The sequence below is a fragment of the Streptomyces plumbidurans genome (assembly GCF_019857225.1).
Lineage (GTDB): Bacteria > Actinomycetota > Actinomycetes > Streptomycetales > Streptomycetaceae > Streptomyces > Streptomyces plumbidurans.
Window position 1 is genome coordinate 55,963 of sequence record NZ_JAFJSY010000033.1, and the last position, 56,742, is coordinate 112,704.

General features: G+C 70.4%; 52 protein-coding genes, 1 tRNA gene and 1 pseudogene (2 of these 54 cut by a window edge). 19 read left to right on the forward strand and 35 right to left on the reverse strand.

The window, feature by feature from the left end:
- From JYK17_RS21700 to JYK17_RS21780, 17 genes are all read right to left on the reverse strand, one after another.
- On the reverse strand, positions 1-324 hold the 5' portion of the coding sequence (locus tag JYK17_RS21700; protein WP_108014897.1) for a hypothetical protein. 129 nt of this gene lie to the left of the window's left edge; the window shows 324 of its 453 coding nt (coding positions 1-324); the start codon lies at positions 322-324; its stop codon lies off the left edge, out of view.
- A gap of 331 nt (positions 325-655) precedes the next feature.
- Positions 656-1,960, reverse strand: a complete 1,305-nt coding sequence (locus JYK17_RS21705; protein WP_222811020.1) for an MraY family glycosyltransferase — start codon at positions 1,958-1,960, stop codon at positions 656-658.
- A gap of 150 nt (positions 1,961-2,110) precedes the next feature.
- Positions 2,111-3,352 (reverse strand): serine hydroxymethyltransferase, encoded by a 1,242-nt coding sequence (gene glyA, locus JYK17_RS21710; RefSeq protein ID WP_128801919.1) that lies wholly within the window; start codon positions 3,350-3,352, stop codon positions 2,111-2,113.
- Positions 3,353-3,444: 92 nt separating this feature from the next.
- On the reverse strand, positions 3,445-4,125 hold the full coding sequence (locus JYK17_RS21715; RefSeq protein WP_108014894.1) for an arsenate reductase/protein-tyrosine-phosphatase family protein: 681 nt from the start codon (positions 4,123-4,125) through the stop codon (positions 3,445-3,447).
- The gene (locus tag JYK17_RS21720) at positions 4,122-4,769 is read right to left on the reverse strand and encodes an L-threonylcarbamoyladenylate synthase (RefSeq protein WP_016438247.1); all 648 of its coding nucleotides are present in this window, start codon (positions 4,767-4,769) and stop codon (positions 4,122-4,124) included. Before JYK17_RS21720 ends, JYK17_RS21715 begins: the two co-directional genes overlap by 4 nt.
- Positions 4,770-4,821: 52 nt before the next feature.
- Positions 4,822-5,667: a peptide chain release factor N(5)-glutamine methyltransferase gene (gene prmC / locus JYK17_RS21725; protein WP_108014893.1), complete on the reverse strand. Its 846-nt coding sequence runs from the start codon at positions 5,665-5,667 to the stop codon at positions 4,822-4,824.
- A 41-nt stretch (positions 5,668-5,708) separates the two neighbouring features.
- Entirely contained in the window at positions 5,709-6,785 is a 1,077-nt protein-coding gene (gene prfA / locus JYK17_RS21730; protein ID WP_108014892.1) for a peptide chain release factor 1, read from the reverse strand.
- A gap of 103 nt (positions 6,786-6,888) precedes the next feature.
- Positions 6,889-7,110 (reverse strand): 50S ribosomal protein L31, encoded by a 222-nt coding sequence (gene rpmE, locus JYK17_RS21735; protein WP_016438250.1) that lies wholly within the window; start codon positions 7,108-7,110, stop codon positions 6,889-6,891.
- A gap of 149 nt (positions 7,111-7,259) precedes the next feature.
- The gene (locus tag JYK17_RS21740) at positions 7,260-8,399 is read right to left on the reverse strand and encodes an LCP family protein (RefSeq protein ID WP_222811021.1); all 1,140 of its coding nucleotides are present in this window, start codon (positions 8,397-8,399) and stop codon (positions 7,260-7,262) included.
- 224 nt (positions 8,400-8,623) lie between these two features.
- On the reverse strand, positions 8,624-10,450 hold the full coding sequence (locus tag JYK17_RS21745; protein WP_222811022.1) for a trypsin-like serine protease: 1,827 nt from the start codon (positions 10,448-10,450) through the stop codon (positions 8,624-8,626).
- Positions 10,451-10,608: 158 nt separating this feature from the next.
- Positions 10,609-12,642 carry a transcription termination factor Rho gene (gene rho / locus JYK17_RS21750; RefSeq protein WP_181362609.1) on the reverse strand — a complete coding sequence of 678 codons (2,034 nt, stop codon included), beginning with the start codon at positions 12,640-12,642 and terminating at the stop codon, positions 10,609-10,611.
- 414 nt (positions 12,643-13,056) lie between these two features.
- Positions 13,057-13,974, reverse strand: coding sequence for a homoserine kinase (thrB, locus tag JYK17_RS21755; RefSeq protein WP_108014888.1), 918 nt, complete (start codon positions 13,972-13,974; stop codon positions 13,057-13,059).
- A 285-nt stretch (positions 13,975-14,259) separates the two neighbouring features.
- Positions 14,260-15,318 (reverse strand): threonine synthase, encoded by a 1,059-nt coding sequence (gene thrC / locus JYK17_RS21760; RefSeq protein ID WP_108014887.1) that lies wholly within the window; start codon positions 15,316-15,318, stop codon positions 14,260-14,262.
- Between the two features lie 6 nt (positions 15,319-15,324).
- On the reverse strand, positions 15,325-16,617 hold the full coding sequence (locus tag JYK17_RS21765; protein ID WP_108014886.1) for a homoserine dehydrogenase: 1,293 nt from the start codon (positions 16,615-16,617) through the stop codon (positions 15,325-15,327).
- A 172-nt stretch (positions 16,618-16,789) separates the two neighbouring features.
- Positions 16,790-18,181 carry a diaminopimelate decarboxylase gene (gene lysA, locus JYK17_RS21770; protein ID WP_222811023.1) on the reverse strand — a complete coding sequence of 464 codons (1,392 nt, stop codon included), beginning with the start codon at positions 18,179-18,181 and terminating at the stop codon, positions 16,790-16,792.
- Between the two features lie 76 nt (positions 18,182-18,257).
- Complete coding sequence (nrtL, locus tag JYK17_RS21775; RefSeq protein WP_108014884.1) at positions 18,258-19,289, reverse strand: ArgS-related anticodon-binding protein NrtL; 1,032 nt, start codon at positions 19,287-19,289, stop codon at positions 18,258-18,260.
- Positions 19,290-19,396: 107 nt separating this feature from the next.
- Positions 19,397-19,846: a response regulator gene (locus tag JYK17_RS21780; protein ID WP_372465223.1), complete on the reverse strand. Its 450-nt coding sequence runs from the start codon at positions 19,844-19,846 to the stop codon at positions 19,397-19,399.
- Positions 19,847-20,347: 501 nt separating this feature from the next.
- Here JYK17_RS21780 and JYK17_RS21785 point away from each other — a divergent pair.
- Positions 20,348-20,419 (forward strand) — tRNA-Arg (locus tag JYK17_RS21785).
- A gap of 210 nt (positions 20,420-20,629) precedes the next feature.
- On the opposite strand, the gene JYK17_RS21790 is transcribed toward JYK17_RS21785, so the two are convergent.
- Together JYK17_RS21790 and JYK17_RS21795 are read right to left on the reverse strand one after the other, a co-directional pair.
- On the reverse strand, positions 20,630-21,091 hold the full coding sequence (locus tag JYK17_RS21790; protein WP_234548499.1) for a DUF2199 domain-containing protein: 462 nt from the start codon (positions 21,089-21,091) through the stop codon (positions 20,630-20,632).
- Positions 21,092-21,266: 175 nt separating this feature from the next.
- A pseudogene (locus tag JYK17_RS21795) lies at positions 21,267-22,268 on the reverse strand (tyrosine-type recombinase/integrase); the annotation flags it as partial.
- A gap of 91 nt (positions 22,269-22,359) precedes the next feature.
- On the opposite strand from JYK17_RS21795, the gene JYK17_RS21800 reads away from it, so the two are divergent.
- Positions 22,360-23,022 (forward strand): hypothetical protein, encoded by a 663-nt coding sequence (locus JYK17_RS21800; RefSeq protein ID WP_128801925.1) that lies wholly within the window; start codon positions 22,360-22,362, stop codon positions 23,020-23,022.
- Between the two features lie 358 nt (positions 23,023-23,380).
- Here the strand turns inward: JYK17_RS21800 and JYK17_RS21805 are convergent, their stop codons facing one another.
- A complete protein-coding gene (locus JYK17_RS21805) occupies positions 23,381-23,743 on the reverse strand; it encodes a hypothetical protein (RefSeq protein WP_108014863.1) in 363 nt (120 codons plus the stop codon).
- Positions 23,744-23,792: 49 nt separating this feature from the next.
- Positions 23,793-24,317, reverse strand: a complete 525-nt coding sequence (locus JYK17_RS21810; protein ID WP_128801926.1) for a DUF3761 domain-containing protein — start codon at positions 24,315-24,317, stop codon at positions 23,793-23,795.
- Positions 24,318-24,544: 227 nt separating this feature from the next.
- On the opposite strand from JYK17_RS21810, the gene JYK17_RS21815 reads away from it, so the two are divergent.
- From JYK17_RS21815 to meaB, 3 genes are read left to right on the forward strand one after another with little or no spacing between them, the layout of a single operon-like run.
- Positions 24,545-26,362, forward strand: coding sequence for a methylmalonyl-CoA mutase family protein (locus JYK17_RS21815; protein ID WP_222811024.1), 1,818 nt, complete (start codon positions 24,545-24,547; stop codon positions 26,360-26,362).
- A complete protein-coding gene (gene scpA / locus JYK17_RS21820) occupies positions 26,362-28,524 on the forward strand; it encodes a methylmalonyl-CoA mutase (protein WP_108014860.1) in 2,163 nt (720 codons plus the stop codon). The genes JYK17_RS21815 and scpA overlap by 1 nt, the downstream gene beginning before the upstream one ends.
- A 5-nt stretch (positions 28,525-28,529) precedes the next feature.
- Positions 28,530-29,534 carry a methylmalonyl Co-A mutase-associated GTPase MeaB gene (gene meaB, locus JYK17_RS21825; RefSeq protein WP_108014859.1) on the forward strand — a complete coding sequence of 335 codons (1,005 nt, stop codon included), beginning with the start codon at positions 28,530-28,532 and terminating at the stop codon, positions 29,532-29,534.
- 33 nt (positions 29,535-29,567) lie between these two features.
- Here meaB and ku read toward each other — a convergent pair whose 3' ends face one another.
- On the reverse strand, positions 29,568-30,668 hold the full coding sequence (ku, locus tag JYK17_RS21830) for a non-homologous end joining protein Ku (protein ID WP_108014972.1): 1,101 nt from the start codon (positions 30,666-30,668) through the stop codon (positions 29,568-29,570).
- A gap of 62 nt (positions 30,669-30,730) precedes the next feature.
- Here ku and ligD point away from each other — a divergent pair, with 62 nt between their 5' ends.
- A complete protein-coding gene (ligD, locus tag JYK17_RS21835) occupies positions 30,731-31,612 on the forward strand; it encodes a non-homologous end-joining DNA ligase (RefSeq protein ID WP_108014858.1) in 882 nt (293 codons plus the stop codon).
- 52 nt (positions 31,613-31,664) lie between these two features.
- On the opposite strand, the gene JYK17_RS21840 is transcribed toward ligD, so the two are convergent.
- On the reverse strand, positions 31,665-32,468 hold the full coding sequence (locus tag JYK17_RS21840) for a nuclease-related domain-containing protein (protein ID WP_108014857.1): 804 nt from the start codon (positions 32,466-32,468) through the stop codon (positions 31,665-31,667).
- Positions 32,469-32,566: 98 nt separating this feature from the next.
- Between JYK17_RS21840 and JYK17_RS21845 the strand changes: the two genes are divergently transcribed.
- From JYK17_RS21845 to JYK17_RS21875, 7 genes are all read left to right on the forward strand, one after another.
- Positions 32,567-33,073: a protein-tyrosine phosphatase family protein gene (locus JYK17_RS21845; RefSeq protein WP_108014856.1), complete on the forward strand. Its 507-nt coding sequence runs from the start codon at positions 32,567-32,569 to the stop codon at positions 33,071-33,073.
- Positions 33,074-33,142: 69 nt separating this feature from the next.
- On the forward strand, positions 33,143-33,880 hold the full coding sequence (locus JYK17_RS21850) for a hypothetical protein (RefSeq protein ID WP_222811025.1): 738 nt from the start codon (positions 33,143-33,145) through the stop codon (positions 33,878-33,880).
- Positions 33,877-35,115 carry an ATP-binding protein gene (locus tag JYK17_RS21855; protein WP_222811026.1) on the forward strand — a complete coding sequence of 413 codons (1,239 nt, stop codon included), beginning with the start codon at positions 33,877-33,879 and terminating at the stop codon, positions 35,113-35,115. The genes JYK17_RS21850 and JYK17_RS21855 overlap by 4 nt, the downstream gene beginning before the upstream one ends.
- A 114-nt stretch (positions 35,116-35,229) precedes the next feature.
- A complete protein-coding gene (locus JYK17_RS21860) occupies positions 35,230-35,685 on the forward strand; it encodes an SH3 domain-containing protein (protein WP_108014853.1) in 456 nt (151 codons plus the stop codon).
- A complete protein-coding gene (locus JYK17_RS21865) occupies positions 35,631-37,034 on the forward strand; it encodes an FtsW/RodA/SpoVE family cell cycle protein (protein ID WP_181362605.1) in 1,404 nt (467 codons plus the stop codon). Before JYK17_RS21860 ends, JYK17_RS21865 begins: the two co-directional genes overlap by 55 nt.
- A complete protein-coding gene (locus JYK17_RS21870) occupies positions 37,031-38,494 on the forward strand; it encodes a peptidoglycan D,D-transpeptidase FtsI family protein (RefSeq protein WP_128801935.1) in 1,464 nt (487 codons plus the stop codon). Before JYK17_RS21865 ends, JYK17_RS21870 begins: the two co-directional genes overlap by 4 nt.
- A gap of 45 nt (positions 38,495-38,539) precedes the next feature.
- Positions 38,540-39,046: a DUF3291 domain-containing protein gene (locus JYK17_RS21875; RefSeq protein ID WP_108014851.1), complete on the forward strand. Its 507-nt coding sequence runs from the start codon at positions 38,540-38,542 to the stop codon at positions 39,044-39,046.
- Between the two features lie 29 nt (positions 39,047-39,075).
- Here JYK17_RS21875 and JYK17_RS21880 read toward each other — a convergent pair whose 3' ends face one another.
- Positions 39,076-40,191: a ferritin-like domain-containing protein gene (locus JYK17_RS21880; RefSeq protein WP_108014850.1), complete on the reverse strand. Its 1,116-nt coding sequence runs from the start codon at positions 40,189-40,191 to the stop codon at positions 39,076-39,078.
- A gap of 125 nt (positions 40,192-40,316) precedes the next feature.
- Between JYK17_RS21880 and JYK17_RS21885 the strand changes: the two genes are divergently transcribed.
- The 4 genes from JYK17_RS21885 (at position 40,317) to JYK17_RS21900 (ending at position 43,458) form a co-directional block, all read left to right on the forward strand.
- Positions 40,317-41,255, forward strand: a complete 939-nt coding sequence (locus tag JYK17_RS21885; RefSeq protein ID WP_108014849.1) for an AurF N-oxygenase family protein — start codon at positions 40,317-40,319, stop codon at positions 41,253-41,255.
- Between the two features lie 33 nt (positions 41,256-41,288).
- Entirely contained in the window at positions 41,289-41,942 is a 654-nt protein-coding gene (locus tag JYK17_RS21890; RefSeq protein ID WP_108014848.1) for a TetR/AcrR family transcriptional regulator, read from the forward strand.
- A gap of 30 nt (positions 41,943-41,972) precedes the next feature.
- Complete coding sequence (locus JYK17_RS21895) at positions 41,973-42,308, forward strand: DUF8847 domain-containing protein (RefSeq protein WP_108014970.1); 336 nt, start codon at positions 41,973-41,975, stop codon at positions 42,306-42,308.
- A gap of 103 nt (positions 42,309-42,411) precedes the next feature.
- Positions 42,412-43,458, forward strand: a complete 1,047-nt coding sequence (locus JYK17_RS21900) for a C40 family peptidase (protein ID WP_128801937.1) — start codon at positions 42,412-42,414, stop codon at positions 43,456-43,458.
- A gap of 28 nt (positions 43,459-43,486) precedes the next feature.
- On the opposite strand, the gene JYK17_RS21905 is transcribed toward JYK17_RS21900, so the two are convergent.
- From JYK17_RS21905 to JYK17_RS21925, 5 genes are read right to left on the reverse strand one after another with little or no spacing between them, the layout of a single operon-like run.
- A complete protein-coding gene (locus JYK17_RS21905) occupies positions 43,487-44,740 on the reverse strand; it encodes a styrene monooxygenase/indole monooxygenase family protein (protein WP_108014846.1) in 1,254 nt (417 codons plus the stop codon).
- A gap of 26 nt (positions 44,741-44,766) precedes the next feature.
- On the reverse strand, positions 44,767-45,411 hold the full coding sequence (locus tag JYK17_RS21910) for a GTP-binding protein (RefSeq protein ID WP_108014845.1): 645 nt from the start codon (positions 45,409-45,411) through the stop codon (positions 44,767-44,769).
- Entirely contained in the window at positions 45,392-45,802 is a 411-nt protein-coding gene (locus tag JYK17_RS21915; RefSeq protein ID WP_108014844.1) for a DUF742 domain-containing protein, read from the reverse strand. The genes JYK17_RS21910 and JYK17_RS21915 overlap by 20 nt, the downstream gene beginning before the upstream one ends.
- Complete coding sequence (locus JYK17_RS21920) at positions 45,799-46,305, reverse strand: roadblock/LC7 domain-containing protein (RefSeq protein ID WP_108014843.1); 507 nt, start codon at positions 46,303-46,305, stop codon at positions 45,799-45,801. Before JYK17_RS21920 ends, JYK17_RS21915 begins: the two co-directional genes overlap by 4 nt.
- Entirely contained in the window at positions 46,302-49,112 is a 2,811-nt protein-coding gene (locus JYK17_RS21925; RefSeq protein ID WP_222811027.1) for a sensor histidine kinase, read from the reverse strand. The genes JYK17_RS21920 and JYK17_RS21925 overlap by 4 nt, the downstream gene beginning before the upstream one ends.
- Positions 49,113-49,490: 378 nt before the next feature.
- Here JYK17_RS21925 and JYK17_RS21930 point away from each other — a divergent pair, with 378 nt between their 5' ends.
- Positions 49,491-50,276 carry a protein phosphatase 2C domain-containing protein gene (locus JYK17_RS21930; protein ID WP_108014842.1) on the forward strand — a complete coding sequence of 262 codons (786 nt, stop codon included), beginning with the start codon at positions 49,491-49,493 and terminating at the stop codon, positions 50,274-50,276.
- Positions 50,277-50,312: 36 nt separating this feature from the next.
- Here the strand turns inward: JYK17_RS21930 and JYK17_RS21935 are convergent, their stop codons facing one another.
- Positions 50,313-50,804 carry a MarR family winged helix-turn-helix transcriptional regulator gene (locus JYK17_RS21935; RefSeq protein ID WP_108014841.1) on the reverse strand — a complete coding sequence of 164 codons (492 nt, stop codon included), beginning with the start codon at positions 50,802-50,804 and terminating at the stop codon, positions 50,313-50,315.
- A gap of 267 nt (positions 50,805-51,071) precedes the next feature.
- Here JYK17_RS21935 and JYK17_RS21940 point away from each other — a divergent pair, with 267 nt between their 5' ends.
- Positions 51,072-51,890, forward strand: coding sequence for a lysozyme (locus JYK17_RS21940; protein WP_108014840.1), 819 nt, complete (start codon positions 51,072-51,074; stop codon positions 51,888-51,890).
- 98 nt (positions 51,891-51,988) lie between these two features.
- Here the strand turns inward: JYK17_RS21940 and lon are convergent, their stop codons facing one another.
- The 5 genes from lon to JYK17_RS21965 all read right to left on the reverse strand — a co-directional run.
- Entirely contained in the window at positions 51,989-54,403 is a 2,415-nt protein-coding gene (gene lon, locus JYK17_RS21945) for an endopeptidase La (protein WP_108014839.1), read from the reverse strand.
- Positions 54,404-54,567: 164 nt separating this feature from the next.
- The gene (locus tag JYK17_RS21950; protein WP_372465221.1) at positions 54,568-55,308 is read right to left on the reverse strand and encodes a rhomboid-like protein; all 741 of its coding nucleotides are present in this window, start codon (positions 55,306-55,308) and stop codon (positions 54,568-54,570) included.
- Positions 55,309-55,432: 124 nt separating this feature from the next.
- Positions 55,433-55,855, reverse strand: coding sequence for a hypothetical protein (locus tag JYK17_RS21955; protein ID WP_222811028.1), 423 nt, complete (start codon positions 55,853-55,855; stop codon positions 55,433-55,435).
- Positions 55,852-56,226, reverse strand: coding sequence for a cupin domain-containing protein (locus tag JYK17_RS21960; protein WP_108014837.1), 375 nt, complete (start codon positions 56,224-56,226; stop codon positions 55,852-55,854). Before JYK17_RS21960 ends, JYK17_RS21955 begins: the two co-directional genes overlap by 4 nt.
- A 133-nt stretch (positions 56,227-56,359) precedes the next feature.
- Positions 56,360-56,742 carry the 3' end of an ATP-binding protein gene (locus JYK17_RS21965; protein ID WP_261996024.1) on the reverse strand. The gene runs 2,950 nt beyond the window's last position, so only the last 383 of its 3,333 coding nucleotides appear in the window; its start codon lies beyond the right edge, outside the window; the stop codon is at positions 56,360-56,362.

The following is a 56,742-nucleotide window of genomic DNA, read 5'->3' on the forward strand; positions in this document are numbered from 1 at the left end:
GGTGGCCAGCAGGCTCAGGGCGAAGGCCCGGCCGTTGAACAACGTGGTGTCGCCGAAGGCGATGACGAAGACACCGATGAGCAGCAACTGCACGGTGTAGACGAGCAGTCCGGCCGTCATCGCCACCTGGGGCTTGTCCTGTGTGAGGCGCATCAGGGCGGCGGAGCCGAGTCCGAAGAAGCAGGCCACCACCGCGAGGGCCACCAGTCCGCCGACGAGACCCTTCTCACCGGCGACGACCGCGCTGACAACGGTGGCGACGATGCCCACGGGGGCGGCGATGATCGCTGCTCCCCGGAGGATCCGGACGTCGTTTGGCTGCATGCGGACGGCTCCAACGTAAGTGGGGGTCGAGACGTGGTGACCGGGTGTCACTGATCGGTAACCCGGTGCAGTGCAGAGGTTAACGCGAGGAGGTGTGGGCGCTTCGGGCCAAAGGACCGTTCCGCCAAGGCCTTTCGGCGCTTCCTTCAACTGGTAGTGAACGCTATCACAAACTATTTGATGCGGTCTTTACCTAGAAGGTGTGCCAGCTGTCACACATGAGAGTGACAGCGCGCGTCTGCGCAAGAACAGGGATGGTTTGTCTGGTATTGGGGAAGTTTGCTCCCCCACGACTTGGCAATGCTCTAGTCAGATTCTTACCTTGCCGAAGTCAGCGCGAAGTACCGGCATTCCGACGGTTCAGGGCGGTGGCTCCGTGGGGTCCGGCCACCCCCGCCGCCACCGGGGCGCGCTCCTCCTCGGACCCGCCGTCCTGCGCCGGCTCGGCCTCGGGTTCCGCCACCGCCGAGCCGCGGCGGTAGCGCGGAGGCATCAGGTGCTCGGCCCAGCGCGGGGCGCGCGGCGTGAAGCGCGGCAGCAGGAGCAGGGCCAGGCCCACCGCGCTGAGGATCACGATGCCCAGGACGATCCACATGGACGCCGAGTTGACCGAGTAGGCGAGCGCGCCGAACGCGATCAGCGCCGACCAGAAGTACATGATCAGCACGGCCCGGCTGTGCGAGTGGCCGATCTCCAGCAGCCGGTGGTGCAGATGCCCGCGGTCGGCCGCGAACGGCGACTGGCCGCGCCAGGTGCGGCGCACGATGGCCAGCACCAGGTCCGCGGTCGGCACCGCGATGATCGTCAGCGGCAGCAGCAGCGGGATGTAGACCGGCACCGTCTGGTGCACGGCCGCCTTCTCGGACCCGACGAACAGCTTCAGGGCGTCCGGGTCGACCTGTCCCGTGATGGAGATGGCACCGGCCGCCAGCACCAGGCCGATCAGCATCGAGCCGGAGTCGCCCATGAAGATCCGCGCGGGGTGCATGTTGTGCGGCAGGAAGCCGATGCACATGCCCATGAGGATCGCCGCGAACAGCGTCGCCGGGGCGGCGGCCTCGACGCCGTACGAGTACCAGATGCGGTAGGCGTAGAGGAAGAACGCCGCGGCCGCGATGCACACCATGCCGGAGGCCAGGCCGTCGAGGCCGTCGACGAAGTTGACCGCGTTGATGGTGATGACGACGAGCGCCACCGTCAGCAGGGTGCCCTGCCACTGGGTGAGCGCCACGCTGCCGACGCCCGGGATGGGCAGCCACAGGATCGTCAGGCCCTGCATGACCATGACGCCCGCGGCGATCATCTGGCCGCCGAGCTTGATCAGGGCGTCGATCTCGAACTTGTCGTCCAGCACGCCGATCAGCCAGATCAACGCCGCTCCGGACAGCAGCGCCCGCGGCTCGTTCGACTTCTCGAAGACCTCGCTGAGGTTGGTCAGATGGTCCGCGACCAGCAAACCGGCGCACAGCCCGAAGAACATGGCGATACCGCCGAGGCGCGGAGTGGGTTCCCGGTGCACGTCACGGGCCCTGATCTCCGGCATGGCTCCGGCCACGATCGCGAACTTCCGTACCGGCCCTGTCAGCAGGTAGGTCACCGCGGCCGTGACGCAGAGCGTCAGCAGGTATTCACGCACAGGCTTCCCCACAGGTCTCGCTGGCCATCTCAGCCCCACACCCTAGCGAGGGACGCATATGAGTGGGGACTTCCGGGTAGCGACGATGGTTGCACGCGTGCCTGTGCACGCAGGCCGGACCCGAGTGCACACAGGGGCGCCTACCCTCGCTCAGCCGGTGTACGGCTGAAATCTACCGGTCAGCTCGCGCACCTCGTCGCGCGCCTTCTGGGTCTCCGTCCCGCCCCGCAGCACCTCCGCGAGCAGGGCGCCGATCCGCTGCATCTCCTCCTCCCGCATCCCCTGGGTGGTCACCGCGGCCGTGCCGAGCCTGAGGCCGCGGGCGTCGCCGTGCGGCAGCGCGCAGCAGTCGAGCACCATTCCGGCCGCCGCGAGCCGCCCGCGCGCGGTGCGGCCGTCGACGCCCAGGGGCGCCGGGTCGGCGGTGATCAGGTGGGTGTCGGTGCCGCCGGTGGTGACGACCAGGCCCTCCGCCGCCAGCCGGGCCGCGAGCACCCGGGCGTTGGCGACGACCTGATGGGCGTACGCCCCGAAGTCCGGTGTGGCCGCCTCGCCGAACGCGACGGCCTTCGCGGCGATGGTGTGCATCTGCGCGCCGCCCTGGGTGAAGGGGAAGACGGCCCGGTCCACCCGCTCCGCGAGCTCGGCGCCGCACAGGATCATTCCGCCGCGCGGCCCGCGCAGCACCTTGTGCGTGGTCGCGCAGACGATGTCGGCGTACGGCACCGGACTGGGCGCCGCTCCCCCGGCGACCAGGCCGATGGGGTGCGCGGCGTCGGCGATGAGATACGCCCCGACCTCGTCGGCGACCTCTCGGAAGAAGGCGTGGTCGATGTGGCGCGGATAGGCGATGGAGCCGCACACGATCGCCTTGGGGCGGTGGGTGCGGGCGAGGGTGCGCACCTGGTCGTATTCGATGAGCCCGGTCTCGGCGTCGACGCCGTAGCCGACGAAGTCGAACCAGCGGCCGGAGAAGTTGGCGGGCGAGCCGTGGGTGAGGTGGCCGCCGTGCGGCAGGCCCAGGGCGAGGACCGTGTCGCCGGGCCGCAGCAGGGCCGCGTAGGCGGCGAGGACGGCCGAAGAGCCGGAGTGGGACTGGACGTTGGCGTGCTCGGCGCCGAACAGGGCCTTCGCCCGCTCGACGGCCAGCCGCTCGGCCACGTCGACGATCTCGCAGCCGCCGTGGTGCCGGGCGCCGGGATAGCCCTCGGCGTACTTGTTGGCGAGCGGGGAGCCGAGGGCCGCCAGGACCGCGGGCGAGGAGAAGTTCTCGGCGGCGATCAGCTGCAGCGTCGTCGACTGCCGGTCGAGCTCCCCGAGCAGGATCTCGGCCAGCTCGGGGTCCTGCCGCAGCAGGGCGTCGGCGGTCTCTGGGGCGTGGGTGACCGGCATGGTGGGCTCCCGGCGACGATGATTGCGGGCGGTTCGCCTCCGTGGTGACGTACGAACCAATGTAGGCCCGCGCACCCGGCGCCGCGCGGTTGTTACATCCTCGCGCGCACACCCGTGAGCGCCGTGACGACCGGATCCAGTGCCTGGTGTATCTCGTCGCCGATGGAGCGGAAGAAGGTGAGCGGGGCGCCGTAGGGGTCGTAGACCTCGTCCGCCTCGGCGGTCGGGGCCAGCAGCCACCCGCGTAGAGCGGCCGCGGCGCGGACCAGGGCGCGTGCGCGGGCGACCACGCCGTCCTCCAGCGGGGGCAGGGTCGCGGTGTCGATCGCCCGCACCAGGCGGGTGAACTCCTTCAGGGTGAAGGTGCGCAGGCCCGCCGAGTGGCCCATGGAGATGACCTGCTGACGGTGGTCGCGGGTCGCCGTCAGGACCAGGTCGGCCATGATGACGTGCTCGTCGAGCAGTTCACGGCCGGTGAAGCCGGTCGGGTCCGCGCCGAACTCGGCGAGCACGCGCTCCGCGTTGGCCTCCATGGGCGCGCCCTCGTGGCCCCAGGTGCCGGCGCTCTCCACGATCAGCGCGCCGCCCAGGACGCCCAGGCGCTGCGTCACGTAATGCCGGGTCAGCCGCTCGGTGATGGGCGAGCGGCACACGTTTCCGGTGCTGACGTGGAGGATGCGGAAGCAGTCGCGTGGGAGCCCGACAAACGTTGTCGTGATCTCCGTCGCCCGTTCCCCGTTGCCTATGCCACGCCCCGCGTCAGGGGCTGTCAATTGGCCACCTCGAGGTCGGGTACGACCTTGCGCAGCTCCTCCGGCGACAGCGCGCCCTCGCGCAGCAGCACCGGCACCCGGCCGGTGACGTCGACGATGGACGACGGGACGTTGCCGGGGGTGGGGCCGCCGTCGAGGTAGACGGAGACGGAGTCGCCGAGCATCTCCTGCGCGGCGTCGCAGTCCTCCGGCGCCGGGTGCCCGGAGAGGTTGGCGGAGGAGACGGCCATCGGGCCGACCTCGGTCAGCAGCTCGATGGCGACCGGGTGCAGGGGCATGCGCACGGCGACCGTGCCCCGGGTGTCCCCCAGGTCCCACTGCAGGGACGGCTGGTGCTTGGCGACAAGGGTGAGCGCGCCCGGCCAGAAGGCGTCGACCAGCTCCCAGGCCATCTCGGAGAAGTCGGTGACCAGACCGTGGAGCGTGTTCGGGGAGCCGATCAGCACCGGGGTGGGCATGTTGCGGCCCCGGCCCTTGGCCTCCAGCAGGTCCACGACGGCCTCCGAGGAGAAGGCGTCCGCGCCGATGCCGTACACCGTGTCGGTCGGGAGGACCACGAGCTCGCCCCGGCGCACGGCGGACGCGGCCTCGCGCAGACCGGTGGTGCGGTCGGTCGCGTCGTTGGTGTCGTATCGCCGAGCCATGTCTAGCGGGCCTCCTCGTACACGTACATCCGGGAAAGAGTCTGCGGGGCGGTCACGGCAGCGCCTTGCGGGCGGTCGCGAACCGGGGGCGTTTGTTGAGGTCGGGGTGGTCGGCCGCGTCGGCCCAGCCCCGCTCCTCGGTGAAGATCCACGGCACCTGGCCGCCCTGGGTGTCGGCGTGCTCGATGACGACGACACCGCCCGGGCGCAGCAGCCGGTGTGCGGTGCGCTCCAGACCGCGGATGAGTTCGAGCCCGTCCGGGCCCGAGAACAGGGCGAGTTCGGGGTCGTAGTCCCGGGCCTCGGGAGCGACGTACTCCCATTCGGTCAGCGGGATGTACGGTGGGTTGGAGACGACCAGGTCGACCTGGCCGTCGAGGTCGTGGAAGGCGTCGAGGGCGTTGCCCTGGCGCAGGTCGACGCGGGAGCCGGCGACGTTCTTGCGGGCCCATCCGAAGGCGTCCTCGGACAGCTCCACGGCGTGCACGCGCGAGCGCGGGACCTCCTGGGCTAGGGCGAGCGCGATGGCGCCGGAGCCGGTGCACAGGTCCACGATGCAGGGCTCCACGACATCCATGGCGCGCACGGCGTCTATGGCCCAGCCGACCACGGACTCGGTCTCCGGCCGCGGCACGAAGACGCCGGGGCCGACCTGGAGTTCCAGATAGCGGAAGTAGGCCCGCCCGGTGATGTGCTGCAGCGGCTCACGCTGCTCGCGCCGGGCGATGACCTCCCAGTAGCGGGCGTCGAAGTCGGAGTCCTTCACGGAGTGCAGCTCGCCCCGCTTCACGCCGTGCACGAACGCGGCGAGCTCCTCCGCGTCGTTGCGCGGCGAGGGCACGCCGGCGTCGGCCAGCCGCTGGGTGGCCTGTGCCACCTCTGCGAGCAGCAGGTTCACGCAAGTCCTCCGTGTCGTACTGGGTCGTGCGTACGTGCCTGTTACGCGGCCGCCAGCTTCGCCGCCGAGTCCGCGTCGACGCAGGCCTGGATGACCGCGTCGAGGTCGCCGTCGAGGACCTGGTCAAGGTTGTACGCCTTGAAGCCCACGCGGTGGTCCGAAATACGGTTCTCCGGGAAGTTGTAGGTGCGGATCTTCTCGGAGCGGTCGACGGTGCGGACCTGGCTGCGACGGGCGTCCGCGGCCTCCCTCTCCGCCTCCTCCTGCGCCGCCGCGAGCAGCCTGGAGCGCAGGATACGCAGTGCCTGCTCCTTGTTCTGCAGCTGGCTCTTCTCGTTCTGGCAGGAGGCGACCACTCCGGTCGGGATGTGCGTGATGCGCACGGCGGAGTCGGTCGTGTTGACGGACTGCCCGCCGGGCCCGGAGGAGCGGTAGACGTCGATGCGGAGGTCGTTGGGGTTGATCTCCACGTCCACCTCCTCGGCCTCGGGGGTCACCAGGACGCCCGCGGCGGAGGTGTGGATACGGCCCTGGGACTCGGTGGCCGGCACCCGCTGCACGCGGTGCACCCCGCCCTCGTACTTCAGCCGGGCCCAGACGCCCTGTCCGGGCTCGGTGGCGCCCTGGCCGCCCTTGGTCTTCACGGCGACCTGGACGTCCTTGTAGCCGCCCAGTTCGGACTCCGTGGCGTCGATGATCTCGGTCTTCCAGCCGACGCGCTCGGCGTAGCGCAGGTACATGCGCAGCAGGTCCCCGGCGAACAGCGCGGACTCGTCGCCGCCGGCGCCGGCCTTGATCTCCAGGATGACGTCCTTGTCGTCGCTGGGGTCGCGCGGGACCAGCAGCAGGCGCAGCTTCTCGGTGAGCTCCTCGCGCTGCTTCTCCATGTCCTTCACCTCGGCGGCGAAGTCCGGGTCGTCGGCGGCGAGTTCACGCGCGGTCTCCATGTCGTCGCCGGTCTGCTTCCAGGAGCGGTACGTGGCGACGATCGGGGTGAGCTCGGCGTAACGCTTGTTCAGCTTGCGCGCGTTGGCCTGGTCGGAGTGGACCGACGGGTCGGCGAGCTTCTTCTCCAGGTCGGCGTGCTCACCGATGAGTTCCTCGACGGCCTCGAACATCTTGGGCTCCTGAAATACGTACGGCGGAAAGGCGGGCGACCAAAAACGCCGGTCCCGGCGCGCCTGTGGAGGGCGCGGCCGTGGACCGGCGGATTGGAGCTCGCTACTTCTTGGAGCCGGCAGCCTTGCCGAAGCGGGCCTCGAAGCGGGCCACACGGCCGCCGGTGTCGAGGATCTTCTGCTTGCCCGTGTAGAACGGGTGGCACTCGGAGCAGACCTCGGCGCGGACGGTGCCGCTGGAGATCGTGCTGCGGGTGGTGAACGACGCGCCACAGGTGCAGCTGACCTGCGTCTCGACGTACTCGGGGTGGATGTCGCGCTTCAAGGTGTCTCCTAGTTTCGGGAGGGCGCCGGGTCGCAGCCGCGGATTGCTGCCACGTGAACCGGAGCCGACGTACCAGTCTGCCAGGACTGGGGCCATCCCCCAAAACCGGGGGTTCGGGTGTTCTATTCCGGGTGGCCCCGCCGGGGCCCTCAGCCGGCGTGCACGACGCCCTTGGCGTCGCCCGTGGCCGTTCCCTTCGTCGCCGACCTCGGGATGGCCCGGTCGTTCTTCAGGGCCGTCCAGACCTGCTCGGACTTGGCCTTCTCGACGATGACGCGGTTGCGGTTGGACGGGTCGTACTGGACCGGCATCGTGACCATGGTCATCTTCGAGGAGCTGATGCCCTTGAGGCCGTTGGCGAAGGACATCAGGGAGTTGACCGAGCCCAGGTCGGAGTCGGTGGTGACGGTCTTGGTGCCGGTGTCGGCGAGGTCGTAGAGCTTCTTCGGGCTGGTGAAGACGCCGAGGTGCTTGACCTGGTCGGCCAGCGCCTTGATGAAGGCCTGCTGGAGCTGGATGCGGCCGAGGTCGGAGCCGTCGCCGACGCCGTGCCGGGTGCGGACCAGGCCGAGGGCCTGCTCGCCGTCGAGCTTGTGGGTGCCGGCCTTGAGGTCCAGATGGCTCTCGGGGTCCTTGATGTCCTTGGTCGTGGTGACCGGGACGCCGCCGAGCTCGTCGACGAGCTTCTCGAAGCCCTTGAAGTCGACCTCGAGATAGTGGTCCATGCGGATGTCCGTGAGGGACTCGACGGTCTTGACCGCGCAGGCCGCACCGCCCGTGGAATAGGCGGAGTTGAACATCACGCCGTGTGCGGCGGGATGCGTGCCGCCGTGGGTGTCGGTGCACTCGGGGCGGTCGATGATGGTGTCGCGCGGAATGGAGACCACACTGGCCCGCTTGTGGCCCTTGTACACGTGCACGACCATCGCGGTGTCGGAGCGGGCCGACCCGTCGTCCGCGCCGCCGCCGAGCTTCTTGTTGCCGCCGGCGCGGGAGTCCGAGCCGAGCACGAGGATGTTCTCCGAGCCGTTGTCGACCTTCGTCGGCCGGGACGTGCCGAGGGCCGAGTCGATGTCGATGCTCTTGATGTTGCCGTTGAGCTTGAAGTACACGTACCCCGCTCCGGTACCGCCCAGCACGACGATGCCCGCCGCGACCCAGGCCGTGACCAAGAGGCCCTTCTGGCGCTTGCTGCGGGGCTTGCGGCGACGGCCCTTGGCGCTGTTGCGCGGGCCGTTGGTGCCGGGGGTGCCCGGTATGCCGGGTCCCGGCGTGCTCTCGGCGGACATGTGCTCCTCGTTCTCGTACGGTCGGTTACCCCCTGAAGCCTGGGTCAGGCCGGTCGATACGGGTCGTATCGCACCATCGTCGCTCCATCGTCGCTCCATCGTCGCTCCATCCGGTCAGACGGAGAAACCCGAGAAAGGGTTGCACAACGCTCTGTGCCCAAACCGTGGACGCTTGGGCACAGAGCGTCACGAATGTTTACCGCTGTAACTTTCTCACCTGCGGTTCAGCCGAAGATGTCGTACTGCTGGAAACCGGTACCGACCGACACTCTTGTGGCAAAGATCTCGCTGGTGGCCTTGCCCGTGCCCTTGTACAGATAGAGCGTTCCGCCGGGCGTGCGGGCCAGGAAGTCGGCCTTGCCGTCGCCGCTCACGTCCCCGATCGCGTCGAAGGCGTTGTAGCCGGTCCAGGCACTGCGCACCTTGATGCGGGTCGAGAAGGCGCCGGAGCCCGACTTGCCGGTGCCCTTGTACAGGTACACGTCGCTGCTGCCGCTCTTGCGGGCGATCAGGTCGGTCTTGCCGTCGCCGGTGAAGTCCCCCTTGCCGCGCACGGAGTTGTACTGGTTCCAGCCCGTGCCGACCTTCACCCGGGGCGAGAAGGTGCCGTTGCCCTTGCCCGGGTAGATCCACAGGGTGCCACCGGAGTCGACGGAGAGCAGGTCCGGCAGATAGTCGCCGGTGACGTCGCCCGGTACGACGATCCGGGTGCGGGTCTTCCAATTGGTGGCGAGCTTCGTCTTCGACCAGGAACCGGTCGAGGGCACGTAGTGCGACCAGTAGACGTCACCGGTGGAGCTCTGGCGCACCACGAGGTCCTGATAGCCGTCCCGGTTCAGGTCGGTCTGCAGGACGAGGTTGACGCCGTCGTACGACCCCACGGACGTGCGCGTGGCGAACGAACTGCCCTTGGAGTCCTTCTCGTACGCCTCCTTGGAGGACGAACTGCGCACGAACAGGTCGGCCTTGCCGTCGGTGTAGCTGAGGTTGGCGTCGTCGACGTTCGCGTAGGCGGTACCCACGTAGGTGCTGACCTTGGAGAAGACGCTGTAGTAGCCCTTCGTCACGCAGTCCGTGACGCCCCATGAGACGACGCCGACGATACGGCCGCCGACGACCAGCGGGCCGCCGGAGTCGCCGTTGCAGGCCGCCTTGGTGCCGCTGTCGCTGCCGCTCTGCGAGCCGGCGCAGATCATGTGGCCCTTGACGTACTCGCTGCCGTAGACGCCGGTGCAGGTGCTGTCGGCGTGGATGCTGAGCGTGGCCGACTTCAGCGTGCCGGAGATGTCCTGACTGGTGGAGCTGGTGCGCCCCCAGCCGTAGAGCTTGGCGCTGGTGCCGCCCGCGTAGGAGGCGGTGTCGCCGGACGTCGTCATGCGGATCGGCGTGGCCTTCACCGGGGCGGCGAGGGTCAGGACGGCGATGTCGTTGTTGATCGCCGACGGGCTGTACGAGGGGTGGGTCCACTGCCGCAGGGGCAGTGAGACGGTGCCGCCGTGCAGGTCGGTGTTGCCGGCGCTGTCCGTGGTCGGCAGCTGCGCGGTGCCGGTGACGACGGCGCCGTACGCCTTCCAGTTGTAGCTCTTGCCGGTCTCGTCCTTGGTGCAGTGCGCGGCGGTGAGGATCTTCGTCGGCGCCACGACGGTGCCGCCACAGAAGAAGCCGAGGTCGTCGCTCTCGTCGGCGGTGCCCCGGTCGTCGTAGTACCAGAGCTGCGCCATCCAGGGCGCGGAGGTGATGGCGGTGGTGGTGCCGCCGATGACGTAGGGGGTCGCGGAGGAGCGGGTGGAGTCGGTCGTGCTCGCGCTGAAGGACGACTTCGGCGTCGATCGTCCCGCGGTGCCGTCGGTGGCGAGCGCACCGGTGACGCGCCGCGTCAGCTCGGCGGCCGGTACGGAGCTGGTGGCGGGCCTGACCTTGGGCGTCGGCACCGTGGTCGCGGCGTTCGCCGAGGAGGTCAGCAGCGCGGCGACGACGGCAGCGGCGGCGCCTGCGGCCGCGACGGGCAGGGCGAGGCGTATCCGGCGTCTGTGGCGGCCACGTCCGGACATGGGTGTGGACAAGAGTGTTCCCCCCAGGGCACAAGTGACAGGAGGGGCGCGAGAGTGCGGCCCCGTCCCTATCAGCGCCGAAAGGCCCCCGCCCGTCACCGAGGTGAACGGAAGGAGGCCTTTCTTGGGAGAGTCTTGGAACTCCCTGAGACTTCGCGTCAGTCGCCGTTGCCGGGAGTGGGCGTCGTCTTCTGGATCTGCATCAGGAACTCGGCGTTCGACTTGGTCTGCTTCATCTTGTCGAGGAGCAGTTCTACCGCCTGCTGCTGGTCGAGTGCGTGCAGCACCCGGCGCAGCTTCCAGACGATGGCGAGCTCGTCGCTGGCGAGCAGGATCTCTTCCTTACGGGTGCCGGACGCGTCGACGTCCACCGCCGGGAAGATCCTCTTGTCGGCGAGCTTGCGGTCGAGCTTGAGCTCGGCGTTGCCCGTGCCCTTGAACTCCTCGAAGATGACCTCGTCCATGCGGGACCCGGTGTCCACCAGCGCGGTGGCGAGGATGGTCAGCGAACCGCCGTCCTCGATGTTGCGGGCCGCACCGAAGAAGCGCTTCGGCGGGTACAGGGCGGTCGAGTCGACACCACCGGACAGGATGCGGCCGGAGGCGGGCGCGGCGAGGTTGTACGCACGGCCCAGACGCGTGATCGAGTCGAGCAGCACGACGACGTCGTGACCCAGCTCCACCAGGCGCTTGGCGCGCTCGATGGCGAGCTCGGCGACCGTGGTGTGGTCCTCGGCCGGGCGGTCGAAGGTCGAGGAGATGACCTCGCCCTTCACCGACCGCTGCATGTCGGTGACCTCTTCGGGACGCTCGTCGACGAGGACGACCATCAGGTGGCACTCGGGGTTGTTGTGCGTGATCGCGTTGGCGATCGCCTGCATGATCATGGTCTTGCCGGTCTTCGGCGGGGCCACGATCAGACCGCGCTGGCCCTTACCGATCGGCGACACGAGGTCGATGATGCGGGTGGTCAGCACGCCCGGGTCCGTCTCCAGGCGGAGGCGGTCCTGCGGGTAGAGCGGGGTCAGCTTGTTGAACTCCGGGCGGCCGCGGCCGTGTTCGGGCGCCATGCCGTTGACGGAGTCGAGGCGGACCAGCGCGTTGAACTTCTCGCGGCGCTCGCCCTCCTTGGGCTGGCGGACCGCACCGGTGATGTGGTCGCCCTTGCGCAGACCGTTCTTGCGGACCTGGGCGAGGGAGACGTACACGTCGTTGGGGCCCGGCAGGTAGCCGGAGGTCCGGATGAACGCGTAGTTGTCCAGGATGTCCAGGATGCCCGCGACCGGGATCAGGACGTCGTCCTCGGCGATCTGCGGTTCGCCGGCCATCTCGTCACGGCCGCGACGGCCACGACGGTCGCGGTAGCGGCCGCGACGGCCACGGCGGCCGCCCTCGAAGTCGTCGTCGTCCTGCGGGCCGTTGTCGCGCTGGCGGTCCTGACGGCCGCCGCCCTGCTGGTTCTGCTGGCCGCGCTGGCCCTGCTGGTCGTCGCCCTTGTTGCCGCGGCGGTCGCCACGGTCACCGCGGTCGTTGCGGTCCCCGCGGTCGTTGCGGTCCCCGCGGTCACGGTCCCGGCCGCGGTCACGGCGGTCGCGGCGGCCTCGGCCCTCGCCGTCACCGGCGTCGTTCCTGGACTCGCCCTGCGCCTGCGGGGCGGGCGTCTCGGCCTTCGGCTCGCTCTTGGCCTCGGCGGTGACCGTCTCGGGGCTGCCCGCCTCGGCGGTGGCGCGACGGCGGCGGCGCTCGGCGGGAGCGTCCTCCGACCCGTCACGCGAGGGGCCGCCGGCCGGCTGGCCGGGAATCTCGATCTGCTGTTGGGCCGTGGCCTTCTCGGCCGGGGCGGCCGACTTCTTCTCCGCGGCGTCGGCCGCGTCGTCACCCGTGCGGGACCTGGAGGTGGCGCGGCGCTTGGGCTTGGTGTCGGCCTCCGCGGCCTTGGCGGGAGCGGCGGCACCTCCCCCGGCCTGCGCCTCCTTGATGACCTCGATCAGCTGGCTCTTGCGCATACGCGCCGTGCCCCTGATGCCGAGGCCGGATGCGACCTGCTGCAGCTCGGCCAGCACCATGCCGTCGAGGCCGGTACCACGGCGCCGCCGGGAGCCTGCACCGGTGGCAGGCGCGGAGGCGTCCGTGGCGGGCGCGGCAGCAGTCTCCTCGACACGTGCGCCCATCAGATCGGTGGTGTCGCTCACGAAGGGTCCTTCCCTGGAGCGGACGTCGGCCTGTCTGGCTCGGCGACCGGTTGTGCTTCCGGCTGCGGCCCTTGCTGTCTGGACCGTGCCGGGGCGGTGGTCCGCCACATGGCGGCGGAGGCAATATCTGGGATGGCGCTTCCCGGAACCTGGGCCGTGGCACCCGGTGTCAGTGTCACGTGGCTCGGTCGCACCGATTCCGGAGCGTGCCCGGCAAGTCGCTCAGCGCCCGCGTACGACGTACTGCCCACATACGTCGTACGGAACACAGTGTGGCTTGGGAGGCTCCCGGAAGAATGTCTGTCCCGAACTGGGACACGAAGCACCTCGCCATGGTGGGGTCGGGTGCAGACTTGAGGTTAACACTACCGGATCCAACAAACATTCCCCCTCTCGAAATCCGGCAACCGTGTGTCAGGTGGCCAGCGGCAGCACGCTCGCCCCCTGTGCGTCGAGCTCCAGCCGGTTCGCGGCCCAGCCCTCACCTGCCACATCTGCCACCTTGTCGGCGCTGTCGGCGTCGGCCAGCGCGAGCACGGTGGGTCCTGCTCCGGAGATGACTGCCGGGACTCCGTCGGCCCGCAGCCGCTCCACCAGCGCGGCGCTCTCCGGCATGGCGGGCGCGCGGTACTCCTGGTGGAGGCGGTCCTCTGTGGCGGGCAGCAGCAGCTCGGGGCGCCGGGTGAGGGCCTCGACGAGCAGGGCGGCACGGCCCGCGTTGGCGGCGGCGTCGACGTGCGGCACGGTGCGCGGGAGCAGGCCGCGCGCGGTCTCGGTGAGGACCGGCTTTCCGGGCACGAAAACCACCGGAACGATGGAATCGGCGGCGTCCATCCTGATCGCCCGGGCGGCTCCGGCCTCCATCCAGGACAAGGTGAAACCGCCGAGCAGACAGGCCGCCACGTTGTCGGGATGGCCCTCGATCTCGGTCGCGAGCTCCAGCAGGGCCGTGTCGTCGAGCTTGGACTCCCCGCCTATGGTCACGGCGCGCGCGGCGACGATGCCCGCGCAGATGGCGGCCGAGGAGGAGCCGAGGCCGCGGCCGTGCGGGATGCGGTTGGCGCACACGATCTCCAGGCCGCGCGGCTGCCCGCCGAGCAGGTCGAAGGCGGTGCGCAGGGACCGTACGAGCAGATGGTTCTCATCACGCGGCAGCGTCTGACTGCCCTCGCCCGCGATGTCGATGTGCAGCCCGGTGTCGGCGACCCGGACGACCACGTCGTCGTAGAGCCCCAGCGACAGGCCGAGGGCGTCGAAGCCCGGGCCGAGGTTGGCGCTGGTGGCGGGGACGCGCACCCTTACGGCTGCGGCGCGGAATGCGGGACCGGCCATCTTTCGATGACTCTCCTTAGAGCTGCGTGATGGTCGAAGACATTCGATGACACTCGCTACGGCATCGGATACGTACACGGAGACCCTCGGGCCGTTCGGGCGCGGCGCGGCACCGACCACATGCTCCATGTGCGGAGGCATATGCGTCGGGCGGGTTCGGTACAGCCTATCGAAGGAAGCTTCTGTGGCGACATAGGGCGCACAGGAGGCGCACGATGCGTGCCACAAGCCCCCTGTGCACCCCTTGGCGCAAGCTCCGTCAGGCCGGACCGTCGGGCCGGACGCTCAGGCCAGACCGAGGCGTTCGGCCGCGGCCACCGCGTCGACCGGGACGGTGACCGGCTGCGGGGCGCCGGCGACGGCCCAGTCGGGGTCCTTCAGGCCGTTTCCGGTCACGGTGCACACGATGCGCTGGCCCGGATCGACCTTGCCCTGCTCGGCGGCCTTCAGCAGCCCGGCCACGGACGCGGCGGACGCCGGCTCGACGAAGACGCCCTCCTGGGCGGCCAACAGCCGGTAGGCGCGCAGGATCTCACGGTCCGTCACCTCGTCGATGAAGCCGCCGGACTCGTCCCGCGCGGCCAGTGCGTACTGCCAGGAGGCGGGGTTGCCGATACGGATCGCGGTGGCGATGGTCGAGGGGTCCTTGACGATCTCGCCGCGCACGATCGGGGCGCTGCCGGACGCCTGGAAGCCCCACATGCGCGGGGTGCGGGTGGCCGGGCCGTCGGCGGCGTACTCGCGGTAGCCCTTCCAGTAGGCCGTGATGTTGCCCGCGTTGCCGACCGGGAGGACGTGGATGTCGGGGGCGTCGCCCAGCATGTCGACGATCTCGAAGGCGGCCGTCTTCTGGCCCTCGATGCGCACGGGGTTGACCGAATTCACCAGCGCCACGGGGTAGTTGTCGCTCAGCGAGCGGGCGAGGGTGAGGCAGTCGTCGAAGTTGCCGTCGACCTGGAGGATCTTGGCGCCGTGCACCAGCGCCTGGCCCATCTTGCCGAGCGCGATCTTGCCCTGCGGCACGAGAACGGCCGAAACCATACCGGCGCGTACGGCATAGGCGGCCGCGCTCGCCGACGTGTTGCCGGTGGAGGCACAGATGACCGCCTTGGCGCCCTCCTCCTTGGCCCTGGTGATGGCCATGGTCATGCCGCGGTCCTTGAAGGAACCGGTGGGGTTCGCGCCCTCCACCTTGAGGTGGACCTCGCAGCCGGTGCGCTCGGAGAGCACCTGCGCGGGCACGAGGGGCGTGCCGCCCTCGCGGAGCGTCACGACCGGCGTGGTGTCGGAGACGGGCAGCCGGTCCCGGTACTCCTCGATGATTCCGCGCCACTGGTGGGTCATTGCTGGTTACTCTCCTTCAACCCGCATGATGCTGGCGACACCCCGCACGGTGTCGAGCTTGCGCAGCGCCTCGACGGTCCCGGACAGGGAGGCGTCGGACGCGCGGTGGGTGACGACGACGAGAGAGGCCTCGCCGTCCTTGCCCTGCTGCCGAACGGTATCGATCGACACTCCGTGCTCGGCGAACACGGTCGCGACCTGGGCGAGAACACCCGGTTTGTCCGCTACGTCGAGGCTGATGTGATAGCGCGTCACCACCTCGCCCATGCCCGACACGGGCAGCGCGGCGTACGCGGACTCGCCGGGGCCGATCGCCCCGCCCAGCCGGTTGCGGCAGACGGCGACCAGGTCGCCCAGCACGGCGGAGGCGGTGGGCGCGCCGCCCGCGCCGGGGCCGTAGAACATGAGCTGTCCGCTCGCGTCGGACTCGACGAACACGGCGTTGTACGCGCCGCGCACGGAGGCGAGCGGGTGGCTCAGCGGGATCATGGCGGGGTGCACGCGCGCGGTGACGGACCGGCCGTCCCCGGCGCGCTCGCAGATGGCGAGCAGCTTGATGGTGCAGCCCATGTTCTTGGCGGAGGCGAAGTCCGCCGCCGTCACCTCGGTCATGCCCTCGCGGTAGACGTCGTCGAGGCGCACCCGGGAGTGGAAGGCGATGCCGGCCAGGATGGCGGCCTTGGCGGCGGCGTCGAAGCCCTCGACGTCGGCGGTGGGGTCGGCTTCTGCGTACCCGAGGGCGGTGGCCTCGTCGAGCGCCTCCTGGTACCCGGCGCCGGTCGAGTCCATCTTGTCGAGGATGAAGTTGGTGGTGCCGTTGACGATGCCGAGCACGCGGTTGACCTTGTCGCCGGCGAGGGACTCGCGCAGCGGCCGGATCAGCGGAATCGCACCCGCGACGGCGGCCTCGTAGTACAGATCCCTGCCGTGCTCCTCGGCGGCGGCGTGCAGGGCGGCGCCGTCCTGGGCGAGCAGCGCCTTGTTGGCGGAGACGACGGAGGCGCCGTGCTCGAAGGCGGTGGTGATGAGCGAGCGGGCGGGCTCGATACCGCCGATGACCTCGACCACCACGTCGATGTCCCCGCGTTTGACGAGCGCGGTGGCGTCGCTGGTGACGAGCTCCGGCGCGATGCCCTCGCGCACCTTGGAGGGACGGCGTACGGCCACGCCCGCGAGTTCCACGGGGGCGCCGATCCGGGCGGCGAGGTCGGCGGCGTGCGTCGTCATGATGCGCGCCACCTCTGAGCCGACGACCCCACAGCCCAGCAGCGCCACCTTCAGCGGACGCGTACGCATCATCCGACCTCGTTTCCTCATACCGTCACGGTTGGACCAGTCTCACTCACCGGACCGGAGTTTCTATGCCATGTCCGGATCGTGAGACATCGATTTCATTTGTACCGGGGTGGAAGACAGGAGATCTTCCGCCCCTTTGGGCGCGTCTCTTTTCGTCGGGCCTTTGGGTCGGGGCTCAGCCGACATCGAGGCGCAGGAGGTCCTCCTCGGTCTCGCGGCGCACGATGACGCGGGCCTCGCCGTCGTGCACGGCGATGACGGGCGGCCGCAGCACATGGTTGTAGTTGCTCGCCATGGAGCGGCAGTAGGCACCGGTGGCGGGCACGGCGACCAGGTCGCCGGGGGCCAGGTCTGAGGGCAGGAACGCGTCCTTGACCACGATGTCCCCGCTCTCGCAGTGCTTGCCGACGATCCGGGCGAGCATCGGCTCGGCGTCCGAGGTGCGCGAGACGAGCGCGACGCTGTACTCGGCGTCGTAGAGCGCCGTGCGGATGTTGTCCGACATGCCTCCGTCGACGGAGACGTACGTCCGCAGTCCGTCCAGCGGCTTGATGGTGCCGACCTCGTAGAGCGTGAAGGCGGTCGGGCCGACAATGGCGCGCCCGGGCTCGACGGAGATGCGCGGTGTGCGCAGCTTGGCGGCCTCGCACTCACGGGTGACGATCTCGGTGAGCGCCTTGGCGATCTCGTGCGGCTCGCGGGGGTCGTCGTCGCTGGTGTACGCGATGCCGAGGCCGCCGCCGAGGTCGATCTCGGGCAGCTCGACACCGTGCTCGTCCCGGACGTCCTTGAGCAGCCCGACCACGCGGTGCGCGGCGACCTCGAAACCGGACATGTCGAAGATCTGCGACCCGATGTGGGAGTGGATCCCGATGAGCTCGAGCGAGTCGAGCTGGAGCGCACGGCGCACCGCCTCCGCCGCCTGTCCGCCGGCCAGCGGGATCCCGAACTTCTGGTCCTCGTGGGCGGTGGCGATGAACTCGTGCGTGTGCGCCTCCACCCCGACCGTGATCCGGATCTGCACGCGCTGCCGCGTGCCGAGTTCCCGCGCGATGTGCGCGACGCGGACGATCTCCTGGAAGGAGTCGAGAACGATACGGCCCACACCCTCGCCGATCGCCCGGCGGATCTCCTCGACGGACTTGTTGTTGCCGTGGAAGGCGATGCGCTCTGCGGGCATCCCCGCGGACAGCGCGGTGGCCAGCTCGCCGCCGGAGCAGACGTCGAGGTTGAGCCCCTCCTCGTGCAGCCACCGCACGACGGCACGGGACAGGAAGGCCTTGCCGGCGTAGAAGACGTCGGCATCACCCCCGAAGGCACCCCGCCAGGCCCGCGCCCGGGCCCGGAAGTCCGCCTCGTCGAGAACGTAGGCGGGGGTGCCGTACTGCTCGGCGATCGACTTAACGTCCATACCGCCGACAGTGGCCACACCGTCCGCGTCACGACTGACCGTCTGCGCCCACACCTTCGGGTCGAGGACATTGAGGTCGGCGGGCGGGGCGGAGTAGTGCCCTTCGGGAAGAACGTCGGCGTGACGGGGGCCGGCGGGGTGTGCGGAACGGCTCATGGGTTCGGGTGGCTTTCTGGTTGCGTCACGGGTGATCGGGTGCTGGGTGCGTCGCCAGAGGTGAGCTGCACGTGCGTCACAGGTGATCGGGGGCGTCGATGCCGAGCAGGGAGAGGCCGCCGGCCAGCACCGTCCCGGCGGCTTCGGCGAGCGCGAGCCGGGCACGGTGGGCGGCCGAGGGTTTCTCGTCGCCACGCGGAAGGACGGCGGGCAGGACGGGGAGCACGGCATCGGCGACGGTGACGAGGTGCCGCGCAAGACTGTCGGGCGTGCGGTGTGCTGCCGCACGGGCAAGGACGCGGGGGTGGTCGGAGAGGGGGGTGAGGAGGGGGGACCAGTTGGTGTGCGGGTCCTTTTGTAGATCTCCGTCTTGTACGCGTTCGTCCTGTACGTGTCCGTCTACGTCACCGGGGTCGGGGGTGAAGCCCAGGGCGGCGGCGTTGCGGCGGAGGGCCCGGGTGCGGGCGTGGGCGTAACGGACGCGGAAGAGAGGGTTGCTCTCGCGCTGGAGCAGATGATCGGCGGTGATACGGGGCCGGTCGTGGGCGGCGGGGTGCAGCAGCGCCCAGCGGGCGGCGTCGGGACCGAGCGGGGCGGGGTCGTCCGGGGCCGGGACGGGCCGGAGGTTCACGGGCTCGCGGTGGTCGACCTCGACGCGCCCCCCTTGCGAACCGACGATCCGCACGAGCGCGTCCGCGACGACTTCGGCTCGGACCTCGTACGGGATGCGCAGCTCGACGACCTGCCCGGCGAGGGAGTCGCCGTGGCCGTAGGCCGGGCCGGCGTCGAGGATCTCGCGGGTCAGGGCGGCTGCGGATGCCGCTGCCCCCTGCAGGCTGATGTTGATGAAGCCGGGTCCGGTGACGACGACGTCGGCCACACCCTCCGCCTCGGCGAGACGCCCCTTGAGGATCTCGGCAACCCGCAACGGCGGCTGCCCGGCCGACCGCGCGAGCTGCAACGCGATGCTGGTGGCGTAGTCCCCGCAGCCCCCCGGACCGGGCGGCGCCACGACGACCTCCCCCGGCACGGCCACCCTCAGCTCCCCCGCATCCACAGCACGACACACCGCGCGCAGCACGGTGCGGGAGAGCTCGACGGGGGTCACGGGTCAAGCGTATGGGAGGAGGGGGGTGGGGAGGCGAGCCGGTTTGGGTGGGGGTCCGGGATGTGGACGGGGCCTACGGTGCTGCGGTCGGCGCTGCGGGAACGCTTTCAGGCGCCGGCACGCCCGGCCCGCTCGGCCTCACCGACCCCGAGAACGCTCCCCAGCTGGGAGTCATCGCCCTCACCGCGGCTCCCCCCACCCCTCTTCCGCTCGACCAACTGCTGTACGAGGCGCACGAGTTCGGCAGGCTCGAAGGGCTTGGCGAGGAAAGCGTCGACGCCGACGTCCAGCCCGGCATCGACCTCGTACGAGGTACAGGCGCTGACGATGGCGAGGGGAAGATCACGGGTGCGTGGATCGCTGCGGAGGCGGGCGGCGGTACGAAGTCCGTCAAGCCGGGGCATCACGACATCGAGGGTGACCACATCGGGCCGCACTTGATGAACGACATCCAGACACTCGGCACCATCAGCCGCGGTCACCACCTCGAAGCCCTCCAGCTCGAGATTGACCCTGATCAGCTGCCGGATGACCTTGTTGTCGTCCACAACAAGCACCCGACCCGACGCGCCTGGCACAACTCGAGAGTAGGTCGACACCGGCCACCGCGTCCGGCTTTTCCCCACTTCTGGCCCGTGCGGGGGATGGGGGCGGGGGCGGTGACGGCATCGGGGGGTACGGGATTCGGTTCTGCGGGTGCGTGGGGGGCCTGCGGGACGGTCTGGTTGCGGGCTGGGGGGGGGACGAACTCGGCTTGTGGGGCGAAGGGGGCGCGACGGGTTGGCGGAATGTGGGCGGAGTCGGGGATCGGAGCCCTGAAGGCGGCACTGGATGCCAGGCGCAACGGAACGAAGGTGCGGACGGGAACGGGCCGCTTCGGCTGTGTGGCCAACAACGGACAGGCGACGCAACCCCACACCCGAGGGCCCCGAACCGGGCAACACGGGCACCGCATCCCGCCGATGGCCCCCGGAACGACGCCACAAAACCCGTTCATGAACACCCTGGATCAGCTGGTAGGGTTCTACCCGTCGCCGCGCACACAGCGCAGCCGACACGCCCCCGTAGCTCAGGGGATAGAGCAACGGCCTCCGGAGCCGTGTGCGCAGGTTCGAATCCTGCCGGGGGCACCCTGCATGAGGTGCCCAAAGACCCCGTCACCAGTGGAAACGCTGAGAACGGGGTCTTCGCGTATGTGCAGGAGAACGCCGCCGAAAGCAGCCGTTTGCCAGTGATCACGTTGTAATAGCGTGTTGATCCTGAGGGACTTCATGGCAGGTCAGAGGGCGTTCTCCGCGCCTCGCAGCGACGCCGTGTGGACTACCTGTGAACGAGCCGGATCAGCCGTAACCAGCCTTTGGGTGCAGGACGGCCTCTGCGATCTCGCGCACGCGATCCCGGGTAATACCCGTCCGCTGCTCGACGGCGAGGGGATGGTCTGTGGGTTCCAACTCGATGAAGGGGCGACGGCCGAGCGGACGCGTATGAGCGTTCGTCTTCAGGTTGAGCGTGCTGGGCGAATACAGACTCAGCTCGGTGGTCAGCCAGCCGAAGTACGGTTTCTCCGCTTCGCGACCTGGGGTGTTCCACACGTCAACGGCTCGGGCGAAGTTGTCTCGGCTCAAGGAGACCCAGACACCCCAGGAGAAAGAGGCTTCACTGCCGATCACCGGTATCTCGATCAGGCCCTTGATGAAGCAATGCTGGCCTTTGATGATGCACTGATCGGAGGACAGCATGCTGTCGGGATCGTCCGCAAAGCTCTGATCCCAGACATCAGGAGCCATGGTCGAGTAGCCCATCGGAAGTTCTGCGTGGTAGTCCCCGCAGCATGAGCATGTGTAGCCGAGATCGTTCGCCATGCCCGGGAGCTTAACCAGCCGATGATCACAGACAATCGCATGCGGGCACATACACAGACCAGAGCCCCGGGCCAGAATCGGCCCGGAGCTACCGGCAGTCGGTCATGCGGTTGTTTCAGTCCGTGGCATCGTCCTCCTCCCCCAGACCTTGCATGATCCGGTCGTTCATCTCCTGCTCTTGGCCATCGATGCACTTGGCGTAGATCTTCAGAAGGACGTCCACCGAGTGGCCGGCGCGAGCGGCTACCTCCGGCGCCGGAACTCCTGAGTTGAGCCACTGGGAGACGCCCGCATGGCGCAGGTCGTACGGCCGGAAGGCCAGGACCGAGGAGACCTGATCAGGCACGAGCGCCAGCTCGCGGGCCTGTTTCCACGCCCGCGAGTACGACGAGGCGGCGATTACGTTGCCCCGCTCGCTGGAGAACAGTCGACCGTCCTTCGCCGTGCCGAACTCCTTGAGGTGCTCACGAAGCAGGCTCACGAGCGGAGGCGGTATCGGCACGATGCGCACCTCACCATGGGCTCGCTGTTTCAGGCCGCGGCGATCGTGAGCCTCGCCGGAGTCCGTCCAGGCCTTGCCCACCGTGGGACGGGTCTCCGCCAACTCGATGCGTCCCCAGCCGGACGCCGGAAGCGTGCAGTCGGAACGTCGAAGCCCCAACGCCTCCCCCGGTCGCACGGCCGCGTAATACAGGCGCCCGAAGAACGCCCGCAGCCGCCGGCCGCTCGCTCGGTCATAGCCGCCCACATACGTGAGCGCGGTCAGGAGTTCCCGCGCCTGCCGAGGGTTGACCACTACCCGGCGGTCGACCTCCTGCACAGCCCGCTTCCCCCGCTTCCGCCGCACGCGGCTCAGAGGGTTGGAGGGCAGGTGTTCGAGCTCTACCGCGTACTCAAGTGCGTTGAAGACCACGGCTCGCCGCCGCCGGTACGTCTGAGTTGCCGCAGGCTTACCGTCCAGCTTCCGGCCCAGCGCGTCGATCAGCTCATGCACGCGGGTGATCTCTTGCAGTTCTACCACCGGAAGCGACGTCTTCTCGATCCACCGCACCGCCGCGGCGATCTCCTCCGGCCGCTCCCGCTCCCTGCGAGGCACGGGCAGCACGTACGCAACAAGCCGGTGGGGCCCCGCGGATCGCTGCGGGGCCCCACGGCTGACATGCTGGCGGCCAGCATCCAACGACCTTGAGGGGGAACGAACCGTGACCGTGAGTGACGGCATTGCCTGGATAGGCGCACACCTTCACAGTCCTGTATCCGCCGCCGTGCCGGGGATGCTCGGCGGCATCTCGCTCACCGCGGCCAGGGGGATGGAGGCTGACGAGTTCCTCATTGCGCTAGGCGCCGACCTGGATGAGCTCGCCGCCCGTACCCCTTACAGGGATCTCGCCGTGCCGGTGGGTCAGCCGGGCAGGCCGTCGTCCCACATCAACCCTGTCATGTACGGAATGTGCGGCGACTGGCTGTACGTACTGGAGGACTGGGGCGCGGCGACGTGGTCGAGCGGCTACCGCAAGGTGCAGTCGATGTGGCCCTGTCCCGGGCAGGAGATCGTCTGCGTGACGGTGGACCGGTTCAGCCCGCCGTCGAAGATCCTGCATGTGCCCGGGGACGAGATCGCACGCCGGGCGGAGTTCGGGCAGGACACCGGGGAGAGGTCCGCTCTGGACGCAGCGCTCGATGCCTCGGGTGCGGTGTTCCCGTCGATCGCCGACGTCGGCGAGGTCGCTGTGGTGGCGCACTACGAGCAGCACGGGCCCCGGCTGCCCGCGTTGGTGTTGGCCGCGGTGGGCGCCTACTGCGGCCTGTCCATCGACCAGGAGGCCGTTCGCGCCGGCACTCTTCCCGGCGTCCTTCTCCCCATGCCCTGACCTGCGGGTTCTGAGCCTCCCTGCCGTGACAGCAGTCCTGGCGGCAGCGAGGGCATACGCCGGCTTCGCCTGATGACTCCTGCCGCGCCCGCTGCGCTCGCACTTGGACCAGCCATCAAGCCGAACGGGAGACGGTGCGGCGAAGTGTGGGGCGCCGACCGAGGCAGGTGGTCGGTGTCAGAGGCGGGTGGTGACTGGTACGTCGCGGTGTCCGGTTCACCAAGGGCCCTGGTCGGCCTACGGTGTGGCTCAGCGCAAGGAGAAGGAAGCCAAGGAGAAGAAGCGCAAGATACGCAAGAAGCGCTAGCCCGAACTAACGCCCTCGGCCCTCCGCCGAGGCTGACAGCGATCGCATTTGTCACTTCTCCCGGCACTCACCGAACACCCTCTGCTGCTCGTCCCGCCAACTCCAGTTCTCCGGCCGGGAGAAGGGCAGGCTCCTGGCCAGGGTGGAGAACTGGTCGGATGGCTCCCCGCTGGCCTTGTTCACAACGATTGCCGAGAGCATGGGGGCTCGGCCGTCTTCGTTGCGGTGGAGGCAGACGTCCTTGAGGAGGTAGGTCATGATGCCGCGGTGAGGTGGGATGGAGTCGAAGCCTCCTGCCGCCAGCTCGGCGCTCAGCTCTCCGTACGTGATGGTCTGCCCCTGCCGGGCCCGCTTTCGCAGGATTTCTGCCGCCAGTTCGACCGCTGCCGGGTATTCGGGGTCCTTGATCCGCACTGTTCCTCCCCCACCGCGTGGACGCTGCTCAGTCTGCCCAAAAGCCCGCTCATCGATAGAAGACCGCCACGCCCCCATGGTGTGAGCACGCCCCCTGGTGGTGGGCCGCGTACGAGTACGTGCCGTCGTTGCAGCGGGCTGTTGCGCCGTTGCCCGGGGAGGTGGAGCCGCCCGAGGAGGTGGAGCCTCCGGTGGATGACGTACCGCCAGATGAGCCGCTGCCGCTCGTTCCTGAACCTGAGGAGGCGGCGTGGGCCGTGACGGTGACCTTTACCTTGACTGTTTTCGTCACGGTCGGGGCGGGCTTCGGCTTGGCGGTTTGCGTTGCCGTCGCTGTCGCTGTGACCGTTGCTGTGGCCGTTGCCGTGGCCGTCGGCTGGGCCTTGTCGGCGGCTGCCGTCTTGGTCGTGTTCGTGTTCTGGCTGTCGGCGCCGGCCGCGGCCGTGCCCAGGGCGAACGCGAGGAACAGGGCGGGCAGTACGAATCGCTTGCGGGCCCACTTGGGTGCGGGGCGGGTGGCCGGCGGGCCGGGCGGCGGCGGGTACGGCGGCGGCTGGGGCTGGTAGTGGCTCATGGAATCCCCCGGGTCCAGCGGTGCGTCGAGCGGTACGTGAGGGGCGAAACTATCCGTGCATGCCCGCCAGATGTGAGGGACTGGTGGAGATGGTGATTGAGTTGTAATACTGCAAGGCTCAACTACCCCAGCCGAAGCCCCCGAGACCCACATCACAACCCGCAAGAGAACAAGGTCACAGCCCTTCCCCCTGCTGCTCCTTTGGACCTCTGGCCTAGCATCCGAGCATGACGGTCCTGCCTGACGACGGGCTCTCGCTGGCCGCCGAGTTCCCTGACGCGACTCGTGAACAGTGGCAACACCTCGTGGAGGGTGTGCTGCGCAAGTCGGGCAAGGATGTCTCGGGGTCGGCTGCGGAAGAAGCCCTGTCCACCGCGCTCGAGGACGGGCTGCGCACCCGCCCCCTGTACACCGCGCGCGACGCCGCGCCCGATGCCGGGATGCCCGGGTTCGCCCCGTATGTACGTGGCGGTCGCCCCGAGGGCAACACCGGCGGCGGGTGGGATCTGCGGCAGCGGCACACCGTGGGCGGCGACGGCGTCGTGCTCGCCGACCTGGAGAACGGCGTCACCTCGCTCTGGCTGGTCCTCGGTGAGGGCGGCATCCCGGTGTCGGAGCTCGGGCGGGTGCTGGACGGTGTTTATCTTGATCTTGCTCCCGTCGTTCTCGACGCCGGAGACCAAGTCGAGGCCGCCGCGCGTGAGTTGATGCGGGTCTATGACGAGCGCGGTGTCGCCCACGACACCGTCCGCGGCAACCTCGGGGGCGATCCGCTCGGGCACGAAGCCCGTACGGGGCAGGCCCTCGACTTCGCGTCCGTCGTACCGCTCGCCCGGCTGTGCGCCGAACGGTACCCGGGGCTGCGTGCCTTCACCGTCGACGCGCTGCCCTATCACGAGGCCGGCGGGTCCGCCGCGCAAGAACTCGGCTGCTCCCTCGCCACCGGCGTCGCCTATCTGCGTGCACTCACCGAAGCAGGCGCCGGTTCCACAGGACTGACCGTCGAACAGGCCACCGCCCAGCTGGAGTTCCGCTACGCCGCCACCGCCGACCAGTTCCTCACCATCGCCAAGCTGCGCGCCGCGCGCCGGTTGTGGGCGCGGGTCACCGAGGTGTGCGGGGCGCCCGGCGCCCAGGTGCAGCATGCCGTCACCTCGCCGGTGATGATGACGCGCCGGGACCCCTGGGTGAACATGCTGCGGACGACGATCGCGACGCTGGCCGCCGGGGTCGGCGGGGCCGACGCCGTGACCGTGCTGCCGTTCGACCACGCGCTCGGACTTCCGGACGCGTTCGCGCGACGTATCGCCCGCAACACCTCGACCATCCTCATCGAGGAGTCGCACCTGGCGCGGGTGATCGATCCGGCGGGCGGTTCCTGGTACGTGGAGCGGCTGACGGACGAACTCGCCCATGCGGGCTGGGAGTTCTTCCAGCGGATCGAGCGGGCAGGGGGGCAGGCTGCCGCCCTTCGCTCCGGGCAGATCGAGCAGGACCTCGCCGAGACCTGGCAGGCCCGCAGCGGCAGGCTCGCCAAGCGGCGCGAACCCGTCACCGGCGTCAGCGAGTTCCCGAATCTCGCCGAGCCGGCCGTGGAGCGGGAGCCCGCTCCCGAGCCTCCCTCCGGCGGCCTTCCGCGCGTCCGGCGCGACGAGGCGTACGAGGCGCTGCGTGCCCGTTCCGACGCGCACCTGGCCGCCACCGGCTCCCGGCCCCGTATCTTCCTGGCCGCGCTCGGTCCGGCGGCAGCCCATACCGCGCGCCTCACCTTCGCCTCCAACCTCTTCCAGGCGGGCGGCATCGAGCCCGTCACCGGGGGCACCTTCGAGGAGAGCGGCGCCACCGAGGTGTGTCTGTGCTCCAGCGACGCCGTGTACGAGGAGCAGGCGGCCGAGGTCTCCGCGCGACTGAAGGCGGCCGGTGCCGCGCATGTGTTCCTCGCCGGGCGGCCCGGGGACCACCCCGGGGTCGACGGTCACGTCTTCGCGGGCTGCGACGCCGTCGCCGTGCTGTCCGCCACCCTCGACCGTATGGGAGTGTCCTGATGGGAATCCCCGACTTCTCCGGGATCGAGCTCGGGGAGCCGAGGACCGACGCCGGCGTCGACGACTGGCGCAAGGCGGCCGGGAACGACGGAACCTTCTGGGAGACCCCGGAGGGCATCGCGGTCAAGCCCCTCTACACCGGTCGTGACCTGGAGGGCCTGGACTTCCTGGACACGTACCCGGGCATGGCGCCGTATCTGCGCGGGCCGTACCCGACGATGTACGTCAACCAGCCCTGGACGATCCGCCAGTACGCGGGCTTCTCCACCGCCGAGGAGTCCAACGCCTTCTACCGGCGCAATCTGGCGGCCGGTCAGAAGGGCCTGTCGGTCGCCTTCGACCTGCCCACGCACCGGGGGTACGACAGCGACCACCCGCGGGTGACGGGCGACGTCGGCATGGCGGGTGTCGCCATCGATTCGATCTACGACATGCGGCAGTTGTTCGACGGCATTCCGTTGGACAAGATGACCGTGTCGATGACGATGAACGGTGCCGTGCTGCCGGTGCTGGCGCTGTACATCGTGGCGGCGGAGGAACAGGGCGTAGCGCCCGAGAAGTTGGCCGGGACCATCCAGAACGACATCCTCAAGGAGTTCATGGTCCGCAACACCTACATCTATCCGCCGAAGCCGTCGATGCGGATCATCTCCGACATCTTCGCCTTCACCTCGCAGCGGATGCCGCGCTACAACTCCATCTCCATCTCCGGCTATCACATCCAGGAGGCGGGTGCGACGGCCGATCTGGAGCTGGCGTACACGCTCGCGGACGGGGTCGAGTACATCCGGGCGGGGCGTGAAGCGGGCCTGGACGTGGACGCGTTCGCGCCGAGGCTGTCGTTCTTCTGGGCGATCGGCATGAACTTCTTCATGGAGGTCGCCAAGCTGCGGGCGGCGCGGCTGCTGTGGGCGAAGCTGGTGAAGCAGTTCGACCCGCAGAACGCCAAGTCCCTTTCCCTGCGCACCCATTCGCAGACCTCGGGCTGGTCGCTGACCGCGCAGGACGTGTTCAACAACGTCACGCGTACGTGTGTGGAGGCGATGGCGGCGACGCAGGGCCACACGCAGTCGCTGCACACCAACGCCCTCGACGAGGCGCTCGCGCTGCCCACCGACTTCTCGGCCCGTATCGCGCGCAACACGCAGCTGCTGATCCAGCAGGAGTCCGGTACGACGCGGACGATCGACCCGTGGGGCGGCAGCGCCTACGTCGAGAAGCTGACGTACGACCTCGCCCGGCGGGCCTGGCAGCACATCCAGGAGGTCGAGCAGGCGGGCGGCATGGCCAAGGCGATCGACGCCGGCATCCCCAAGCTGCGCATCGAGGAGGCCGCGGCCCGCACCCAGGCCCGGATCGACTCGGGGCGTCAGCCCGTCATCGGCGTCAACAAGTACCGGGTCGACAGCGACGAGCAGATCGACGTGCTCAAGGTCGACAACTCCTCCGTACGGGCGCAGCAGATCGAGAAGTTGCGGCGGCTGCGGGCGGAGCGGGACGAGCGGGCCTGCCAGGACGCGCTCGACGCGCTCACCCGGGCCGCGGGCGGCGAGGGCAACCTGCTGGAGCTGGCGGTGAACGCGGCCCGCGCGAAGGCCACCGTGGGCGAGATCTCGGACGCCCTGGAGAAGGTGTACGGGCGGCACGCGAGCCAGATCCGTACCATCACCGGCGTGTACCGCAACGAAGCCGGCGAGTCCCCGTCCGTGGAGCGCACCCGCACGCTCGTGTCCGACTTCGAGGAGGCCGAGGGGCGCCGTCCGCGCATCCTGGTCGCCAAGATGGGCCAGGACGGCCACGACCGCGGCCAGAAGGTGATCGCGACCGCGTTCGCCGACCTCGGCTTCGACGTGGACGTCGGCCCGCTCTTCCAGACGCCCGCCGAGGTGGCACGCCAGGCCGTCGAGGCCGACGTGCACATCGTCGGGGTGTCGTCGCTGGCGGCCGGGCACCTCACCCTCGTACCGGCGCTGCGCGAGCAGCTCGCCGAGGAGGGGCGCGAGGACATCATGATCGTGGTGGGCGGCGTGATCCCGCCGCAGGATGTGCCCACGCTCCTGGAGATGGGTGCGGCGGCCGTCTTCCCGCCCGGGACGGTGATCCCGGACGCGGCCCACGATCTCGTACGACGGCTGGCGGCCGGTCTCGGGCACGAGCTGTAGCGGCCATGGCAGCGATCGAACTCGACACGTATGTGAAGGGCGTGCTCGACGGGAAGCGGGCGATCGTCGCGCGCGCCATCACGCTCGTCGAGTCCACCCGACCCCAACACCGGGCGCTGGCACAGCAGTTGCTGACCGAGCTGCTGCCGCACAGCGGGAAGGCGCGACGGATCGGGGTCAGCGGGGTGCCGGGCGTCGGGAAGTCGACCTTCATCGACGCGTTCGGGACGATGCTCACTGGGCTGGGGTACCGGGTCGCGGTGCTGGCCGTGGACCCCTCCTCCACCCGTACCGGCGGGTCCATCCTCGGCGACAAGACGCGCATGGAGCGCCTGGCCGTGGACCCCGCGGCATTCATCCGCCCCTCCCCCACGGCGGGGACGCTGGGCGGTGTCGCCAAAGCGACCCGGGAGTCGATCGTCGTCATGGAGGCGGCGGGCTACGACGTGATCCTCGTGGAGACGGTCGGTGTCGGGCAGTCGGAGACCGCCGTCGCCAACATGGTCGACTCCTTCCTGCTGTTGACGCTGGCGCGTACGGGCGACCAGTTGCAGGGCATCAAGAAGGGCGTCCTGGAGCTGGCCGACGTGATCGCCGTCAACAAGGCGGACGGGCCGCACGAACGCGACGCCCGCGCCGCCGCACGGGAGTTGGCGGGCGCGCTGCGGCTGATGCACGGCAAGGACGCGTTCTGGACGCCGCCGGTGCTGCACTGCAGCGCCCGCGAGTCGTCCGGACTGGACTCCGTCTGGGAGCGCCTGGAACAGCACCGCACCCTGCTCGACAGCACCGGCCGCCTCGCGGAGAAGCGGCGTGGCCAGCAGGTCGACTGGACCTGGGGCATGGTCCACGACGAACTCCTCGACCGCCTCCACCACGATCCCGCCGTACGCGCGCTCGTGCCGTCTCTCGAACAGCAGGTCAGGGACGGCGAGTTGACGGCTACGCTGGCGGCGGAGCGGATTCTTGAGGCGTTCCGGGGGACGGACGGGGACGGGCCGGCTTCCTGAGCCGGCTGCGCTTCTTGAGCACGCGGGCGCGGTCTAGGCCGAGCGCCTGCGTGAAGCCGTCTTCTTCGCCGGAGTCTGCTTGGCGGTGGTCTTCTTCGCCGTCGACTTCTTGGCCGTGGACTTCTGCGTGCTCTGGTTCTTCGTGCTCTGGGACGACTTCGATGCCGTCTTCTTCACCGAGGACGAGGACGAGGCCGTGGACTTCTTGGCGGCGGTCTTCTTGCCCGTCGTCTTCTTGGCGGGCGACTTCTTGGCTGGCGACTTCTTGGCCGTCCGTTTCCGCGTCGGAAGGTGGGTGACTTCGGCGTCCTCCTGAGAACCGTCCTCCTGGGCACCGTCCTCCTGGGAGGCCTCCTCGCCCCGCGACTCCTTGGCCGCCTGCACGCTCTTCTCCAGGGCCGCCATGAGGTCGAGCACCTTGCCGCCGCGGGCCGGTTCGGGGCTCTGCGGGGGTGCTTCGCCTGCGGCCTTCGCCGCGACCACCTCTTCGAGGGCCTCGCGGTACTCGTCGTGCAGCTCCTCGATGTCGATCTCGCCCAGGGTGTCCATCAGGGCGTCCGCGAGGTCGAGTTCCTTGTCGTTGACGGTGACGTTCGTGTCGGGGGCGACGCCCTCCGGGGCGCGTACCTCGTCCGGCCACAGCAGGCCGTGCATCGCGATGGCGTCCCCGACCACACGCAGCATCCCCAGGCGCTCCTTGCCGCGCAGTGCGAACTTCGCGACGGCCACCTTGTTGCTGCGCTTGAGCGCCTCACGGAGCAGGGTGTACGGCTTGGCCGCCGGGGCCCCGCCCGCCTCGAGGTAGTACGCCGCGTCCATCTGCAGCGGGTCGATGCGGTCCGCCGGTACGAAGGCCACGATCTCGATCGTCCTGGCCGTGGGCAGCGGCAGATGGGACAGGTCCTCGTCCGTGATCGGAATCATCGAGCCGTCGGCGTCCTCGTAGGCCTTGCCGATCTCCGCCCCGCTGACCTCCTTCTCCTCCAGCTCGCAGACCTTGCGGTAGCGAATGCGGCCGCCGTCCTCCGTATGGATCTGGCGGAAGGAGATGGAGTGGTTTTCGGTGGCGTTCACCAGCTTGATCGGGATGCTGACCAGACCGAACGAGATGGCGCCGTTCCATATGGATCGCACGTGCAGCACCCTTTCGTTGGGTTTGCCCCGCTCCTTTGCGGTTTGCGTGAGATTCTCATCGTATGACGCCGATCACGGAGGTGGAGGGGAGACGTCTCGCCCTCAGCAACCTGGAGAAGGTGCTCTATCCCGCCACCGGGTTCACCAAGGGCGAGGTGCTGCACTACTACGCCATCGCCGCCGAGGTTCTGCTGCCTCACCTGCGGGATCGTCCCGTGTCGTTCCTGCGGTATCCCGACGGGCCGGACGGTCAGGTCTTCTTCGCCAAGAACGTGCCGCCCGGTACGCCCGACTGGGTCACCACCGCCGAGGTGCCGCGGGTGGAGGGGCCGGCGCGGATGGTGTTCGTGCAGGACCTGCCGAGTCTGATGTGGGCGGCCAATCTCGTGACCGAGCTGCACACGCCCCAGTGGGTCATCGCGGACCCGGGCGTCGCCGACCGGATCGTCTTCGACCTCGACCCCGGCCCGCCCGCGACCGTCGTCCACTGCTGCGAGGTCGCGCTCTGGCTGCGGGAACGGCTGGCCGCCGACGGCATCCGGGCCTGCGCCAAGACCTCCGGGTCCAAGGGCCTGCATCTGCTCGCGGCCGTACGGCCGACGCCGTCGGAGCGGGTCAGCGAGTACGCCAAGGAGCTCGCCGTGGAGGCCGAACGGGCCATGCCCCGACTGGTCCTGCACCGGATGACGCGGAGTCTGCGGCCCGGCAAGGTGTTCGTCGACTGGAGCCAGAACGCGGCCCGCAAGACCACCGCCGCGCCCTACACACTACGGGCCCGCAGCGAGCCCACCGTCTCCGCGCCGGTGACCTGGAGCGAGGTCGAGGAGTGCGGCGCGCCCGCCCGCCTCACCTTCCAGGCAGGCGACATCGCCCCCCGCGTACAGGACTACGGCGACCTGCTGACCCCGCTGCTCGACGCGGAGGACGCCGGGTCGGTTCCCTGAGGGGGCTCGGCGGGCCGCCCGGGGCGCGCCAACTGAACCCGCACCCAGCCCCTCACACCCGCGTCCACGTATGCCGATCCCGCGCCATCGCGTGCAGCGCCTCCACGTCCGCCGGCTTCAGCACGCCGCCGAGGCGGGTCAGGGTGTCGAGGTCCGTGTCCTTCATGATGCGGACCTCGCGGAGCGGGGCCGGGACGGAGACGTCCGTGGGTTCGGTGAGGGCCAGGACCGGGTGGACCTCGGCGGTCAGGGCGTAGGAGGCGCGGTCGGCGTCGGCGCGGACGCGGCGCAGGAGGGGCTGGGGGTCGCGGCGGCCCAGGGTGACCAGGGGGTCGGTGATCGTCACCTTCTGCTTGCGGGCGTACAGCGTGTGGACGGCGAACAGGCCGCCCGGGCCGATCGTCAGGTGGTGGATGCGGTCGCCGCCGGGCAGCGGCACCGAGTGCAGGGTGTGCCAGCCCGCGCCGTCGAGGCGGTCGAGGGCCTCGCCGATCGCCTGCTCCGCCGTCAGCGCCTTGCGCCGGGGGTCCGGACGCAGCCGGTGGGACGGGCCCGGTTCCCGGTCCAGGGCGATCAGGAGCGCCTCGCCGGGCCGGTTGGGTGCCAGGTCGTCGTCGGGGTGGAGGGAGAGCCGGGCCAGTTCGGCCGGCGTCGGGACCGGCGGCGGGCCGACGGTGACCGGGCCGGTGAGGAAGGGGCCCAGCGCCTTCAGCACCTGCTCCTCCTCACCCTCGGTAAGCAGGTTGACCCGCGCGGCCTCGCGGTCGTACCAGGCGACGTTGCGCCCGTCCCTGTGGCAAACGTAGAGCCGCTCCTGGCCGTGTCGCCAGGACGGTATGACTCGCAGTCCGGTCATGCGCCATCACCCCTTGACCATGGGAACAGGCGGGGTGCTCCCCAGGCAAGAAGACGGTTACCTTTGGGAGGAGTTGGGAGGGCCTTGGGGAGGCGTCGTTGCGTACCCGCAGGAAGCAACCCGATGTACCGGCTCCGGACCGTCCATGGAGCGAGATAGTGCCCGGACTGTGGATGGGCGGACATCAGTTCAGGGGCGGCGCCGGTGATCTGCAGCTCGCTGTGGTGCGGGACGAGTTCGATCTTGTGCAGACCCTGCTGAGGATGCCCGGACACGGGCCCGACCCCGGGGTGGAGCACCATGTGTGGCCGATACCCGACGGGCCGCTGGACGGCACACAGCTCGCGGGTGTGATGCGACTGGCACGGGCCGCGGGCGAGGCACTGGACGAGGGCCGCAAGGTCCTCGTCCGCTGTTACCACGGCTACAACCGCTCGGGTCTCGTGGTCGCGCACGCCCTGGTGCGCCGCGGCCACTCCGCCGAGCAGGCGATCCGGCTCATCCGCTCCCGCCGCTCGCCCTGGGCGCTGCACAACGAGCTCTTCGTGGACTACCTGCGCGCCGGGCTGCCGACGGCCCGGCTGCTGGAGGAGCTGGCGGAGTAGCGAGGTAATCGTTTCGCCGGACGAATAGGGTGTACCGGGTCACCGATCGTTCTCAGTCACAGGAGTACAGTGCTCCGCTCCCGCGCCGCACGCACCACCCTCGCCCTGGCCGCGCTCGCCCTGGCGGCGGGCTGCGGTGACGCGGGCGGGCTGCAGGGCGCGGGGACCACGCCGACCGCGACCAGCCCGGCCAGGCTCTGGCCCAGCCTGACGCCCGCGTCCAGCCCCGCCTGGAACTACGACAACGGCGAGTCCGAGACGATGAAGGGCGTCACCGCTCCCGGCGGCGACATCCGGAAGGTGGACCCAGCGACGATCGTGCGGGCGGAGATCGCCCAGCACGCGGACGACTACGCCGGCTCGAAGGCGCCGTACCGCGAGACCGTGCGCCGGTTGGACGACTGCGGCAAGCACCCGGCGGACGCGAAGTGCCCGCTGCTCAGGCCCTACTACCGGGACATCACCGGCGACGGGCGCCCCGACCTCACGCTGGGCTTCCGGCTGCTGCCCGGTAACCAGACCGCCGTGCGCGTCTACACGGTCGAGGGCGGCCGGGTCGTGCAGGTCATGTCCAACAACGACGCCGTGAGCGGGGTCGAACTGGCCGGGCGCTCGGTGATCATCCATGCGCCGTCCGACCTGTCGGACTACGAGTACCGCTTCCAGTGGACCTGGGACCCGGAGCAGAAGGTCATGCTGCTCACCCACGACGAGATGCTGCACAACGGCAAGCGCGAGCAGCCGCCGAAGCGCCCGTCGGCGGCACCCTCAGCGGTGCCCTCCCTCTCCCCCTCGGCGACTCCATGACGAGGCTCGCTCTGCCCCAGTGGGCCGGCACGCTCGCCGTGAAGGCGGCCGTCTTCATCACCGTCATGTGCTGTGCGCTCGCCGCGATGCTCGGTGTGCTGGTGCATGTCTCGGTGACCAACCAGACCGTCGGCCAGGCCCGCGATCTCGCGCTGTCGCGGCTGTCGGACGCGACGAGGGCGTACGAGGCCGGGGACACGCTGCTGCCGGGCGCGGGCGTCGATCCCCCGGAGCTGCCGGGGAAGCTGCGCAGGCTGGCGAGGTCGGGGAGTCGCGGCACGATGGTCTCCGACCACCACGGGCGCCCCACGATGTGGGCCGCGGGTCCGGCCGACCGGGGCCGGGCGCTGGCCGTCGAGGTCGACTACTCGCAGCAGTCCCGCACGATCGCCGGCCTGGACCGGGCGATCCTGTGGTCGTCGGGCCTGGCGATCGGCGTGACGCTGCTGGTGGGCGCGTTCGCGGTGACCCGGGTGACCCGGCGGCTGCACGCCACCGCGCAGGTGGCCCGGCGGATCAGCGCCGGCGACCTGGACGCGCGCGTCGACGATCCCCGTACCAAGGACCCCACGCACCCCCAGGACGAGGTGGCCGCGGTCGCCGCCGCGCTGGACTCCATGGCGGCCTCGCTGCAGGGCAAGCTGCTGAGCGAGCAGCGGTTCACCGCGGACGTGGCGCACGAGCTGCGCACGCCGCTGACCGGGCTGCACGCGGCGGCCGAGCTGCTGCCGCCGGGGCGGCCGACGGAGCTGGTGCGGGACCGGGTGGCCGCGCTGCGCACGCTCACCGAGGACCTGCTGGAGATCTCCCGCCTGGACACCGGGCGCGAGCGGCTGGAGGTCGACGCGGAGGGTCTGGGCGCGCTGGCGGAGCGCGTGGTGCGCGCGTCCGGCACCGACACCGAGGTCGTCGTGAAGCGGGACGCCCAAGTGGAGACGGACCGGCGGCGCCTGGAACGGGTGCTGGGCAATCTCGTCGCGAACGCGCACAAGCACGGGCGCGCGCCGGTGTCCCTGACGGTCGACGGGCCGGTGGTGACCGTCCGGGACCACGGGGACGGGTATCCGGACTATCTCGTCGAGCACGGGCCGCAGCGCTTCCGCACCGAGGGCGGCGCGAAGGGGCACGGGCTCGGGCTGACCATCGCGGTCGGGCAGGCGGAAGTCCTGGGCGCCCGCCTGACGTTCGCGAACGCGGCGGACGGCGGGGCCGTCGCCGTGCTGACGCTCGGTTAGGTTCTCCGCACTCCTGCGGGGCGCTCCACTGGCCCAACCGGACGAGCGACCCCCCGGTACTGCTCCTAACGTGGCGGATAGTCAGCTTCACCCCCGTTCGTGGAGGTATCGGCCATGTCACTGCGCTCCGCTCTCACCCGCCTGGCGATAACCACCGCCGCCGGCGCCCTGATCACCTCCGTGGCCGTCGTGCCCGCGCTCGCGGACGACGGCTGGGACGGCAACGGCGGCGACCCCGGCTCCGGACAGGGCGACTCCGGGCAGTCCGGCGACTGGAACCAGGGCGACCCCGGCCAGTCCGGTAACGGGAACCAGGGCGGTGACCACGGCGGCCAGCAGTACGCCCGGGGCGTCGTCACCGCGAGCGAGCTGCTGCTGCGCAGCGCGCCGACCCGCGGCAGCCAGGTGATCCGCGTGGCCCACAAGGGCCAGCACGTCTCCATCTTCTGCAAGACACCGGGCCAGAGCGTGCAGGGCAACCACCTCTGGTACCTCCTCACGGACGGGACTTGGGCATGGGGTTCGGCCCGCTACATCGACACGATCGGGACGCCGCCGCGCTGGTGCTGACCCGGGCGGACGCCCCCGCGCGAGCGGTCGCTCCGCTGCGGCGCCGCGGTGTCGAACTCGCCCTCCTCGCCATCGCCGTACTGCTCTCGGTCTACGGCTACTGCGACGTCGGCCTCGCCAGGAACGGCACCGTCCCGCCCGGCGCCGCCGGTTACGGCGCCGGGCTCGGTGCGCTCGCCCTGCTCGCCCACTGCGCGGTGCGGTTGCGCGCCCCGCACGCCGATCCGCTGCTGCTGCCCATCGGCGTCCTGCTCAACGGCCTCGGTCTGGTGCTGATCTACCGGCTCGACCTGGAGACCCCGCACGACCTGGCGGCCCCCACCCAACTCGTGTGGTCCACCGTGGGCGTGACCCTGTTCACCGTGATCGTCCTGCTGCTCCGCGACCACCGGGTGCTCCAGCGTTACGCCTACGTCTGTGTCGTCGCCGCGCTCGCCCTGCTGCTCCTGCCGATCCTCTTCCCGGCCGTCAACGGCGCCCGCATCTGGATCCGGATCGCCGGATTCTCCATCCAGCCGGGCGAGTTCGCGAAGGTGCTGCTGGCGGTCTTCTTCGCCGCGTACCTCGCGGCCAACCGCAACGCGCTGGCGTACACCGGCCGTCACCTCTGGCGCTTGAGGCGCATCCAGCTGCCCACCGGCCGGGCGTTCGGCCCGGTCCTCGCCATCTGGCTGCTGAGCGTGGGCGTGCTGGTGCTGGAGCGTGACCTCGGCACCTCGCTGCTGTTCTTCGGCCTGTTCGTGGTGCTGCTCTACGTCGCCACCGGCCGCACCGGCTGGATCGCGGTCGGCCTGCTGCTGGCGGCCGTGGGCGCGGTGGCGGTCGGCTGGCTGGAGCCGCATGTGCACGGCCGGGTCCAGGACTGGCTGCACCCTTTCGCGTCGATCCAGGCCGGCCGGGGCCCCAACCAGATCGCTCAGTCGCTGTTCGCCTTCGCCGCGGGCGGAGTCCTCGGCACGGGCCTCGGCCTGGGCCACGCGATCCTCATCGGCTTCGCGACCAAGTCCGACTTCATCCTCGCCACGGCCGGCGAGGAGTTGGGCCTGGCGGGCCTGTCCGCGATCTTCCTCCTCTACGGCCTGCTCGTGGACCGCGGCTACCGCGCGGCCCTCGCGCTGCGCGACCCCTTCGGCCGGCTCCTCGCGGTGGGGCTCGCCTCGATCCTGGCGCTCCAGGTGTTCGTGATCGCGGGCGGGGTGACCGGGCTGATCCCGCTCACCGGCATGGCGATGCCCTTCCTCGCCCAGGGCGGCTCGTCGGTGGTCACCAACTGGGCGATCGTGGCGCTGCTGATCCGGCTGAGCGACTCGGCACGAAGCCAGTACGGCGGGGAGGCGGTGCCGTCATGACGCGGCACATCCGCCACTCCGCGTACTTCTGCGTCATGCTGCTGCTCGCGCTGCTCGCCAACGCCGCCCGCATCCAGCTCCTGGACGCCGGTTCCTACAACGACAACCACGCCAACCGCCGTTCCCAGATCGCCCGTTACCACCAGCCGCGCGGCGACATCGTGGTCGGCGGCTCGCCCGTCACCGGCTCCCGGGACTCCGGGGAGCAGCTGCGCTACGAACGGACGTACACGGACGGGCCGTTGTACGCGCCGGTCACCGGCTTCGCCTCGCAGGTGTACGGCACGACACTGCTGGAGCACGTCAAGGACGGCGTCCTGTCCGGCACCGACCCGGCGCTGAAACCGTTCCCCGTGATGAACAACCTGACGGGGGCCCGCAGCCGGGGCGGCGACGTCGTGACCACGCTCGACGCGGCCGCGCAACGGGCGGCGTACGAGGGGCTCGACGGGCGCAAGGGCGCGGTGGCGGCGATCGAACCGGCCACCGGACGGGTGCTGGCGCTGGTGTCGAGCCCCTCGTACGACCCCGGTGCGCTGTCGGGGAACGCCGCGGCGACGGCGCGCTCCTGGGCCCGGCTGAACGCGGACCCGGACAAGCCGATGCTCAACCGGGCGGTGCGGCAGACCTATCCGCCCGGTTCGACGTTCAAGGTGGTCACCGCGGCGGCGGCGCTGGACGCGGGCGTCGTCACGGATCTCGACGCGCCGACCGACTCGCCCGACCCCTATCCGCTGCCGGGCACGCGGACGACGCTGATGAACGAGGGCGAGGGATGCGGGGACGCCCCGCTGCGGGAGGCCTTCGAGTGGTCGTGCAACACGGTGTTCGCGAAGCTCGGCGTGGACGTGGGCGTGAGGCGCATGGCCGCCACGGCGCGGGCGTTCGGCTTCAACGACACCCGGCAGCGCATCCCGTTCGCGGTGGCGCCGAGCACCTTCGACACCTCGATGGACCGGGCGCAGCTCGCCCTGTCGTCGATCGGGCAGTACAACACGCGGGCCACGCCGCTGCAGATGGCGATGGTCGCCGCCGCCGTCGCCAACCACGGGCAGGTGCGCTCGCCGTATCTGGTGGAGCGGACGACCACGAACGAGGGGGCCACGGTGGCCACGGCGGGTTCGCGTCCTGCGCGTGCGGCGATGCGCCCGGAGACCGCCGAGCGGATGAAGGAGCTGATGGAGGACGTCGTGACGGAGGGCACCGGCACGAACGCCGCGATCCCCGGCGCGATCGTCGGCGGCAAGACCGGCACCGCCCAGCACGGCCTGGGCAACGCCGGGGTCCCCTACGCCTGGTTCGTGTCGTGGGCGCAGAACGAGGACGAACGGCAGCCGAAGGTCGCGGTCGCCGTGGTGGTGGAGGACGGCTCGGCCCGGCGGGGCGACATCACGGGCGGCGGGGTGGCCGCGCCGATCGCCCGGTCAGTGATGGAGGCGGTCCTCAACTCCAAGGACTGAGACGGGGGTTGAGCCGGACGAAGCTCCCGACCTAACGTTCGGTACATGACGTCTGCCAGCGCTCACGAACTCGCCCAGGTCAACATCGCCCGCCTCAAGGCCCCTCTGGACTCACCGCAACTGAAGGACTTCGTCGCCGCCCTCGATCCGGTGAACGCCGACGCCGATGCCGCCGACGGTTTCGTCTGGCGCCTGCAGGGCGACGGCGGTGACGCCACCGACGTGGCCGTCTTCGGGGACGACTGGCTGATCATCAACATGTCGGTGTGGCGGGACACGAACGCGCTGACGGCGTTCATGTACCAGGGCCGCCACCGCGAGATGCTGGCCCGCCGGCGCGCGTGGTTCGAGCGGATCGAGGAGGCGATGGTGGCCCTGTGGTGGGTGCCGGCCGGGCACCGCCCGACGGTCGCGGAGGCCGAGGCGCGCCTGCTGCATCTGCGCGCCAACGGGCCCACGCCGTACGCCTTCACCCTGCGCACGTCGTTCCCGGCGCAGGGCGCCGAGCCGGTGCCGCTGGAGGTGCCGGACGGGCTTGGCTGCTCGGTCTGACCGCCGGGTCGGCCCGGCGTCGAGCCGGTCTAACCGCCGCTCTGCCCGGCGCCCGCCTCGATCGCCTCCGTCACCTCGGCCACGCGTTCCCGTTCCTCCTCGGCGAAGCGTTCCGCGTCCAGCCGTTCCGCGATCTCCTCGTCCTGGGCCATCAGCAGGTCCAGGTTGGAGTCGCCGAGGTCGAACACGCCCATGTCGACGTACGCCTGCTGCAGGCGCTTGCCCCACAGGCCGATGTCCTTGACGCAGGGCACGATGCGGGAGAACAGCAACTTGCGGAAGAGCGCCAGGAATTCGGACTGCTCGCTGTACTCCTCGGCCTCGGCCTTCGGGATGCCGAAGTTCTCCAGGACCTCGACGCCGCGCAGCCGGTCGCGCATCAGATGGCAGCCCTCGATGACGAACTCCTCGCGCTCGCGCAGTTCGGCGTCGCTGAGCTGCCTGTAGTAGTCGCGCAGGGCCATCCGCCCGAAGGCCACGTGCCGGGCCTCGTCCTGCATGACGTAGGCGAGGATCTGCTTGGGCAGGGGCTTGTCGGTGGTGTCGCGGAGCAGGCCGAAGGCGGCGAGGGCCAGGCCCTCGATCAGGACCTGCATGCCGAGGTAGGGCATGTCCCAGCGGCTGTCGCGCAGGGTGTCCCCCAGCAGCGACTGGAGGTCGTCGTTGATCGGGTAGAGCATCCCGATCTTCTCGTGCAGGAAGCGGCCGTAGATCTCCGCGTGCCGCGCCTCGTCCATCGTCTGGGTCGCGGAGTAGAACTTCGCGTCCAGGTCGGGGGCCGACTCCACGATCCGGGCCGCGCAGACCATCGCGCCCTGCTCGCCGTGCAGGAACTGGCTGAACTGCCAGGAGGCGTAGTGCTTGCGCAGCTCGGCCTTGTCGTCGTCGGTCATCTTCGCCCAGTGCTTGGTGCCGTAGAGCGACATCGACTCGTCCGGGGTGCCGAGCGGGTCGCGGGGGTCGACCTCCAGATCCCAGTCGATGCGCTTCTGCCCGTCCCACTGCTTGTCCTTGCCCTTCTGGTAGAGGGCAAGAAGACGGTCGCGTCCGTCGTCGTACTCCCAGCTGAAACGGGCCGCACCGCTCGCCGGTACCTGCCAGTGGGGGTCGCCCGGGTCTGTGGCGTACAGGTCGTAAGTCGGCATGTCCGCAGGCTCCTACGTGGTAGACGCCGGGTCAACAAAACGCGCACGGGGGATTGACGAGCTTGCTGACAGGCAGTCTCATAAGCGATGGAGGATGTAACCCCCGGTAACGAAGTGGAAGAACCATGACGATCCTGACGGAAGCGGACGCGCTGGAGGGGCTGCGCGACGCGCTCGGCCAGCTCAAGGACCGCGAACAGGTGGCCGAGCGACTTCTCGCCTCCTCCGCCAAGCACTCCTTCGACCCGGACAAGGAGCTGGACTGGGACGCGCCCTTCGAGGAGGGCAAGTGGTTCTGGCCGCCGGAGCTGGTCTCGCTCTACGACACCCCGATGTGGAAGCGGATGAGCGAGGAGCAGCGGATCCTGCTCTCGCAGCACGAGGCCGCCGCGCTCGCCTCGCTCGGCATCTGGTTCGAGCTCATCCTGATGCAGCTGCTGGTGCGGCACATCTACGACAAGGCGGCCACGAGCGCCCATGTGCGCTACGCCCTCACCGAGATCGAGGACGAGTGCCGCCACTCCAAGATGTTCGCCCGGCTGATCTCGCACGGCGGCACCCCCTGGTACCCGGTGAGCCGGGTGCACCAGAACCTGGGCCGCCTGTTCAAGACGATCTCGACGACGCCGGGCTCCTTCACGGCCACCCTGCTCGGCGAGGAGGTCCTGGACTGGATGCAGCGCCTGACCTTCCCCGACGAGCGGGTGCAGCCCCTGATCCGCGGCGTCACGCGCATCCACGTCGTCGAGGAGGCCCGCCATGTGCGCTACGCCCGCGAGGAGCTGCGCCGGCAGATGGTGACCGCTCCGCGGTGGTCGCAGGAGTTCACCCGCCTGACGTCGGGAGAGTTCGCGCGGGTGTTCTCGGTGGCGTTCGTGAACCCCGAGGTCTACACGAACGTGGGGCTCGACAAGCGCGAGGCCCTGGCGCAGGTGAAGGCGAGCGGGCACCGGCGGGAGGTCATGCAGACCGGGGCGAAGCGGCTGACCGACTTCCTGGACGACATCGGGGTGCTGCGCGGTGCCGGGCGCCGCTTGTGGAGGTCGTCCGGACTGCTGGCGTAGGAGGCGTGCAGGCGGCCGGTTACGCTGCGAGGCATGACCCCGTCGGCCGCCACCCCCGCCTACCGCCGCCTCAGCGTCGAGGAGCGGCGCAGCCAGCTCCTCGACTCCGCCCTCGGCCTCTTCGCCCACCGTGCCCCCGAGGACGTCTCCCTCGACGACGTGGCGGAGGCGGCCGGGGTCTCGCGGCCGCTGGTGTACCGGTACTTCCCGGGCGGCAAGCAGCAGCTGTACGAGGCCGCGCTGAGGTCGGCCGCCGAGGAGCTGGAGCAGTGCTTCGACGAGCCCCGCGAGGGCCCGCTGCTGCCCCGTCTCGCGCGCGCCCTGGACCGTTATCTGGCCTTCGTCGACCAGCACGACGCCGGCTTCAGCGCCCTGCTGCAGGGCGGCAGCGTGGTGGAGACCTCCCGTACGACCGCCATCGTGGACGGCGTGCGCCGGGCCGCCGCCGAGCACATCCTCAGCCATCTGGGCGTCACCGGCCCCGGCCTGCGGCTGCGCATGACCGTGCGGATGTGGATCACCGCGGTCGAGGCGGCCTCCCTGATCTGGCTGGACGAGGACAAGCAGCCGCCCCTGGACGAACTGCGGGACTGGCTGGTCGACCAGTTCGTGGCCGTGCTCTCGGTGACCGCCGTACGGGACGCCCAGACCGCGGAGCTGGTGCAGGCGCTGGCGCAGGATGTCTGACCCCGGCGCGGGATGTCCGAGACTGGTGCCGTGAAGAGCGAAGACACGCCGTTCGAGGGCGGCCCGATGGACGGCCGGGTGCTGCCGGTCCTGGTGGGCCCCACAGGACAGCCGCCCAAGATCTACCGCATCCCGGTCCCGGACGCCGCCGGCGGCCCGCCCGTCGTGCACGTCTACCGGCGCGTCCCGCGCGGCCACACCAAGCGCCTCGGCCTGCTGCGCGGGTGGAAGTACGAGTACGACCCCACCGGAAAGGCGGATGGGCTGAAGTGGCCGTGGTCCAAGCCGGACTCGGCGCCCGGTGCCGCGCCCGGTGCCGCGCCCGGCGCCACGCCGGGCCGCACGCCGGACGACACCGACGAGTGACGCGATTACGCCGAACCGCGCACATCCGGCGCGTGCCGGTGGCGCGGCCGTCAACACCTCACTGTGCGGAGCGGAAGGCCCGCACCGCACCGGAGGTGATGACGTGTCAGGAAGGCTTCTGCGTCTGGTGTGCACGGCGGCAGTGGCCGCCGGCAGCGTCCTCGCACCGCTGCCCGCCACGGCCGCTCCCGCACCCGACCCCGGCGGCCGCACCGTCGCCGAGCAGCTGACGGACCTTCAGCGGCTGTACCACCAGGCCGAGAAGGCCACCGAGACCTACGACGCCACCGCGGAGAAGCTGAGGAAACAGCGCGCCGAGGTGGACCGCTTGGACCGCGCGCTCGCCCGGGCCCGCCTCTCGCTGCAGGACAGCCGGGGCGCCGCGGGCCGGCTCGCCCGGCAGCAGTACCAGTCCAGCACCGACATCTCCCCGTACGTACGCCTGCTGCTCGCCCGCGATCCGCAGCAGGCGCTCGACCAGGGGCATGTGATCGGCCGGCTGGCGCGGGAGCAGGCCGCGACGGTGGGCCGGCTGACCGGCACCGAGAAGAAGGCCGACGCGCTGGCCCGCAACGCCCGCACGGCCCTCGACCGTCAGCTCTCCCTCGCCGCACGGCAGAAGAAGGACCGGGACGACGTGCAGGGGCGGCTGAAGAAGGTCGAGGAACTCCTCGCCTCGCTCACCCCCGAACAGCTCTCCGCGCTCGCCGAGTTGGAGAAGCACGGCGTCGACACGGCGCAGCAGAAGCTCCTGGCGTCCGGCGCCCTCGACGACGACCGCCCGCCGTCACCGGAGGGCGACCGCGCGGTGCGCTACGCCGTACGGCAGCTCGGCAAGCCGTACCAGTGGGGCGCCGAGGGCCCGAAGTCCTACGACTGCTCGGGGCTGACCTCGCAGGCCTGGGACCGCGCCGGCACGCCGATCCCGCGCACCAGCCAGGAGCAGTGGGCGCAGCTGCCGAAGGTCCCCCTCGATCAGCTGCGCCCCGGCGACCTGGTGATCTACTTCCCCGAGGCCACGCACGTCGCGATGTACCTGGGCCACGGCATGATGATCCAGGCCCCGCGCACCGGCGAGAAAATCAAGGTCTCGCCGGTCGCGGCCTACCCGATCCTGGGAGCCGTCCGGCCCGACGAACGCAGGCTCTGAAAACCGCAGCCTCCAGGAAACGCAGCCTCTAGGAACCGGCGACCGAGGCGAGGTACGCCTCCGTCTTCTCCGGCTCGTAGAAGAAGTTCTCGAAGTCGGCCGGGTCGTTGAACGCGTTGGCGAAGCGGTCGGCGACCGGCTGCAGCTGTCCGGCCGCGCCGATCAGGTTGAGGATGTGCTCCGGCGGCGGCGCCAGCATCGCGTTGGTCCACTTGGTGACGTGCTGGGCGGTGCCCCAGTAGCGGTCGAACGTCGCCTGCATCCAGGCCTCGTCGAACGGCCTGTCGCCGTGCTCCAGGATCGAGGCGAGATACGCGGCCGCGCACTTGGACGCCGAGTTGGAGCCCTGGCCGGTGATCGGGTCGTTGGCGACGACGACGTCCGCGACGCCGAGCACCAGACCGCCGCCGGGCAGCCGGCCGATGGGGTTGCGGACCGTGGGCGCGTAACGGCCGGACAAGGTGCCGCCCGCGTCGGTCAGTTCGACCTTGGTCGCCCGCGCGTACTCCCACGGCGTGAACTTCTCCATGAGTTCCAGGGTCAGGGAGAGGTGCTCGGCCGGGTCCTTGACGCCGTTGAAGACGTCCAGCGGGCCGCCGGGTATGCCTTCCCAGAACAGGATGTCGGCGCGGCCGGAGGTGGTGAACGTCGGCATGACGAACAGTTCGCCGACGCCCGGGACGAGGTTGCAGCGGACCGCGTCGAACTCCGGGTGCTCGGGGCGCGGGCCCAGACCGTGCACGTAGGCCACCGCGAGGGCGCGCTGCGGCTCGCTGTAGGGCGAACGGGACGCGTCGCGGCCGAACATGGACACCAGCTCGCCCTTGCCCGCCGACACCATCACCAGGTCGTACGTACGGGAGAAGTAGTCGAGGTCGGAGACGGCCGCGCCGTGGATGACCAGCTGGCCGCCGCGCTGGGCGAACGTCTCCATCCAGCCGGCCATCTTCACCCGCTGGTCGACCGACTGCGCGTACCCGTCGAGCCTGCCCACCCAGTCGATGGCGCGCGCCGCGGGGCCCTCGCCCCAGGAGCCGGGGGCCGCGACCGAGACGCCGAGTCCTTCGATCTTCGGGGCCTGGGACTCCCAGAAGTTCAGCTGGAGATCGCGCTCGTGCTGCAGTGCCGTGTGGAACATGCACTGCGTCGACATGACCCGGCCGGAGCGGATCTCGTCCGCCGTCCGGTTCGACATAAGGGTGACCTCGTACCCGTGCGACTGAAGGCCGAGGGCGAGCTGCAGACCGGACTGACCGGCCCCTACGACGAGTATCTTCCGCATGGCGGGTGAGGGCTCCTAACGGGGGTTCACTCGGGTGTTTCGTCGAGCGCGTGGCCCACGAGGGACAGGAGGGTCTCGATCACCGAGATCCGGCGGCGCGCATCCATGATCATTACAGGTATGTGCGCGGGGATCGTCAATGCCTCCCGCACGTCCTCGGGCTCGTACAGCTCGCTGCCGTCGAAGTGGTTGACGGCGACGACGTACGGCAGTCCGCAGCTCTCGAAGTAGTCGAGCGCGGGGAAGCAGTCCTTCAGGCGGCGGGTGTCGGCCATGACGACGGCGCCTATCGCGCCGCGCACCAGGTCGTCCCACATGAACCAGAACCGCTGCTGGCCCGGCGTGCCGAACAGATAGAGCACCAGGTCGTCGTCGAGCGTGAGGCGGCCGAAGTCCATCGCCACGGTGGTGGTGAGCTTGCCGGGCGTGGAGGTGAGGTCGTCGGTCTCCTCGCTCGCCTCGGTCATCAGCGCCTCGGTCTGCAGCGGCGTGATCTCCGAGACGGCGGTGACCAGCGTGGTCTTGCCGACGCCGAAGCCTCCCGCCACGACTATCTTCGTGGCGATGGGGGCGCGGGTGCGGTCCGTCTGCCACGACTGCAGATTCTCGTCCTCGTCGACGAGGGGGGTGACGCCGGCAGCGGTGGCGGCGTCAGAGACGACGGAGTCCATTCAGCACCCTTTCCAGCAGAGCGCGGTCGGGACGGCCAGTGCCGTGGCCGGTCCCGGTGCCGTAAACACGGATCTTTCCCTGGTCCGCGAGGTCGCTGAGCAGCACGCGGACCACGCCGAGCGGCATCTTCAGCAGCGCGGCGATCTCGGCCACCGTGCGCATACGGCGGCAGAGTTCGACGATGGCGAGCATCTCCGGCATCACCCTGCTGCCGGAGGCGCCGTTCGTCAGTTCCTTGCGCTCCTCGGGTGCCTCCAGCGCGGCCACGAACGTCTCCACGAGGAGGACGTGACCGAAGCGCGTACGGCCGCCGGTGAGCGAATAGGGGCGCACGCGGGCCGGCTTGCGCTCGGCGCCGCGGACGGGGAGTTTCTTCGGCGATGTGCTCATCGGGTGCTCCCGGCGGACTCCTGCTCGAGGGACTGGCGCAGCTCGCTGCGGAGTTCGGGGGTCAGCACATGGCCGGCGCGGCCCACGAAGAGTGCCATGTGGTACGCCACCACGCTCATGTCGCAGTCCGCGGAGCCGTGCACACCGAGCAGTGAGCCGTCGCTGATCGACATCACGAACAGGCTGCCCTCCTCCATCGCGACCATCGTGTGCTTCACCTTGCCGGAGTCCATCAGCTTGGCCGCACCGATGGTGAGGCTGCCGATGCCGGAGACGATGGTGGCGAGGTCGGCGGCGGAGCCGCGGGGGCCGCCGGCGCGCTGCCGCTTGGCCTCCTTCTTCGCCTCGGCGTTGCGGCCGGGGTCGGAGGAGAGCAGCAGCAGGCCGTCGGAGGAGACCACCGCCACTGACTGGATGCCCGGCACCTCCTCGACCAGGTTCGTCAGCAGCCAGTGCAGATTGCGGGCTTCACTGCTCAGTCCGAAGGTACTGGGCGCGGTCAACTGCGTTCCTCCTCGACAGTGCCCCCCGTGGCTTCTTCGGATTCAGCTGTTCCGGTGGCCGGCACCTCGTTCTGGGCCGTCCTCTCGGCGATCTCCACCTCTACGTCGCGGTAGCCGGCCTGGGCGCCCTGGCGGAATCCGCCGAGTCTCCTGCGGAGTGCTTCCGCGTCCACGGTACGGGGGCGTTGGGGCTGGGTCTCGGTCGGTGCGGTGATCTTTGGGGTGCGCTTGGGGAGGCCCTTTGCTGTTACTGGTTCTTCTTCGTCCGGGGTGCGTTGGTGCTCCGCCTCCGCCTCGGCTTCGGCTTCGGCGGATGGGTTCCCACCCGCACCACCTGTACCACTTGCGTCGTCGGGTGCGGGTGGCCCCTGTGGGGGCTCCTCGCCGTCGGCGGCCTCGGGTTCCGGGTGGGGCTGCGGCGGCAGGGGGTCCCGGTCCGTCGGCTGGAGCGGGATCAGGAGTTCCATCGTGGTCTCGGCCGGGGTCGGCGCGTGTTCGTCGGCCTCGGGGCCGGTATCCGGCTCGGCCTCGGTGTTCGCCTTTGCCTCGGCGGCCTGTGCCGCCTTCTCCGCCAACGCCACCAGTGGGTCCGGTGACTTCGTGCGGTGGTGCAGTTCGTTGGAGTTGGCCTCCGCGTCGGCGCCCGGCAGGGAGAAGGAGTGGGCGGAGCCGGAGACGGGTGAGGAGGCCGAGGGGACCGCGGCCGGCGGGGCCGCCGCCAGCAGGGGGCTCGGCAGGACCACGACCGCCGCGACGCCGCCCTGCTTCTGCTCGCGCAGCTGGACGCGGACGCCGTGGCGCTGGGCGAGGCGGGCGACGACGTAGAGACCGAGGCCGAGGCCGTCCTCGCCCTCCTGGTCGTAGGGCGACTCCGGGTCGAACTCGGCGAGCCGGGTGTTGAGACGGCTCATGCGCTCGCCGGTCATTCCTATGCCCTCGTCCTGGACGGAGAGCATGGCCTCGCCGTTCTCCAGGAGCCAGCCGGAGATCTCGACGGGGCGGTCGGGCGGCGAGAACGCGGTGGCGTTCTCCATCAGTTCGGCCAGCAGATGGGAGAGGTCGTCGGCGGCGAAGCCCGCGACGTGCGCGTGCGGCGGCAGGACGGCGATGCGGACGCGCTCGTAGCGCTCGATCTCGCTGACCGCGGCGCGGACGACGTCCACGAGCGGGACGGGGTGCGCGCTCTGCTGGACGTGCTCGGTGCCGGCGAGGACCAGGAGGTTCTCGCTGTGCCGGCGCATCACCGTGGCGAAGTGGTCCAGTTTGAAGAGCGTGGCGAGCCGCTCCGGGTCGTGCTCGCGCTCCTCCAGGCCCTCGATGACGCCCAGTTGGCGCTCGACCAGGCCCAGGGTGCGCAGGGCGAGGTTCACGAAGGTGCCGCCGATGCTTTCCCGCAGCCGCTCCAACTGGGTTGCCGCGTCGGCGAGTTCGGAGCGCAGTCCCTCACGGGCGTCGGCCATCTTCTGGCGCTGGCCGACCAGGTGCTTGCGGTCGGCCTCCAGGGTGGCGATGCGCTCGTAGAGGCTCGCGGCGTGTGCGTGCAGGGCGTTGACGGAGCGGACGACCTGCGCGAACTCGTCGTTGCGGCCGGTGAAGGTGACCGGTTCCTCGGCGGCGGGGTTCTCGGCGCCGGCGAGGCGGGCCGAGCCGCGGCGCAGGACGGAGAGCGGACGCGTGAGGGTGCGTGCCATGGCCGTGGCGATGCCTACGGCGACCAGCATGAGGGCGGCGAGGACGGCGATGCGCAGCTCCAGCGCGGAGACGTCGTCGTCCCGCAGCTGGGCGAGGTCCTTGGTACGGCGGTCGTAGAGGGCGGACTCCGCGCCCCGCATGGCGTCGATCCGGGCGGAGAGCGCGGCGTTGGCCTTCGAGGCGCTGGTGCCCAGTTCGGACGTGGTGAGCGTCGGCTGGTCGGTCAGGGCGGCCAGGTACTTCTCGGCCGAGTCCACCTCGGGGCCGGTGACCGTGGAGTCGTACGACGTCCGGGCGGCCTTGGGCGCGGTGTCGCGGAAGTCGGCGAGGGCCGCGTCGGAGCGCAGCCGGGCCTGCTGGGCGGCGGCGGTCAGCGCGTCGCGCTGTTTCGTGTCGGCCGACGAGGAGGTGGTGGACCTGACCGGCAGCCCGGTGGTGGGGCTGATGACCGTCTGGGTGGACGACGGGACGTTGAGGGCCGCGACGAGGAGTCCGCGGGCGGCGGCGGACTGCTGCACGGCGGAGTCCAGCTCGGCCAGGGAGTGCGCGCCCGCGCCCGCGCGGGGCGGCATCTTCTCCGCCAGCTGCTCGGCGAGTCGGTGCAGTTCGGTGATGGCGGCGGAGTAGGCGCCGTGCGCCTGGAGGGCGCTGTTCTTGCCGGTCAGCGCGGAGCGGCGGACGGCGGCTATGCCGTCGAGGTCGCCGCGCAGGGTGGAGGAGATGTCGGGGTTCTGGCGCAGTTCCTCGACCTGCCGGTCGACGCGGGCGCTGGCCTGCTCGCCGGGGGCCTTGGACTTGGGCCTGCCTGCGGCGATGTAGGAGGTCACCTCGTCGCGCTCGTCGGCGAGCGAGTGGGCGAGGACGAGGGCGTCCTGGGTCTGCTCGGCGAGCGTCACCAGGTCCTGGCAGTCCGAGAGTTGCCCGGAGGCGGCAAGGACGGAGGGGAGGCCGGCCCCGGCGATGGCGGCGGCCACGACGGCCACGGCTACGACGAGGCGGTTGCGGACGTGCGTGGGACGGCCCTTGCCGGTGGTGGCGGTGCTGCCGGGCGCACGCTCGGCGTCCGCTGCGGGATCCGTCTGCTTGCCTGTGCGACGAGGCCGCGTCTTCTGCACCGGTGCTCGCATTCCTGACTCGTGATACTCATGGGCCGGGGTGACGCTCCGTCAACTGGCGCCGACCGCGCACACCCTCGGTACGGTCCCCGACCCTCCCAGTGCCGGTGGGCAGTGGCCGAGCATCACCTGACCCGCCACCCGAAGGAGTGAACATCGGAGGAGAGTTGGGGAGCAAGTTCCGCGGGCGCGTGCAGCGACCGTGCGCGGCGGGCCGGTTGGACGTCCGCGCCCGACGATGGCACTATTCGCCGCCACGCCTTCCCGGAACAACGAATTCCACCCCAAAACAGACGTCTGACCTGCGCGAGTGCGCCGATTCGGCAACCACCGTCGGCCTTTCGCAAACCTTGTGAAGACGTCGTGCAGACTGGCCGAATGCATACGGAACTTGTCTCGGAGCCCGGTGATCCGGCGCGCCCCAACGAGGACTTCGCGGCAGCCGCCGTCCCCGCTTCCGGCCAGGGAGGGGTGGTCGTCGTCCTGGACGGGGTGACGCCTCCGCGTGGTGGGACGGGGTGTCTGCATTCCGTTCCCTGGTACGTCGCGCACCTGGGCGGGGCCCTGACCGAACTGACCGTTTCCCTCACGGATGTTCCGCTGGCCGAGACCCTCTCCCGGGCCATCGCGCGCACAGCTCAAACACACATCGGCACCTGTGACCTTTCTCACCCACGCACGCCACAGGCCACGGTGGTCATGGCGCGTTGGGGGGCCGAGACGGTCGAATACCTGGTCCTTTCGGACTCCGCGCTGCTCGTGGAGTCGCCGACAGGCTCGGTGACGGCCGTACTGGACGATCGCCTCTCCCGGCTGCCGCGCTCGGCCCTGGCGACGGACACCCTCGTGGACGCCACGATCCGCAACAAGGAGGGCGGCTTCTTCACGGCGGCCGCGGACCCGTCGGTAGCGGAACGCGCGGTCACCGGGGTACTCCCCCGCCACGAGGTGCGAGCCCTGGCCGCCCTCACGGACGGGGCCACGCGCTGGGTGGAGAAGTTCCACGAGGGCACCTGGGAGGACTGCTTCGGACTGCTCCGCAAGGAGGGCGCGCGCGCCCTGGTGGAACGAGTGCGTGCACTGGAGATCGCGGACACGGAACGGAAGTTCCTACGGCGCAGCAAGACCCACGACGACGCGACGGTGGTGTACGCCGAGCTGTGAGGGGACCCTGCCGGGGGGCTCCGGAACCCCCGCGGCCTACCGCTCCATACCCCGGTTCAACTGCCCCAGCAAGCGGGCCAGTTCGGCCACCTCCAGGCGGTTCCAGTGGGAGAGTTGGCTGACGTAGCGGGCGCGGCGGGCGTTGCGGACCTTGCGGACGCGGTCGTGGCCCTCGTCCGTGAGGCCCACCAGCCAGGCGCGGCCGTCGGCCGGGTCGGGTTCGCGGGCGACCAGGCCCAGCTCCTCCAGGGCGCGCAGCTGCCGGGACATGGTGGCCTTGCCCACGCCGATGTAACCGGCCAGTTCCGTGGCGCGCTGCCGGCCGCACTCGTCGAGACGGATCAGCAGTCCGTACGCCGCCGACTCCAGGTCGGGGTGGACCTCGCGGGCCATCTCCCCCTGGTTGGCGCGGGCGCGCCGGAACAGGATCGTCAGTTCGCGCTCCAGGGACAGGTACTCCTGGTCTGCACCACTCGGTGACTCATCCGCCGAAAGCCGGCGCTCGTCCCCGTTTTCGCCTTCGTGCACGTCAGTCCCTGCCTCGGTTTTCCCGATCCTGAAAGTTTCCGCCAGACCCCGTCGTTGCCGCAGCTCCCCAAGTATTTCGCAGGGCTAGACCAACGGCAGCCTCCGACCCCCCTTCCACCCGGTCTTCTACGTGCGTAGCTTCTTTAGCGGGCAACGACTGACATGCCCACGCCACGAGCCCGCGCCACCTCACGGCGGCCGGGCAACCCGAGCAACAACCCTGCACAGGCCCCCCACAGAGCATCACCGAGCCTTCGGAGGCACGCCATGCCCGTGCACAGATCCGGATCGGTACGCCCCCGGCACCTCTTCCTCGCCGGGCTCCTGCTCGCCGCCCTCTCGCTCGTCCTCGCCGACCCCGCCACCGCCGCCGACACCCCCGCCCGCGGCTCCGCCCGCATGGGCATGGGCGTCGCCGCCCACGACGGCACCGGCGGCATGCCCTCCTCCGCCGACGCCACCCAGACCGAGGGTGTCGACGTCTCCGGCTACCAGGGCAACGTCGCCTGGTCGACGCTGTGGAGCAGCGGGGTGAGATGGGCGTACACCAAGGCGAGCGAGGGGACTTACTACACCAATCCCTACTTCGCCCAGCAGTACAACGGCTCCTACAACGTCGGCATGATCCGCGGCGCGTACCACTTCGCCACCCCCGACACCACCAGCGGCGCGACCCAGGCCAACTACTTCGTCGACCACGGCGGCGGCTGGTCCAGGGACGGCAAGACGCTGCCCGGCGCCCTCGACATCGAGTGGAACCCCTACGGCGCCGAGTGCTACGGCAAGTCGGCGAGCGCGATGGTCAGCTGGATCGCCGACTTCCTGAACACCTACAAGGCCCGCACGGGCCGGGACGCGGTGATCTACACGGCCACCAGCTGGTGGACCGACTGCACCGGCAACTACGGCGGTTTCGCCGCCAACAACCCGCTGTGGATCGCCCGCTACGCCTCGTCCGTGGGGACGCTGCCGGCGGGCTGGGGGTACTACACGATGTGGCAGTACACCTCGTCCGGCCCGACCGTCGGCGATCACGACAAGTTCAACGGCGCCCTCGACCGGGTCGTCGCCCTCGCCAACGGCTGACGTACCAGCGAAACGCACGGGCGAATCAGCCAACGTACGAGAAGAAGGCCCAAGCCTCCCTCACGGGACTTGGGCCTTCCCTCATCCGATGGCGTCCGTCACGCCGCCACCGGAACCTCCGGCGTCGCGTCGCTCGACGCGGGCGCGAGCGCCAGCTCCAGGACCTGGCGGACGTCCGTCACGGTGTGGACGTCCAGCTTGTCCAGCACCTCGGCGGGGACGTCGTCCAGGTCGGGTTCGTTGCGCTTGGGGATGACGACCGTGGTGACGCCCGCCCGCTGCGCGGCCAGCAGCTTCTGCTTCACGCCGCCGATCGGGAGCACTCGGCCGGTCAGCGAGACCTCTCCGGTCATCGCCACGTCCGTACGGACCTGGCGGCCGGACAGCAGCGAGGCCAGCGCCGTCGTCATCGTGACGCCCGCGCTCGGACCGTCCTTGGGCACCGCGCCCGCGGGGAAGTGGATGTGCACGCCGCGGTCCTTCAGGTCCGCCACCGGCAGCTCCAGCTCGGCCCCGTGACTGCGCAGGAAGCTCAGCGCGATCTGCGCCGACTCCTTCATCACGTCACCCAGCTGTCCGGTCAGGGTCAGACCCGCCGCGCCCGTCTCCGGGTCGGCGAGCGAGGCCTCCACGAACAGGACGTCACCGCCGGCCCCGGTCACCGCGAGGCCCGTCGCCACACCCGGGACCGCCGTACGGCGCTCCGCCGGGTCCTGCGCGGACTCGGGGACGTGGTGCGGCCGGCCGATCAGGGCGCGCAGGTCGGCGTCCGTGATCGTGAACGGCAGCTCCCGGTCGCCCAGTTCGTGCTGGGCCGCGACCTTGCGGAGCAGCCGGGCGATCGACCGCTCCAGGGTGCGCACGCCCGCCTCGCGGGTGTACTCCCCGGCGAGCTTGCGCAGCGCGCTCTCCTCCAGGGTCACCTCGTCCTTGTCCAGACCTGCCCGCTCCAGCTGGCGCGGGAGCAGGTGGTCGCGGGCGATGACGACCTTCTCGTCCTCGGTGTATCCGTCCAGGCGCACGAGTTCCATACGGTCCAGGAGGGCTTCGGGGATTGCCTCCAGGACGTTGGCCGTGGCGAGGAAGACCACGTCCGACAGATCGAGTTCGACCTCCAGGTAGTGGTCGCGGAAGGTGTGGTTCTGGGCCGGGTCGAGGACCTCCAGGAGGGCGGCCGCGGGGTCGCCGCGGAAGTCGGAGCCGACCTTGTCGATCTCGTCGAGCAGGACGACCGGGTTCATCGAGCCGGCCTCCTTGATCGCGCGGACGATCCGGCCGGGCAGCGCGCCCACGTACGTACGGCGGTGGCCGCGGATCTCGGCCTCGTCGCGCACGCCGCCGAGGGCGACGCGGACGAACTTGCGGCCCATGGCGTGCGCGACGGACTCGCCGAGCGAGGTCTTGCCGACGCCGGGCGGGCCGACAAGAGCCAGCACGGCACCGCCACGCCGGCCGCCGATGACGCCGAGGCCGCGGTCGGTGCGGCGCTTGCGCACCGCCAGGTACTCGGTGATCCGCTCCTTGACGTCCTCCAGGCCGGAGTGCTCGGCGTCGAGGATCGCCTTGGCGCCCTGGATGTCATAGGCGTCCTCGGTCCGTTCGTTCCACGGCAGTTCGAGGACGGTGTCGAGCCAGGTGCGGATCCAGGAGCCCTCGGGCGACTGGTCGCTGGACCGCTCCAGCTTGTCGACCTCCTTGAGGGCGGCCTCGCGGACCTTCTCGGGCAGGTCGGCGGCCTCCACGCGGACGCGGTAGTCGTCGGACTCCTCGCCCTCCTGCTCGCCGTTGAGCTCGCGCAGCTCCTTGCGGACGGCCTCGAGCTGGCGGCGGAGCAGGAACTCGCGCTGCTGCTTGTCGACGCCCTCCTGGACGTCCTTGGCGATGGTCTCGGCCACGTCCTGCTCGGCGAGGTGGTCGCGCAGCTGCTGGGTGGCGAGCTTGAGACGGGCGACCGGGTCGGCGGTCTCCAGCAGTTCGATCTTCTGCTCGGTGGTCAGGAAGGGCGAGTAACCGGAGTTGTCCGCGAGCTGCGACACGTCGTCGATGGCCTGGACCCGGTCCACGACCTGCCAGGCGCCGCGCTTGCGCAGCCAGGCGGTGGCCAGGGCCTTGTACTCCTTGACCAGGTCGGTGACATGACCGGGCAGCGGCTCGGGCACGCGCTCGTCGATCCTCGTCCCCTCGACCCACAGCGCCGCACCCGGCCCGGTCGTACCGGCCCCGATCTGCACCCGGCCGCGACCGCGGATCAGTGCGCCCGGGTCGCCGTCGGCGAGCCGGCCGACCTGCTCGACGGTGCCGAGCACACCGGTGCCCGGGTAGCTCCCGTCGACGCGTGGGACCAGCAGGACCCGGGGCTTTCCGGGCTCGGACCGGGCGGCGGCCTGGGCGGCCTCCACCGCGGCGCGTACGTCGGCGTCGTTCAGGTCCAGCGGTACGACCATCCCGGGGAGCACTACCTCGTCGTCGAGCGGCAGTACGGGCAGGGTGAGCGAAGTGGACGTCGAAGCCATGATCTCCCCTTCGGCAGTCAAGTTGAGTTACATCGACTCAATGCTTGCCACTGCGCGAATGTTCCCCACGTCCCGTTCGCTGTCAGCGATCGCGGGCCTGCCGACCACCGCTCGTACGTCTCCGACTCGTACGACGACAACGGCACCGCCCGGAAGATTCCCGGCTACGGCACTCGCGTCAGTGTCGCCCTCGCCGTGGTCGCCGATGTGGTCGTCGCCGTCACAGCGGACCGCTGCCGGCGCCGGAGCAGCGGCCAGATCGCGATGCCCGTGGCCAGCGCGATCAGATGGCCCCAGTCGGTCATCGGGTCTGCGTACGCGATCAGCCTCGCCGCGAGCATCCCGCCGAACAGGGCCAGCAGCGGCAGGCGGAACCACGGCGTCAGCAGTCCGGCCAGGGCGCCGACACAGGCCGCGACGCCGAAGCTGATGCCGTAGTCGAGACGGTGCAAAGAGCTGTTGGGGAGACGACCGGCCAGCACCGCGAGGCCGACGGTGCCCTCGGTCGCGAGGGTGGCCAGGACGTGCCCGAGCAGGAAGACGCCGGCCGTGCGCGCCCCGCCCGTCCGCCGCTCCACGGCGGTCAGGACGAGCAGGACGCACAGGACGTACGGCGACACGACCCCGCCCGCGATCCACAGCGCACTGGCGGGCAGCACCAGTTCCGGCATGCGCACGAGGTGCGCCACGTCGGTGCTGGAGGCCTGGAGAACGGTGTGGACGAGGGAGGCGGGGGCGTACGTGGTGAACAGGGAGGTGAGGGCCAGGACGGCCGCGTAGCCGAAGGTGAACGGCGTGCCGGTGGGGGTCGGCAGCAGGCGCCAGGGGCGCGGGAGGCGGGCCGGAAGGGGCGGTACGGCCACGGGGTCGCTCGCGGACGTCGCGGTGGGTTCCACGGCGGGCACCTCCTTCCGTCCCGCTCCACCCTTCGCACCCCCGAGTACCCCTGTCTGTGACCGACGCCACGCGTACGTCGATTCACAGCAACCTCTCGATCTCCCTCGGCGTCCCGGGCCTGTCCGCTCCCGTTCAGGGCCGCAGCAGGCGCACCTTTTCGGCGTGCGCCGCTCGGGTCGCCGGGTCCCAGTCCCCGGTGCAGTAGACGGACGCCTCGGCGATCGCGCCGTCGCGCAGGTCGGCGCGCATCAGTTCCCGGCAGTACCAGGTGCCTTGCGCGTCGGTCCAGTTCTCCTCGAATTCCAGGACGAAGCCGCTGGGCGTGGGATCGGCGCGGTGGCGGGGAACCGTGCCGCGGCATGGGTGGCTGCGACGGCGCAGGGCGACGAACTCCTCGCGTCCGCGGGCCTGCAGCCGCCACTGCGGCAGGCTCAGGTCCAGGAACACGTCGTCCGTGAACAGCCCGTCGGGGGCGGTGTTGGTCTCCAGGAACCGCACGAAGAGGGCGGCGAGTTCCTCGACCCGGGTGTCGGACACGGCGGTCGCGGCGGTCATGACGGCGCCCCCGCGAGATTGCGTCCGACGACCTCCATCGTGCGGTTCAGTTCCGCGGTGGGGCTGAACTCGACGATCTCGGTACCGGCGAAGACGAGCGGGAGGTGGCCGGGGGCGCCGTAGTAGGCGTCGCCGGCGTGGAAGACCTCGTCGTGGTCGGCGTACCGGAACACGATCCTGCCGGAGAGGACCTGGCCCCAGTGCGGGCACTGGCAGCGGTCGTCGGGCAGGCCCCGGAAGAGCGGGGCGGGGTCCATGTCCTGCTTCGTCGTCTCGTACGCGACGGTGTACGGGCCGAGTTCGGCGTAGCGGCCCTCGATGACGGGCTCGTCCACCCGGAGTTCGGCCTCGGCCTTGGTGGTGCGTGGCATGGGGTCCTGCCTTCCCTCGGAGCTTCGCACAAGCTCGGTGTGTCACCGTCCGGTGCTTCACCTTCGGGTGCTTCACCTTCAGGTGCTTCACGAAGGAGGCGTGAGATCGGGCGGCACGGTGTGCGACGGGGCCTCACAGCCGCCACTGGACGGGGTGCTCCGGCTGGTAGACGCAGAGCGTGCCCGTGCGCAGGGCGGTGTCGAGGTGGCGGCCGAGTGCGGGGTGGGCCGCGGCGATCCGCCGCAGTGCGGCCCGGATGCGGGCGGTGACGGCGGTACGGGCGCGCTCGGCGGGCGAGCCGCTGCGACGCACCCGTCCGCCGATGCCGTACGCGGCCGCGAGCTGCCCGACGAGCGCGTCCCGCTCGACGGCGATCCGCTCCGACCGCCCGGCGTCCCCGGCCTCGTCGGCCTCCCGGGCCTCCTCCTCCAACTCCCGCAGCCTGCGCCGGTAGGCCGCCCGGGCGGTGGCGTCCACGACCTCGCCGGTGTCGCCCTGCGGACGCAGCCCCTGGG

Bases quoted from the DNA above. Each gene is read 5' to 3' on its own strand.
- JYK17_RS21890 (WP_108014848.1), top strand. From the start codon at position 41,289: ATGACCCCGTCGGCCGCCACCCCCGCCTACCGCCGCCTCAGCGTCGAG.
- JYK17_RS21870 (WP_128801935.1), top strand. From the start codon at position 37,031: ATGACGCGGCACATCCGCCACTCCGCGTACTTCTGCGTCATGCTGCTG.
- thrC (WP_108014887.1), bottom strand. From the start codon at position 15,318: ATGACCCACCAGTGGCGCGGAATCATCGAGGAGTACCGGGACCGGCTG.
- glyA (WP_128801919.1), bottom strand. From the start codon at position 3,352: ATGCCGGTCACCCACGCCCCAGAGACCGCCGACGCCCTGCTGCGGCAG.
- JYK17_RS21905 (WP_108014846.1), bottom strand. From the start codon at position 44,740: ATGCGGAAGATACTCGTCGTAGGGGCCGGTCAGTCCGGTCTGCAGCTC.
- prfA (WP_108014892.1), bottom strand. From the start codon at position 6,785: ATGTTCGAGGCCGTCGAGGAACTCATCGGTGAGCACGCCGACCTGGAG.
- JYK17_RS21740 (WP_222811021.1), bottom strand. From the start codon at position 8,399: ATGTCCGCCGAGAGCACGCCGGGACCCGGCATACCGGGCACCCCCGGC.
- ligD (WP_108014858.1), top strand. From the start codon at position 30,731: ATGACGCCGATCACGGAGGTGGAGGGGAGACGTCTCGCCCTCAGCAAC.
- JYK17_RS21860 (WP_108014853.1), top strand. From the start codon at position 35,230: ATGTCACTGCGCTCCGCTCTCACCCGCCTGGCGATAACCACCGCCGCC.
- JYK17_RS21790 (WP_234548499.1), bottom strand. From the start codon at position 21,091: ATGGGCTACTCGACCATGGCTCCTGATGTCTGGGATCAGAGCTTTGCG.
- JYK17_RS21855 (WP_222811026.1), top strand. From the start codon at position 33,877: ATGACGAGGCTCGCTCTGCCCCAGTGGGCCGGCACGCTCGCCGTGAAG.
- JYK17_RS21940 (WP_108014840.1), top strand. From the start codon at position 51,072: ATGCCCGTGCACAGATCCGGATCGGTACGCCCCCGGCACCTCTTCCTC.
- scpA (WP_108014860.1), top strand. From the start codon at position 26,362: ATGGGAATCCCCGACTTCTCCGGGATCGAGCTCGGGGAGCCGAGGACC.
- JYK17_RS21840 (WP_108014857.1), bottom strand. From the start codon at position 32,468: ATGACCGGACTGCGAGTCATACCGTCCTGGCGACACGGCCAGGAGCGG.
- JYK17_RS21810 (WP_128801926.1), bottom strand. From the start codon at position 24,317: ATGAGCCACTACCAGCCCCAGCCGCCGCCGTACCCGCCGCCGCCCGGC.
- JYK17_RS21720 (WP_016438247.1), bottom strand. From the start codon at position 4,769: ATGGCTCGGCGATACGACACCAACGACGCGACCGACCGCACCACCGGT.
- JYK17_RS21765 (WP_108014886.1), bottom strand. From the start codon at position 16,617: ATGATGCGTACGCGTCCGCTGAAGGTGGCGCTGCTGGGCTGTGGGGTC.
- JYK17_RS21910 (WP_108014845.1), bottom strand. From the start codon at position 45,411: ATGGACTCCGTCGTCTCTGACGCCGCCACCGCTGCCGGCGTCACCCCC.
- JYK17_RS21930 (WP_108014842.1), top strand. From the start codon at position 49,491: ATGCATACGGAACTTGTCTCGGAGCCCGGTGATCCGGCGCGCCCCAAC.
- JYK17_RS21745 (WP_222811022.1), bottom strand. From the start codon at position 10,450: ATGTCCGGACGTGGCCGCCACAGACGCCGGATACGCCTCGCCCTGCCC.
- thrB (WP_108014888.1), bottom strand. From the start codon at position 13,974: ATGGCCGGTCCCGCATTCCGCGCCGCAGCCGTAAGGGTGCGCGTCCCC.
- JYK17_RS21880 (WP_108014850.1), bottom strand. From the start codon at position 40,191: ATGCCGACTTACGACCTGTACGCCACAGACCCGGGCGACCCCCACTGG.
- JYK17_RS21875 (WP_108014851.1), top strand. From the start codon at position 38,540: ATGACGTCTGCCAGCGCTCACGAACTCGCCCAGGTCAACATCGCCCGC.
- JYK17_RS21815 (WP_222811024.1), top strand. From the start codon at position 24,545: ATGACGGTCCTGCCTGACGACGGGCTCTCGCTGGCCGCCGAGTTCCCT.
- JYK17_RS21915 (WP_108014844.1), bottom strand. From the start codon at position 45,802: ATGAGCACATCGCCGAAGAAACTCCCCGTCCGCGGCGCCGAGCGCAAG.
- JYK17_RS21955 (WP_222811028.1), bottom strand. From the start codon at position 55,855: ATGACCGCCGCGACCGCCGTGTCCGACACCCGGGTCGAGGAACTCGCC.
- meaB (WP_108014859.1), top strand. From the start codon at position 28,530: ATGGCAGCGATCGAACTCGACACGTATGTGAAGGGCGTGCTCGACGGG.
- JYK17_RS21865 (WP_181362605.1), top strand. From the start codon at position 35,631: ATGGGGTTCGGCCCGCTACATCGACACGATCGGGACGCCGCCGCGCTG.
- lon (WP_108014839.1), bottom strand. From the start codon at position 54,403: ATGGCTTCGACGTCCACTTCGCTCACCCTGCCCGTACTGCCGCTCGAC.
- JYK17_RS21885 (WP_108014849.1), top strand. From the start codon at position 40,317: ATGACGATCCTGACGGAAGCGGACGCGCTGGAGGGGCTGCGCGACGCG.
- lysA (WP_222811023.1), bottom strand. From the start codon at position 18,181: ATGAGCCGTTCCGCACACCCCGCCGGCCCCCGTCACGCCGACGTTCTT.
- JYK17_RS21960 (WP_108014837.1), bottom strand. From the start codon at position 56,226: ATGCCACGCACCACCAAGGCCGAGGCCGAACTCCGGGTGGACGAGCCC.